This window comes from Peptoniphilaceae bacterium AMB_02, assembly GCA_036321625.1.
In the GTDB taxonomy this organism is placed as follows: domain Bacteria; phylum Bacillota; class Clostridia; order Tissierellales; family Peptoniphilaceae; genus Microaceticoccus; species Microaceticoccus formicicus.
Window position 1 is genome coordinate 2,191,104 of record CP143259.1, and the last position, 57,671, is coordinate 2,248,774.

The window sequence follows — 57,671 nt, forward strand, 5'->3', positions numbered from 1 at the left end:
GACGACATAACCCAAGTATTAAATATTCCAATAAAGTATCGAAAAAGATTAAGGACATCAAATATCATTGAACGTCTAAATCAAGAGATTCGTCGTAGAGAACGAGTAATACGAATATTCCCAAACGATGAATCCATGAACCGTTTAATTGGGGCAATATTAATTGATTTAGATGAGAAATGGAGTAGCGGGAGAATATGGTTGGATATGCATGAATACCATGAATCCAAACAAGATCAAGCCGAGCTTCAACAAATTGAACCTACAAAGGTAGTTGCATAAGTCTGAGTTTAAGCTAATGCACCGCCAGCCTTGCACCAAGAACTTAAAAAACGGTAAGTGTTAACCACCGAAGGCGATAAACTCTCAACAAAATGGTGTAATTTTCCTTCGTTTTTTTAGTGTACCATTTTTTAAGTACTTGCCACAAGGCCAAGCCCTTCGGGTGGCTGATGTAATACCTCAGGCTCCAAATCTACAACAAATCAAAAAAAGAAACTGCTAATCAAAAGGTAAGATAAAACAATTTACACACTAATTTGGACTTGACTTTTTTATGCAGAAAAAAGTTTATTTAAATACTTTAATATTTGGTTTAAAGAGTTGAAGTTATTGGGTGGTGATGGTTTTGATTTTTTAGGAAATGATTTCAAACAAAGAATGCTCCAGGCAGAATAGTCTGCCTGGAGCGTATGAAGTTTGCTATTGGATATCTTATAATATTATTTGATAAAGAGCTTTACATAACTTGAAATACCTGATATTAAATTCTAAATAAGCTCGTGATTATATTTTCTCAAAATAAAATCCTAACATTTAGTTGTTTATCATTACTTTATTGCCCTTTTAATTTTTCCCATATGTTTATTTTTCGTAGGACAAATAAACTCCTCTGGCATTATTTTCTTAGAATTGTTTATATAGGTAATATAATTAGTATTACCTTTTTTACACCCTCTTTCAGAGAATTTATTATAAAGATTTTTGTTACTAATTTTATTCCCTTTCTTACTAATACCATTTGCCTTTCTTATGTACTTAGCTTTCGCATGCAACTTTCTATAATAACGAGATATTGATTTTTCACGAATCCTTATACTTCTACCATCATAAATATATCCTAAATAATCAATCTTAGCATTCGTAATTCCTGAATTTAGACAATCTTTAGAAAACTCAATGATATTATTCTTCTTGACCTTAAATATCTTAGTCTTTTCTTCTTGTATTTTTAATTTTGGTACTGTTTTACAAACTTTGTCAATGCTCTCAATTATCTTACTAATATTAACCCCATCCATTTCAGGTATAATAATTATTATATCATCACTATACCTCATATACATACCACCCAAGTTTTTTATCATATTATTAACTTCGTTATCAAAGTGCAATAAGTATATATTTGATAAAACTGCACTAATTGGAGATCCTTGGGGTATACCATAATCATTTATATTAGTTTTTAAGTATTTAGGTTTGTATTTTCGAAAAAGCTCTTTTGATAAAACACGTTGTCTTTTATTAAGTATACAGTGCTTATTTTTATTCTCTTGTATTCCATTTATTCTATAAATTGATTCAAGATCCCACCATGAATACTTCGTAATATTTTTAAAGATAGCATAATAATCAAGTGGCAATATTGTAGATTCTAGTAAATGACACATCATTTTTTTTAGATATCCATGGTCTATGTTATCAAAAAACTTTTCAAAATCATAAACAATTACGGTACAGTTTTCATTGCTTTTAATAAAATTAATAGCATCCTTAGCAAAATGAATATTGCATTTCTTTAAATCAGTTCTATAAGCAACTACCGCGTTTTCTAATCCCAGTGACTTTACTTTTTTATTAAATTCCACATTTAATTTATAAGCATAATATGAATATATGTATCTATCTATATGTGCACAATAAAACAAGTCCCTCTTTTTAGTCTTAAATCTTCTGGATTCTTCTTGATTATTTTTTCCAAGATACTTTTTTGTTTCCTTTTGAAAATGAAGAAAAGGATAGAACCCATGCGATATTATATTCTCTTTATTCTGTATATACTGACTAGCCTTTTCTACTGAGGTCCTTAGGTCGAAGTGTGAATAATTTTTCGGCTTAATACTTTTCATCCAGGTTGACAAAATCATACGCACCTCCAGAGCAATGGCCATCAGCCAAGCTGCAGCATACATATAACTGATGGATATTCTCTTAAACACAGTTCATAAAGGAACTGGCTGCAAAATTTCATGATGCTCTATGATATAATAAGAGAGGAGAATTATAAGTATATGACTATAATATCAACGATACAAATTCTCGTTACTATAATTCATATAGCTCTTCAAGATATTAGTTGTGAAGTTCATAATCCACAAACATTAGTCTTGATTTCCAATCTTTCACCTACAACAATTTTGTAGGTCATATATATTATACCACATCCTGAACATATGTTCTAGTTTTGTTAAGTTTTGTTCTACTATTATTTGCCAAAGTTAAATTTATTTAGTGTATTTAATTCTCTATTATTCACTTAACCCTAAATACCTTGAATACAGCCTCTTCCGGTGATTAGTAAAAAATATGAAGTAGTATTTTTATAACTGGCGTCAAAATAGACTTGTTCTATGACAAGAAAGTAGCTTCTGCAATTATAGATAGATTACAATACTAATTCCGATTACAGGTTCATACTATGATTTAAAGACCACTTTAATGAAAAGGAGAGTGATTAGAAGATTATTGTACATTATAATTTAATCACAATTGTACATTTTTATCTTGACGTTTACAGTCTTATTAGACTTTTGAGTCATTCTTTTCAAGTAAAACATTGTTTCTTCGATAGGCTCTAATTGAGTCTTTGGACGCTTTTAATTAATGGTACAAATATCTTGTAGCCTAATACTCCTAGTACCATCTTAGAATATTCAACGAAGTCTTCTAGTTCGGATTCCTTTTCCTCAGTGACATTCCCAGGGTTAGGATCATTGCTGTTCCTTACTTTGAACCTGTCTATATCTTTAGCTAAATTTGTAAATCTATTTTCCAAATAGCTTATTTCGGTTGGTCCAAATGAATTATTTTGAGTTGTTAGCATTATGGCATCGCTAAAATAACTGGAATCCTTTAAATTTTCCATAACTCTAAAAAGTACTCCCTCCCCATTTTCCCTTATCTCAGCTTGTCCAATATATACTTCATCTTCATTGTCATCATTTTTTCCAAACAAAAAATACACTCCACTCTGCTTTAAGTCTTGTCTATTTTTGCATTTATCCAAATAAGATCTAGGAACTTTATAGGCTAAACCAGTCCAATTAGATAGTGTACATTTTATTCTTCCAGTAACATCTCCATCCATTAAAAATAAATTAAAATTTTTGCTTTTATTCATTTACTCCTCCAAAATCATAATATAATCAGCTATACAAAAATGAGTACAAATAAACTGCTAATTTTAACAAAGTGTATTTATTATTAAGGGGCAAGTATAAATAGTAAGGCTCTTTTTAGCCCCTAGTTTGTATTGAAGTGACACTATTTTACCAAAAGGTTGAGTATATTCTATAAAACTAATTACGACACTATATAGACTTTATCATGAATTAAAATTTTTGTCATATAACAGATGGCTAACTTTCATAATCCTATTTAATCTTTATGAATAATAACAATTCCCATACAATCCGTATTCGTTTCTTCAAAGGTCCATGAATTAGCTGCATAGTCTACCTTAAATATTTTATTATTTAGTATTGCATTGCCTTTAACTCTATAGATTTGTTCACTACTTACAGTTTTGTTCACTTCTTCTATTAGTTCTTCTTTTGTTTTAAAGATGGGTTTTTCTATGATTTTGGTATCCATTTCGAGTTTGTCGGGGATTAGTTTGCTTATATGCGTTTTAGTATCATGTATTTTTCTTAAGTTATCAAATGTAATTTTGTCATTTATTAGATCTTTTTTTAAGATTGATGCTAGTGGATTTAAACTCTTTAATCTTTCTATCTCTTTTTTATATTGTCCACTTAGGCTGCTTTTCCTAGTATTTAGAATTATCGTTCCTGCATTGATTATTTGATCTTTAAAGAAGTCTCCGAAGAAATCTACTGAGTCTAAGAATTCATCTGCTTCTATAACGGTACATGGATATATATTGTTTTCACCCTCGAGCTGTCTTAAAACTTGACTTAATTGTGCTACTCCTGAAGGTTCTATAATTATTTTGTCGAACATCTTATTTTCTAATATTGCCTTTTTAAAATCAGTTGCCATGGTACAGCAAATACACCCTGATAAGAGGTTTGCGACGTCTACATTTTCTCGTTTCAGTATTTCTCCATCAAATGGTTTGTTGCCGACCTCATTTTCTACAATTAAGATCTTCTCATCATTGTCCTTGAGAAGATTATTTATTAATGTTGTTTTTCCTGATCCTAAAAATCCGGAGATAATATATACTACTGACAATTTATCACTCCTACTCTATTATCGTTCTTTATCAATTTATCCTATTTCAGGAAACATGCATGCATCTCTAAATACTTCTTCATAATCTTTCGTGGTAGCTAATTCCATATACTCAATATTGTTTGCTAAAGCTTCCATTTCTGTTCTGACCACTTTTGACATTAATGCCATAAATGCACCGGAAATAGATGAGTTCCCTAAGTATTTGATTTTATGCATCAATCCTACGGGTATAATGCCCGTCTGAGCAATTGACTCGGCAGGTAAATGGGAGCCGAATTGACCAGAGATATATACTTCGTCAATTTCATTTTCTTCTAAGCCGGTATCTCGTAAAAGTGTTACAATTCCGGACAAAATCGCACCTTTAGCCAGTTGTATTTGTCTGATATCTCTTTGAGTAACCACTATTTCAGGTTCTTTCAATAAAACCAGTTCCCTTTTTGCGCCATTCATCCTAATATAAGCTCTGCGGTAATCTCCATCATCCAATTTCTCTGGTTTAATGAAAACTCCCGACTTTGTTATAATGCCTGTCTTAATCGCTTCCCTTACTGCTGCTAGAATTCCTGATCCACATAGACCTATAGGCATGCTATCTCCTATTATTTCGAGTTTAATTTCTTTTTCCGTTATTTCAACATTTTCAATAGCACCATCTGCAGCCCTCATCCCATGCGAAATATTCATACCTTCGAGAGCAGGACCTGCTGCACACGAGCATGAGTATAATTTACCATTTTTAGCTAAAACAATTTCTCCATTAGTTCCTATATCAATGAATAATATATTTCCCTTTTTCATATGAAGTTCTGAAACATAAACTCCAGAAACTATATCTCCACCAACAAATGCTGATACTTGAGGAATACAGTATAAAATTGTTTTTGGTAAATCCAGTCCAATATCTTTAGCTTGTAATTCTTGTGCATCTACAAAGGCAGGATTAAAAGGGTATCTTCCTAGTGAGCTAGCATCTACACCAAGAAGCATATGAACCATTGTGCAGTTAGCCGATACTACCATGCTTTTTACATTTTCTTTTATTATGTTGCATTCGTTTAAAACATTATCTATCAGATGATTAATGCCTTTAACAGTTACTTTTTGTATTTCCTCTATGCCATCTTTACCCTTTTCTATCTCATAAGTTATCCTGGTTAATACATCTAAACCAAACTTTTTTTGTGGATTTATCATTGAAGATGATCCCAATTGTTTTCCATTTTTCAAATTATATAGACCAAGGGCTATTGTTGTGGTTCCAATATCAACAGCAATTCCATAACCTTCAGATTTATCAATTGAAAAATCGGGAATGTATCCACTTGTTAATACTTCTACCCCTTTTTCTTCTTCAAGGGTTGTAACAGTTATATCGCTATCTACTTCATGTGTACATGCGAGCCTTATACCTTCTCTTAATTCATGGTCTTTAAGTAATCTTAAGTCAGCATTATCTATTTTTATTTCTTGTGCCGATTCTATTTTTACTTTGCATTTCCCGCAAGTTCCTCTGCCATTGCATGGATTATTCACAAATATTTGGTTTTCAATTAGTATGTCCAGGAGATTTCCTTTCTCACTTTCAATTACTAGTCCTGTATTCACAATCTTAATTTTCATTTACTTCTCCCAATATAGAAGATATGTTTTTATATGGTGATTTCATACCTATTCCACATGCAGGAGAAAGTATTGATGCTCCATTATTGATACACGATCTTGTAAGTCTTCTAATTGTTTTAGTGTCTCCAAACTCAAGCGCATAGGTACCTACATTCCCCATCAGAATTCTATCTCCTAATTTTGCCTTTGCTTCCTTATAGTTCACCATGGAATCAAAACTGAGGACATCTGCTGTTAGTTTATTCACTTCATCATATACATTTCTCATCTGTCCACATATGTGAACCATGGTATAGCCTCCGGCTTTTTTAATTTCCTCTAATAGTAGGTTCATATATTTTACCAAGTACTCATCAAAAGGTTTCGGTCCCAGTATTTCTCCTGTTCCACTTGGATCGGATATCGCTATAATTTCTGCACCACAATTTAACATCTCCAGTGAAAAACTTATTAACTCATCTGTTATAAATTTGAGAAATTCATGCATTTCTTTAGGTTTTTTTCTCATTTCTTTATAGAAAGTTACCGGGTCTATAATCGATGTTCCTAAGCTAATAGGACCAGTTATATTACCTATTACGGGGATGCTTTCATTTTTTTCTTTTAAAATTCTAATTGCTTCTAGAACGGTTTTTACGCGGCCTTTTTCAAAGTCAATTTTAGGTAATCTGTCCAAGTCGGATACCGATTTCAATAAGTACTCCACCACATGTGGTTCATAAATAGTGCTGCCCATGTCTATTACCGATCCCATGTTTTCAGCTTCTACGGTCATGCAAAAAGGAACTCCGTAGTTTTCAAAGCAGTTGTTTTCAACTATTGCTTTAGCTAAGTTTGCCATCTTTCTAGAATCTGAGTGAGCTTCCGGTAAATAAGTGGAACTGATATTCATCAATTCTTCAAAAACCATATTCATCATACCACCCGGACATACTACAGGAGGCCTGTCAACACTTAAACCTTCCATGGTTTTTAGTAATCTGTCTTTTGGAGTTATCATAATTACTTTATACCCACTAGTTTTTTAGCTTCTTCTACTGCTCTTACGGCATTTGTAGTATATCTATCTGCCCCAATTTGATCTGCGAATTTTTGTGAAATAGGACCTCCTCCTATCATTACCTTTACTTTATCTCTAATACCTGATTCTTTTAATTTATCAATAACAATACCCATATTGCCCATTGTCGTTGTCATCAGCGTCGACATGCATACTAGGTCGGCATTGTGCTCTTTTGCTGCAGTAATAAAATTATCTAGAGGTACATCTCTTCCTAAGTCAATCACGGTAAATCCTGCTGTTTCCATCATGATTTTAACTAGATTCTTACCTATATCATGAGTGTCTCCCTCAACTACTCCTATTACCGCTACAGCTTTGTCTCCTTCTACTTCACCTTCGTCCAAATGTGGTCTAAGTATATCCAAACCTGCATACATGGCATCTGAACATAGCAGTATGTCGGTTATAAAGTACTCTTCTTGGTCATATAGATCAGAAGCTTTATTCATCCCGGATACAAGTCCATCCATTATCCCATCGTATGCAGAGTAACCTGCTTCAATGTACTCTTTAGCAATATTAACAACTTCTTCGTCTTCCATTTCCACAACACATTCATCCAGTAAATTCAATAACTCTTCTTTTGATCTCATATTTTCCCCCTATATTAGTCTTATTGCTTTTGTTTCCATTAATTTGTTATTTGCTTTACCAATACACATATGACCTAAAAACTTATTCTTACCTTTTAAATGTATAAATGTTTCTCCATAACTCATTTCCCTATCCAGTTTAATATCCACAAATTCCGCCTTTCCAACTCCTACTAAAGCCAGAGTTGTTTTTGGACATAGAATAAATAATAGATTACTATCAATTTTTTCAAAGTATCTTAAAAAGTCATAGGTGAATAACTCAATATATAGCTCTGCAAACTTTGGTCCTAAGATATTTACTCCTCCAGTGGGATCGGCAAATGAAATTGCATCTACACCTGCTTCCTCTAGATCTTTTATATAGTTTGCGAGTATCCCAATGAATCTATTAAATATTTTTACTATTGTATCTTTTTCTCTTCTCATTCCTTTAAATACGATTGACGGATCTATTAATACATTTAATATGGTAAATGGTCCGGCTACTTCAAAAACTACAAATTCCCCACGGCTTTTCAGTTCTCGAACTGCATCTAAAAAGATTTTGGCCCTGCCTTTTTTTGTGTCAATCATTGGAAGAGTTAATAATTCATTGAGCTCTTGGAAAAGATATTTCCCTGCTCTTGGACCGGTCATCTCATTTCCATAATTAATATCTCCTCCCATTGAGTCGGCTTCCAGCGTATGACAAAAAGGTAAATCCACATAAGGGTGACCATTCTTGTTTTTAATTAATTTTGCATACTTCACAATCATGTCCCTATTTTTATGCACCTCAGGAAACTTTATTCCGTTTTTCTGGTAACAATCCAAGGTTACGAGTTCTTCCTTCGGTTCAGGACATTTATAATCCGAAATTCTTTTCAACTTTTCCTCCATATTTTTTCCATTTCTATATCAGTATGAATATCGTTTAATTGGACGTTTTTCAATTATGAGTATATCCATGAATAAAAAATCTTATTAAGCTTCCTCCATGCCTTTTGGCATTTCACCAATTTTTGCATCTCTACCATACTTTCTGACAGCGTATATCATAGCTTCCAGGTTTTCTCTTGGAGTTCCAATCGGAATTTGACAACCACTGCTTAAAATAAATCCTTTTGGAGATGTGGAGCCTTTTCTAATAGATTCTTTTACACTATTAATAACATCATCTATAGAACCGAATCTCAATACTTCGACAGGCGGTACATTTCCGGATATTACTAGGTCATCTCCTATGGCTAATCTCAGTTCTTCTAAGTCTTCACAATTATCCACACTAAATGAACTTATTTCCATTTCCGGGAAGTATTTCCAAATCCCTTTTGTATGCCCACAAATATGTAAAGAAGGGGCACTACCCGTTATTTCTTTTAATCCGCTAAACAATCTCTTCATTTCAGGCAAGCTAAACTCTAAAAATTGATCTTCACTAAATATATCTGTACAAGTTACCGGGTCCGAACAAGAAGCTTGTGCCCCTCCAAATTCTTTAGTAAAAACTTCAACCCATTTCAATGAATTGTCTACACAAAGTGCTATTAATTTTTTCAATTGGTCCGGATTTTTTCTGGTATCACGCAAAATCTTTTCAATCGGTCTAACCGCAACAGCAGTTGATACAGGTCCTACTACTCCGGTACTTAGTACCATATCAGGGTATTCTTTTCTTAACTTTTCTGCAGTTTCCAGCATCGGTGTGAGTATTTTATTGTTATATGGATCAATTTCAACTAATTTATCCCAATCGCTATAATCTTGTAATATATGGTGTTTTATGCTATCAATACCATGCTCAGGTATACTTAATGTTGATCCCATTGCAGCTCCCATGCTCCTCAAACTCAATCTAACATTGACTCCCGAAACTCCGAATTCATCCCTGGAACCCTCTATAATCTTTTGGTATATATTAAAATCACTATCCATTTGACTTGTGGTATATCCGAACACCTCGGATAATGCAGGATAGGGTGCCAGCAAAACATATGGTAAATAATCCACTACTTCCCCTGAAAAATATCTTTTTACCCTCTCACCGTGACTGTAGCCTGTTTTTTGTTTCCTCATTTCCTCTTTTAACTCATTGTAATCCATAAAAAATCTCCCTTCCCTCATATTTATATTTAAACTTTTTTAACTTAAGTAAGCTATATACTTCTGTTTCATGCAAAGATTGTCATCAAAATCGTAAATTACTATGTATAATACTAAAATCCTTTTACGCATATAAAAGTGTATCATAATAATACAGTGTGTATCATTTGAATATTTTATGAATAATCCACTATCATAATAAATCTTTATACTTGAAGCAGAAAGCTGCAAACTTCGTAGTTAAAGCTTAGTAGCACCATGCACCAATCGCCATGTCTAAAGCGTCTATTTGTGCTATACTGTTATATAACAATATATTTTATTATTAAGGGGGAGTATTAATTGAAAAAACTTGCAATTATATTGGGTTTAATTCTGTCTCTTGTTTTAACGGCATGTGGAAGTGATGGTGACAAGAAATCTGCAGAGGAGAAGAGTGTTGAAACTTCTAAATCAGAAGATTTAAAAGCTAAAGAAAAGGAATTAGAGAAAGAAGAAGCGCTTAAGAAAAAAGAGAATAAGTCCAAAAGTAAGGTAGAAGATACCAATAAATCTAAAACTACAGTTAAAACTGCAGCTTAAAAAACTGAATCAATTCCAGCTAAGGAAGAAAAATCAGACAATGTCTCTAAAGAATACAAAGCAGCATTAAATAAAGCTGAAAGCTATGCTAATATGATGCATATGTCAAAGAAAGGTATATATAACCAACTAGTTTCCGAATATGGTGAGAAGTTTCCTGAAGATGCTGCTCAATATGCTATTGATAATCTACAAGTAGATTGGAATAAAAATGCTTTGGAAAAAGCAAAAGATTATGCCACAACTATGGCTATGTCGAAGCGTGGAATATACGACCAGCTAATATCAGAATATGGCGAGAACTTCACTGAAGAAGAAGCACAGTACGCAATAGACAATCTAAAAATTGACTGGAATAAAAATGCTCTTCAAAAAGCCAAGGATTATCAAAATATGATGGATATGTCGAAAGAATCAATTAGAGAACAATTGGTTTCTGAATATGGTGAAAAATTCACTGAGGAAGAAGCTAATTATGCTATTGAGAACTTAGATGACTAAACTTATATAGTTATAATGATTCTTAAAAGGAGGATCTGAACTTGAGAAAGATATTAATTATATTTTCATTATTATTTATATTAACCGCATGTAGTAAGAGCCCTGTAAAAGAACCGGTTCAAGATAAGGCCGTGGAGTCAAAAGATACTGAAAGCAAAGATGCTTCTGATACATCAACTGAGCAAACTGAACAGTCAAAAAAAGAAGAGAATGAAGGAACCGGCAAAATAGAAGTTGATAAAAAACTGCTAACAACTGAAATTCATATACCTGCGTCAATTTTTGGTGATGATCCTATTACTCAAGAGGAAATTGATGAGTCAGTTGCAGCCGGAACTTTTAAAGAAGGAAAGGTTAATCCGGACGGATCCGTAACTTATGTAGTTACTAAAGAACAGCATAAAAAGCTAATGGACAACTTCATGGTTCAATTGAAATCTACCCTAGATAGTCTAGTAGATGATGAGAATAATTCATTTTTGAAAATTGAAGTTAATAGTGATACTTCAGAGTATAAGGTATATGTAGATCCAGAAAGGTACAATGAATTTGAATCTTTTAGCGCTTTAGGATTATATTTACAATCAGCTTTTTATAGATCAATAGCAGGCGATAAAGATATTTATACTACCGTAAAGTTTATTAATAACGAAACCGGAGAAACTTTGAATGAAGCTAACTCTAAAGAATTTTTCGAGCAGAAGTTAGATTAGTAGAGATTGTATTTTACTGTTATAAGTTTGCCATAAACTGGTTTAGTTCTAAGTATTAGAATTTCTCGTATATATTTGAAAGGGATGATAATATGAAGTTTGGTATTCGTAAACCAAATATTACGAAATCATTTAAGGCGAGAACAACAGATAGATTAAAGCGAAGCATCAAAAAATCTTTGAATCCTTTCTACGGAACTAAAGGGATGGGTTTGGTTAAGAATCCTAAAAAATCTGTTTATAATAAAGTGTACAGAAAAACAAGCATAGGTTTATTCTCACTTTTCAAGAAGATTTTTAAAGGATAAAGCGTTTAACTTTAGTTTACTTTTGTCTTAACTGCTTTTTGCGATGATTTTGTTACAAGTATTATTACTTGGATTCTCTGTTTTCTAGTTGCCATATATGAAATATTTAATTGGAAAACAAAAGTAGTATAAGGATACTGAAATTTATCTATGTAACTATCAAAAAATCCTCTAGAGATTAGTTTTTAAACTGCTCTCTAGAGGATTTTGTCCTTTTCGTATTCCAGCATATTAATATCCTAAACTCTAAAACAAAAAAACAAAAGGATTAAGGGCTGTTTACAACAGCCCTTAATCCAAAAAGGAGATTAAAGCAATAACAAACGACAAGAATGATATTGTTCTAAGCAATTCTATTATATCATTGTTTTTGAATATAAACAAATTGGGTAAATGTCGAAGATAAGGATACATATGGTTACTTTTAAGAACTATTATTTATGAGTAAATACTGAAGTTTAGGTCCTATTTTTCATCACAGTAGCACCCATGATAATTACTTTTCAAACAAATTTGTAATTTTACGTATTTTGATAATAGTGCTATAATTAGTATGTCTTTTTAAGACAAAGATTTGAAAGGAAGGGTTAAATTTTGAAAAAGATAATTTTAGCAATAGCACTCATGCTTTCACTGACTGCATGTGGTGGAGATAAGAAAGCGGAAGAAAAGAAGGATGAGCCTGCTAAGCAGACAGAGGTTGAAAATAAGGAAGTTAAGGATAAGTCCGACGAAAAAGTTAAGGAAGAAAAAGAAGATAAAGCTGATAAGGCAAGTGAAGAAAAGTCTGAGACATTTGAGATAGTTCTTCCAAGTGGGTTATTTAGTGAAGGGGCTAATGTCGAAGAAGAGATTTCTAATGCTAAGGCGAATAAAGTTGTAACTGATGGGAAGCTAAATGAAGACGGATCTGTTACTTATACTGTAACAAAGGATCAGCAGACATCTTTACTTGAAAGCGTAAAATCTGCTATGAATGGATTCTTTAATGCAATTATTAAAGATGATTCCAATTCGATAAAAAAAATTGAAGTCACCGATGACTTGTCAGAGTTTAAGCTCTTTGTAGACGAAGCAAAGTTTGACGAAAAGGAACTTGACAGTGCATATGAGTTGCATCTGACTTCATCTCTATACAATGCAATTTTAAATAAACCTGAGAGCAAAACTATGATTAAGGTTCTAAATAATGAGACCGGGGATCTTATTAAAGAAGTTAGCTCTGATGATTTAAATAAAACTGAATAGGATGTTTGAGAGGAGCTGTTTATGGCAGCTCCTTTTTTGTTGGAGGAATAGTGGTTAGGGTAAATATAGAAGTAGAATTCTGCGAATTCTTTTATTGTATATCTCGCCCGGAGAGTTGGATAGTCGTGTGGGATTAGTCGTGAGTCTAAAATATAAAAGTTGAATTTTCCAAATTCTTCTTTGTATATCTCTCCCTCAGTCAACCAAGTTGACAGCTCCCTCGTCAGATGGAGCCATTCGAAGAACGAAGTGATTCGCTAGAATTCGACACTTCAAAAATAGGAGTGTGTGAAGCCGCTTAGCCTCCCTCTGACGAGGGAGGTGGGTCGCTAAAGCGACTCGGAGGGAGAGAAATACAAAGAGCGACATTTTCACGTCGCTACATTCAGTTTACTAATTGAAAAGATATTTAAATATAGCAGTAGAATTTTTAAAATTCTTTTATTAATATCTCTCCCTCAGTCAACCAAGTTGATAGCTCCCTTTCCAACCTAATCAATTGAGATGCTTTTCGAAATTATGATAAGTTTCATGCAAAGAATTCCCAAGAACGAAGTGATTGGCTAGAATTCGACTGCCAAAAGATGGAGCCGATAAGAATTCGACTTCAGAAACATGGAGATTGGGGCATCTCCTCTACTTTGTTTCTTGGTGATTTGTATTAAATGGATGAAATATGATTTGAAATATGATTATGGTAATAAAAAAAGCCTAAAACACTACAGTTTCAAGCTTTCTTTATGGCGCGCCAGAGAGGAATCGAACCCCCAACACTCGGTTCCGAAGACCGATGCTCTATCCGTTGAGCTACTGGCGCTCATTTTCTATTGTTATTAGGCTTATTTGGACGGGGTTTAGGGCTCTTAGTGGTAGTCTACTGTTTCCGAGGCCGCTGTCTACATGGAGTATTGTTCCCGTTTCCAGTTCGTAGAGGCCTTTTATATACTTGGGAAAGGGAAACTGGTTGGGTACGTAGATTGCTCCTATTAAGGGGAATCTTACTTGACCGCCATGTGTATGCCCTGAAAGTACCAAGTCGTCGTCTTTTGTGACCTCGTTCACTATGAGATTTGGTGCATGTGAAAGTATAAGGTTGAAATTGTTTGGATCGAAGGAGTTTCTAATCTCAGAAAGTCTGGGATTATAATGCTCAAGTCCGATGACATTGATTGTGTTTCCTTTGATTTCTATGGTTTCAACTTTATTGTCCAAGTATATTATTGCACTTTCTTCTATAATTTTCAAATATTTTTCCAGATGAGGCTCTCCTTCTTCGTGATTGCCTAAAATAGCGTATGTTTGAAATTTCTGTCTGGATATCATGTCTATAATATTTTTTACCGGAGACAGGTTTTTTTCGGCCATGTCGCCTGTTATTACTGCAAAGTCCGGGTTTAAGTCTTGTATTAAGGACTCCAGTTCTAATATATCTATCGCTTTGTTGGAGTGGAAATCAGTTATTTGAAGTATTTTAACAGGTTCTTTGATTTTCTTGGAGCTTAGTTTCACTTCGTTTATTTTAATTCTCTTGTTTTGGTTCCTTATATAATGTGATGTGACCGCAATTAATGCAGTTATACCTATCAGTTCTCTATACATATGCCCTCATTGTCTTTTCTTCTATGTTTTATATACTCAATTATAGCATGAATTCTACTTCAAACAAAAAAATAGTAGGACTTAAGACTAAGCCCTACATATTCTTATTCACAAATTTTAAATCCTTCCCCTTCGAGAGCTTTTTTGACTTGATCCAAGTGTTTATGATCCTTGGTCTCCATGGATAGGTTTAAGAAACATCCATTAATCGGCATATTTCTGCCTCCAGGTGTATAGTAAACAGAGATTACATTTGCTCCTTGCTCGGCAACAATTGTCGATACTGTTTTAAGTTGTCCAGGCTTGTCTATAAGCTCGATGGTTAGGTTGGTTCTTCTTCCTGATGTCAAAAGACCTCTTTCAATGACTCTCGAAAGGATGTTTACGTCTATGTTTCCTCCGGAGATTATGGCACAGACTTTTTTGCCTGCTACCGGCAGTTTATTGAACATTAAAGCCGCTACTGAAACAGCTCCTGCTCCTTCAGCTACGAGTTTTTGTCTCTCCATAAGTGTTAGTATTGCCGTTGCTATCTGGTCTTCAGTGACGGTTACTATGTCGTCTACGTATTTTGAACAGATATCATAAGTAATTTCTCCAGGACTTTTTACTGCTATACCATCTGCAAAAGTAGAAACTCCTTCTGTTGTTATAAGTTCCTTTTCGTGGAAGGAACGGACCATTGCATCTGCTCTTTCAGCTTGCACTCCGTACACTTTACAGTTCGGTCTCATTGCCTTAATTGCGAATGCAACCCCGGATATTAGACCTCCTCCACCTATTGGAACGACTACTGCTTCTACATCGGGCAACTGCTCCATAAGTTCAAGTGCTACTGTTGATTGTCCAGCTATTACATCTTCATCGTCAAATGGATGAAGGAATAGACAATTATTCTCCTCACTGTATTTTATGGCTTCTGCATAGGCATCATCATAAACTCCATCTACGAGTACAACTTCGGCACCCAGAGCTCTTGTCGCCTCTATTTTTGAGATCGGTGCAGTTGCCGGTAGGAATATTATCGCTTTTATACCGAATCCTCTGGCAGCAAGTGCAACGCCTTGAGCGTGGTTTCCTGCCGAACAAGCTACAACAGGTTTTTCTCTCTCCTCGGGAGTCAATGTGGACATTTTATAATGTGCTCCTCTGACCTTGAAAGATCCCGTCTTTTGCAGATTTTCAGTTTTCAAAAAGACTTCACAGTTTCTGGACAGAAGTGGAGAATAGATTAAGTCAGTTTTTCTAACTACATTTCTAAGTTCTGCTCCCGCTAAGTATACTTTATCTAGTGTTAACATTTAATCACTTCCTAATTTTTTTAAGTTTTGAGTTTCCATAGATCCTGTTACTAAATTTAGCAGGTTTCCTTCTCCCACTTCTAATCTACAGATCTATTCGAGTACAGCTCCCTTATCAGCGGAACTTACGTGTTTTACATATCTTTTCATAAATCCGGTAACTTCTCTTTGCTCTCTAATATGGATTTCTTTCTTTCTATTTTCCAGTTCTTCATCAGAGATTAGGAGTTCTAGTTTATTATTTGGTATATCTATTTCGATTTTATCATTTTCCATTACATATGCTATTGGACCTGAGCTCTGTGCCTCCGGTGATATATGCCCTATCGCAGCACCTCTGGTAGCTCCTGAGAATCTTCCGTCGGTAATGAGCGCAACCTGATCATCCAGTTTCATTCCGGCAATTGCAGAGGTTGGAGATAGCATCTCTCTCATTCCTGGTCCTCCTGCAGGTCCTTCATACCTTATTACTACAACATCTCCGCCTTCAATTTTACCACCGTAGATTGCAGCGACAGCTTCCTCTTCCGAATCAAATACTCTTGCTCTTCCAACAAAGTTAAGCATTGATTCCTTTACAGCAGACCTTTTTACAACCGCGCCATTTGGTGCAAGATTACCGAATAATGCAGCCAGTCCACCGGATTTTGAATACGGATTGTCCATCGGTCTAATGACGCTCTCATCTCTATTTGGGAATGATGGCAGTATTTCGTCAAATGTCATACCAAGAACCGAGATTGCAGATCCGTCTATAAGACCTTTTTCATGAAGTACATTCATAACTGCATATACTCCACCTGCTCTTTCCAAATCCTGCATATGATGACAGCCTGCCGGTGCCAGTTTACAGAGATTAGGAGTCACTTCACTCACTTCGTTGATGGTGTTAAGGTCAATGTCCACACCGAGTTCATTAGCGAGTGCAAATAGGTGTAGAACTGAGTTTGTAGAGCATCCGAGTGCCATATCAACTGTTAGTGCATTTCTAAGAGATTTTTCATTTAAAATATCTGAAGGTCTAATGTCTTTTTCCAGTACTTCCATTATCTTTCTTCCTGCCAGTTTTGCCATACGAATTCGTTTTGCGTACACTGCAGGAACAGTTCCGTTTCCGGGTAGTGCCATTCCCAAGACTTCACTTAAACAGTTCATGGAGTTTGCCGTAAACATTCCCGAGCATGAACCGCAGCCGGGACATGCATTTTCTTCTAATTGATAGAGTTCTTTTTCGCTCATGCTTCCGGCATGAAAAGCTCCAACACCTTCAAATACTGTATTTAGGTCGGTTCCGTCTATTGACAACATCGGACCCCCTGAAATAAAAATCGAAGGGATGTTAAGCCTTGCAGCTGCCATGAGCATTCCGGGAACTACTTTGTCACAGTTCGGAATAAACACGAGTGCATCCAGTGCATGTGCTCTAACCATGCATTCGGTCGTATCGGCGATTAGCTCTCTGGATGGCAGGGAGTACTTCATGCCCTCATGCCCCATTGCCAGTCCATCACATACACCGATGGTATTGAATTCCATAGGAGTTCCTCCTGCCATGAGGATTCCCTCTTTGACTGCAGCTGCTATGGTCTTTAGATGTATGTGACCTGGGACTATCTCGTTAAAAGAGTTAACGACACCGATTAGAGGTCTTTTCATCTGCTCGTCATCATAGCCCATTGCCTTCATTAAGGCTCTTTTCGGACTACTGGAGATATCTCCTAATTTTAATCCGTCTTTTCTTAATCTATTTTTGTTCATCTTGCCAACTCATTTTTGCTCTTAAGTCTTTACCTACTTTCTCAACCAATAATTCTGATTCTTCTTCTCTTCTCTTTGTGAATGTAGGTCTTCCTTGTTTATTTTCTTCTATCCAGTTTTTAGCAAATTCTCCTGATTGGATTTCACTAAGTACTTTTTTCATCTCTTTTTTGGTCTCGTCGGTGATTATTCTGTCTCCAACTGCATAATCTCCGTATTCTGCAGTATCACTGATTGAGTATCTCATGTAGGATAATCCGCCTTTTACTACCAAGTCGATTATGAGTTTCATTTCATGTACACATTCGAAGTATGCTGATTCCGGTTGGTATCCTGCTTCAACAAGTGTGTCAAAACCGGCTTTCATAAGAGCTGTAACTCCACCGCATAGTACGGCTTGTTCACCGAATAAATCCGTTTCGGTTTCTTCTTTAAATGTGGTTTCAAGTACTCCGGCTCTAGCTCCACCGATACCTGCAGCATATGCAAGTGCCAAGTCTTTTGCATTTCCGGATGCATCTTGATATACAGCTACCAGACAAGGAACTCCTTTACCTTCAAGGTACTGACTTCTTACTGTATGTCCCGGTCCTTTAGGCGCAATCATAATTACATTTATATCACTTGGTGGAACAATTTGTTTAAAGTGAATATTAAATCCATGTGCAAATGCAAGTGTCATGCCTTCTCTTAGGTTCGGTTCAACTTTTTCTTTATATAGAACCGCCATCTTCTCATCATTTACAAGCATGATTACTATGTCCGCTTTTCTAACTGCTTCATCTGAATTAAGTACTTCGAATCCGTCTTCTCTAGCTCTTTCCGCCGAGGAGGATCCTTCATAAAGTCCGATTACTACATTAACTCCACTATCTCTAAGGTTTAAAGCATGTGCATGACCTTGAGATCCATAACCTATAACTGCTACAGTTTTTCCTTCCAATAATAATTCATTACAATCCTTCTCATAATACATTTTTGCCATTTAATATTCCTCCTCTAATTTGTCTAAATATAATGCACTGAGTTCATTACTTCCGTCTTTTGTAAGGGATAATGAGCCAGATCTACATAGTTCAAGTATTCCAAATGGAATACACTTTCTCATAAATTCATCGATTTTTTCACTGCTTCCTGTCATGTCCACTATTATAAAGTCTTTACCCAAATCCATGACTTTTGCACCATAAACATTTAAAAGGGCTGCGATATCCGAATTGCCTTCAGCTCCGGTCTTTAACTTTAGGAGTAGATGCTCAACGGAGACCGCGTTTTCATCTTCGATTATCTTTGCCATCTTTACATCATGAAGTTTGTTTAGCTGTTTTACAACCTGTGTCTTCATGTACTCGTCACCACTGGACACTATTGTCATCCTCGAGTACCTCGGATCTTCCGTCTCTCCTACTGTAAGTGAGTCGATATTATAACCGCGCTTGTTGTAAAGACCTGCTATCCTGTTAAGAACTCCATAATGGTTATTTACCAATAATCCAATAATAAATTTCTTTGCCATCTTTTCTCTCCTTAATCAACTACCAGATCTTTAAATGATCCGCCTGCGGGAATCATAGGTAGTACAAGCTCATCAATATCTATCATACATTCCAGTAAGAAAGGTCCGTCTTTTGGAAGACCGCCATCGAGTACATCTGTAAGCTCCTCCATGCTAGTAACTCTTGCCCCGTCTGCACCAAAGGCTTTAGCCAATTTTTCAAAATCAGTTCCACGGTTTAAAGTGGTTGAAGAGTATCTGCTCTCATAAAACATGTTTTGCCATTGTCTTACCATTCCAAGTGTATTGTTATTGAACAATACTATTAGAATTGGAAGCCTTTGAGAAACTGCAGTTGCAAGTTCATTTAAATTCATACCGAAGCTGCCGTCACCGGTAAATAGAATTGTTCTTCTTCTATTATTTGCAACGCATCCACCAATCGCAGCTCCAAGTCCATACCCCATCGTACCAAGTCCCCCGGATGTCAACAGGGTTCTAGGTTCTCTAAATCTATAATGCTGCATGGTCCACATCTGATGCTGACCGACGTCGGTTGCTACTACGGTATCTGGTTTAACAAAATTGTTTACCATCCGAATAATATTTCTAGGCACAAATCCTCCAGGTTTTCTGGGGGTATCATCAATACTTTTTTGTTTTACGAGTTTCCCGGTCCAGCTGCTATGATCCAGTTTGGGTAGGTTTGCTATTAAGTCACCAACTATTTCACCGGCATCCCCGCATAATTCCACGATACCCGGTATGTTTTTCCCGAACTCGGCCTCGTCAATGTCTATATGAATTATTTTACAGTTCTTTCTGTATTCATCAACATTTCCCGTAGCTCTGTCGCTGAATCTAACTCCTATTCCGATAAGTAAATCGGCTTCAGCCTGTGCGATTATGGAAGCCAGTCTTCCGTGCATGCCGGTCATTCCCATGTTTAATTCGTATGAACCCGGAACAGCCGTCAATCCCATCATGCTAAGTCCAATGGGAGCATCTATTTTCTGCGATAATTCTACGATTTTGTTGCCCATATCGGATGCTATTGCCCCACCACCACAGTAGATATACGGCCTTTTACTATCTTTTATAAGTTCAAGTGCTTCTGTTATATCGTAAGGTTTTTTCTTTTTCCTTTTTTTAATCTCTGCAGAGCCTGCATATTCACACATTGCCTGCTGTGTACTCTTAGGAATGTCAATAAGTACAGGTCCTTTTCTACCCGACTGAGCAATCTCAAAAGCTTCGGTAATTATATTCTCAAGTTCACATACATCCCTTGCAATATAACTATGCTTTACTATCGGCAGTGTGATTCCAACGATATCTACCTCTTGAAAACTGTCCTTTCCAAGCATTGATTCAGCAACATTTCCCGTGATTGCAACCATGGGTACTGAATCAAGATAAGCATTTGCAATTCCGGTTACAAGATTCGTAGCTCCCGGACCACTTGTAGCAATAACAACTCCTGTTTTCCCTGTAACCCTTGCATACCCGTCAGCTGCATGGCTTGCACCCTGTTCATGTGCAGTGATAATATGATCTATTCGATCTGAACATTTATACAATTCATCGTAGATATCTAAAACCGCTCCTCCGGGAAACCCAAAGACCGTGGTTACTCCATGTCGGATTAATTCTTCTACTAGAATCCGTGCTCCCTTAGTTATCATAATACTCCTCCTTATATAAAAAAGACCTTACAGCGTTAGCCGTAAGGTCCGGATAGAATAATCCTATACCCCTAAATCAGCGCAACGCCAATAAGCATTATCTTTAATAATGATAATGCTAATCACGACGATGATTAGGGTTACACTGGTTAGAGTTGTCATTTTTATTATCTCCTTAAATTTGAATATATATTGTAATTTATCATATAATTATTTACTTGTCAACTTAATTTCGAATCTTTTTATTGCTTTCATATATTCATATGCTATTGACTTTGTGGATAAAACCAAAAAAGTAAATTAGTAAATACATCTGTATCAGTAAAACCTATTTTAGATCTCCCTTCCACTTGCTTATGGAACCTAGATGATAGACATTTGAATAGCCTTCCTTAAGCAAAGCCTTCTCAAAAGCAAGGGCTCGACTACCGGATCTGCAGTATACAATAATAGGAGCATCTTTTTTACCCGGAAGTTTAGGATCCGGAATAGGACTACCTACAGGGATATTTATGCTCCCGGGAATATGCCCTGATTTATACTCACTTTGTGTCCTAACATCTACAATAGTCGCTCCAGAATTATAAAGAGCCTTCGCCGTATCTCCATCAATCGATTTGATATTTTTAGGTCTCATAGCTTTATATACTATGTATCCAATAATTATCAACGCCAGCAAAACAAAACCATATTTCATTATTGCACCTTCTCTCTACTTTAAAATAAACTTTAGATTTTAATAATAATACCCATTCTTGAGCCAATTAATCATTTTTGTTATGGATTTAATATATAACTTTAGCTATTTAATTGTTTGAATTGAATGGGTTTTACGATGGAGTTGGATAGTTGTGGGATAGTTGTGAGTTTTAAATACATAGGTAGTTGTCGATTGTGAGGATTGGTCTTAGAGAGCCTCCATCTTTTGGCAGTCGAATTCATGCCAATCACTTAGTTCTTGGGAATTCTTTGCATGAAACCTACCAGAATTTCGAAATGCATCTCAATTGGTTAGGTTTTTAAGGGAGGTGGGTTTGTGAATCAAACTCGGAGGGAGAGAAATATAAATAGCGACATCTTCTCGTCTCAACATTAAAAATCTTACTTCTGTCCTATCATAAAAAAGTACAAACGTGGAAGTATGGGGATAGTTTTCAGTCTGACAGTAGTTAGTCGTGAGTTTAAATATAGCAGTAGAATTCTGCGAATTCTTTTGATTGTATGTCTCTCCCTCAGTCAGCGGAGCTGACAGCTCCCTCGTCAGATGGAGCCAGTAAAACGAATTCTACTGCCAAAAGATGGAGAAATAATAAAAGCGACATTCCCACGTCGCTACATTAAAAATCTAATTTCTAACATTATATTTCAAATATCCAATTTAAAACATAAAAAAACACCCTCGTTATCGAGGATGCTTCTTAAATGGTGCGGGAAAGAGGACTTGAACCCCCACGTCAATGACACTAGATCCTAAGTCTAGCGCGTCTGCCAATTCCGCCATTCCCGCATGTATGGGGTGGATGATGGGATTCGAACCCACGACCTCCAGAGCCACAATCTGGCGCCCTAACCAACTAGGCCACACCCACCATACTATTTGCTGCTGCGATTATTGATTATATCAAATAGTTTTGGTCCTGTCAAATAATTTTAGTAAATTATTTTAACATAAGTTTTATATAGGTTTAACCCGTGGTTACATTAATATTATATACATTTTTACGAATGAGTCAAGTATTTTTTTTAATTTGGGAATATTAATAAGCTATGCTATAATCAGTTAATAACATCATGAGTAAACGTATTAAAGTAATAGAAAGTTATGAGGCTTCGGATATGGAATTTGGAAATCATATTTTAAAACCAAAAATGAATATTTCAGAGATTTTGGCCATCCTAGGTTATGCTTCGGATAAGGATGACTCCTATTTAAATGAGATTGAATCTACATACGAGTCCGTATATGACAGGGCGAATATAAAGTATGTTTACAGACAGTTTCCATTTGACTCCGGCGAGCTATCCATACCGGGACTAAATTTTGATTATCCTGATTTTAGGGAATTATTTAAAGATTGTAATGCTTGTATTTTAATTGCACTTACTCTTGGACTTAGCATAGATGAGTATATAAGAAAGACTCAGATTTTGGACTTGGCGGGTGCTCTCATTGTAGATGCATGTGCAAGTTCTATGATTGAATCTGTTGCAGATGAAGTTTACTCAAAGCTTAGATCCGAGTATTTGATTTCTAATATCCATTTTACAGAAAGATTTTCTCCTGGTTACGGGGAGGTTCCCATCGAGATAAATCGTCCTATATCACAGCTTTTAAACACTGAGAGGCGGATTGGCTTGAAGGTGGCTGATTCAGGATTAATGCTACCACGCAAATCTATAATTGCCGTTTGGGGACTGTGTGACGAGCCTTCTAAATATACATATGACAGATGTTCTGATTGTAGGCTTAGGTTTGAATGTAAGTTAAAGGAAAGTGGTGAATACTGTGCTAGAAAAAAATAGTTTTGTCTTTTTAGACGGTGCTATGGGTACCATGCTGCAAAAGACAAATTTAGATATAAGTCAAAGACCTGAGGTCTTCAATATAACAAGTCCTGACGAGATTATTAAAATCCACAAGGACTACATAGATTCAGGTGCCGAGATTATATATACGAATACATTTGGTGCAAATAGGTTTAAACTCGCAGGTACCGGATATTCTACTGAAGAAATCGTAAAAGCTGCGGTAGATAATGCTCTGACTGCAGCGAAAGATAGAGATGTAAAGGTTGCTCTTGATATCGGTCCCTTAGGCGAGATGATGGAGCCAAGCGGACCTCTTAAGTTTGAGACTGCCTATGAAACATTTAAAGAAATTATTATTGCCGGAGCTTCTCAAGGTGCGGATCTTATAATTTTCGAGACGATGACCGATCTTTATGAGCTTAAGGCTGCAATACTGGCAGCTAGTGAAAATTCAGACCTGCCCATTTTGACTACGATGACTTTTGAGGCGAATGGAAGGACATTTACGGGTGTGCCTCCCGTTTGTTTTGCAAAACTTGCCGATAGACTTGGCGTTACTGCTCTTGGTGTCAACTGTTCTCTGGGACCTGTTGAGCTCTACCCCATTGTCGAAGAACTTTCCAAGCACACTAATCTACCCTTAATAGTTAAGGCGAATGCCGGACTACCGGATCCCGTAACGGGAAAATACGATTTGACCAGTGAAGTCTTTGCAGATGCAATGAGTAAGCTGTCAAATCTTGGCGTAAAGTATTTTGGAGGATGCTGTGGCACTGATCCTGTTTATATTTCAGAGATGAAAAACGCGATTTCAGACCTTGTGTATACTCCCAATACCAATCCCGAGTTGCCGTTCTTCTCATCATCAACGAGGGGTGTTTTCGTCGATGATATCAGGATTGTAGGAGAGCGAATAAACCCTACGGGAAAAGCTGATATTCAAAATGCACTTAAGACTAAAGACCTTAGTTATATACTAAGGGAAGCCGCTCTACAGGCTGAAAGCGGAGCTTCTGTATTGGATGTAAACGCAGGTTTCCCGGACGTAGATGAAGCTGAGATGCTTCCAATGGCTATCAAAGAAATCCAGAGCATAACGGACTGTCCAATACAAATTGATTCGTCCAATTCAACTGCAATGGAAAAGGCACTTAGAGTCTATAATGGCTGCCCAATTATCAATTCAGTAAATGGTACGGAAAAATCCATGAATGAAATACTCCCTCTTGCTGCCAAGTATGGAGCCTCACTGGTAGTCTTGACTCTGGACGATGAAGGTATTCCAAAAACGGCTGAGAAGAGAGTGGAAATCGCGGAGAAGATTATCAAAAGAGCAGCTGATTTGGGAATTGGTACTGAGAGATTATTTGTAGATGCCCTAACTCTGACCGCAAGTGCCGAGCAAGAAGCCGTTACAGAAACTCTAAAGGCAATGAGGCTGCTTAAAGATAAATACGGAGTAAAACTGACTCTTGGAGTGTCTAATATCTCCTTTGGCTTACCCAATAGGGATTTGCTGAATAGTACTTTTATGACTTTAGCTCTTGCCAATGGTCTGGATCTACCCATTATAGATCCTCTAAAACCCGAAATGATGAACGCAATTAATGCGTTTAGAGTTTTGAGCGGACACGATAAGGGTTCCACTGATTTTATAGAAATCTATGCTGATTGTAAGAATTTAAAGCCGGAAGTATTAAACACTTCTGAGGACATTTTTTCTGCAATCTCCAAAGGTTTGAAAAGCGAAACGGAAGTACTTACACATGAACTACTAAAGACAAATTCTGAGATGGATATCATAGAAAAGTACTTAATTCCGGCACTGGATTTGGTTGGAGAAGACTACGAGAAGGGAGTTATCTATCTCCCTCAACTCATAAGATCGGCCAGCGCATCTCAAGTCGCTTTCGATATACTAAAAAAACAAATGCAAACTTCTGATAAAAACCCTATATCCAAAGGCAAGATACTGGTTGCAACCGTAAAGGGAGACATCCACGATATAGGTAAAAATATAGTTAAGGTCATCTTGGAAAATTACGGTTACGAATTGATAGATTTGGGCCGTGACGTCGATCCGGAAAGCATAGTTGAAGGAGTTTTATCATCGGATATTGAGCTTGTTGGTCTAAGTGCACTGATGACCACCTCCTTGGAGGCTATGAGGACGACTATTGAAAAGATTAAAAATGCTTCACCGAAAACCAAGGTGATGGTAGGCGGAGCTGTACTTACAGAAGATTATTCAGAGAAAATAGGTGCAGACTTCTATGCTGCCGATGCAAGAGCAGGCGTAGAAATCGCAAGAAAGGTTTTTAAATAGGTTGATAATATGAACAATGATTTATTGATATTTGACGGTGCCATGGGCACCTATTATAGAAATATAGCTAAAAATCCGCTTCCTGAATGTGAGATGGCAAATCTCTTCGACAGAGATACTGTGCTTAAAATCCACCAAGAATATGTAGCTGCCGGTGCAAACGCTATAAAAACCAATACTTTCGGAGCGAATTCCATTTCACTTTCTGCCATGCCGGATATCATCGAAAAGATAATTATTGCTGCCTGCGAACTTGCATTTCAGGTTGCAAAAGAAAATAATGTAAAGGTCTTTGCAGATATTGGTCCTATAGAAGGAGAAGACTCGGAGTCCATAATACAGGAATATAAGAGTATAATAGATATTTTTCTAGACCAGGGGATTGAGAACTTTTTATTTGAAACATTTTCTACGCCTGATTATCTTCATGAGCTTTCTGAGTATATAAGAAGCAAAACAGAGAATCCATTTATTATAGCTTCCTTTGCCATCGGTCCCGATGGATATACCAGATCCAGCTATAATGGCGAAAATCTAATTATGGAAATGGCTGAGCATTTTGATGCTGTGGGCTTTAACTGTGTCTCCGGTCCATATCATCTATTGGAATATGTAAAGAATATAAAACTTCCACTGACCAAGCTTTCAATTATGCCGAATGCGGGTTATCCTACAGTAGTCGGAAATAGAACTTACTATGCCGACAACTCATCGTACTTTGCCAATACTATGACCGAGTTTATGGATCTTGGTTTTGAAATATTGGGAGGATGCTGCGGAACCACTCCGGAACATATACAAAAACTGGCAGATACAGTCAAGAGCAGAGAAACCGAGGCTCCTGTCGTAGTACATTCCAGAAAAACTCAAAGGCTTCATACCGAACCAAGTGAAAATCTATTCTATAAAAAATTACAATCCGGTAAGAGAGTTATAGCCGTCGAATACGATCCTCCTGCCTCTTGTGATATTAAAGAATACATGAACAATGTCAGAAAGCTAAAATCAGTCGGTGTGGATGCGATAACTATAGCCGATTGTCCGGTTGGTCGTGCAAGATACGACAGTTCACTGATGGCTTTTAAAATAAAAAATGAAATAGATATAGATCCCATAGTCCACTTGACTTGTAGAGACAGGAATTTAAATGCCACTAAGGCACTGCTACTTGGACTGAATGTAGAGAATATTCTAAACCTGATTCTAGTTACGGGAGATCCTATTCCAAGTGCACAGAGAGATGAAATAAAGTCGGTATTTAATTTCAATTCCACGCTTTTGACCAAGTACATCAATGAACTCAATGAAAATCTGTTCACCAATAAAATGATAACTTCAGGTGCACTTAATATCAATGCACTTAACTTTGAACATGAACTTAGAAAAGCTAAGAAAAAAGAAGAAATGGGAACTAAAGTATTCTTCACTCAGCCGATATTGTCGCAAAGTGCCCTTGTGAATTTAAAGCTTTCAAAAGAAAATCTGGATGCTAAGTTAATGGGAGGCTTCATACCCATAGTAAGTCACAGGAATGCAGTCTTTATGAATGAGGAGATTGCCGGAATTACAGTCGACACAGATATAATTAAACTCTACGAGAATATAGATGCTGATGAGGCAACCAGGAAGGCTGTGGATTTAACACTTGAATTCATCCAAAAAGCCGAAGATTATTTAGATGGAATTTATTTGATTACCCCCTTTAACAGGGTAGATATTATCGAAAAAATAGTGGATAAATTATAAAATTCCAAGAGATAAAATATCACAAAAACGATGCATTTATCAATCAGTAAAATGCATCGTTTCATTTTGTTTTATGCAAAAGTCTTGATATACTCTTCAATCTTTTCGTCCTCTCCACTACTGTATTGTTTAATGTGTACTATCCGATTCGCATCCTCTATCCCTCTCATTTTGTCCATTTTTGAGGAGACTACCATGTCTACTTTTTCCATCGGTATATTTTCTAAAAACAGTTTTACAGTCGGCGGCATCCTGGAGCCCCATACCGGTGATACCAGTATAAATCTATCGAATTTATCTGTATCATGATAAGTAATTTCCATTTTCTTTTTTCCCTTAGCATATGATTGAAATTTAAAATATGCTTTAAAACCCGTCCAGTCGACATCGTCTTTAATTGGAAAAACTTCTAAATTTAACTTTTCTCCAATCTTCTCGGCAATTCTTTTGCAATTGCCCGTCCTAGTGAAATAATATATTCCTATTTTCATGATTTTACCTCTTTTCCTTTAATTCTTCACGTCTTCTCCTATATTCTATAATAGGTAAATCCCCTTGGACTAAGTTCTCTCCCATTTTTAGTTTAGTAGTCTTTGGTCTTTGAGTAATAACGACTCTTCTGTCCTGTCTTTCTACGATTAAGTTAAATAATTTAGAAGTCCATGCAATAAATCCGTCTATGACTTTTATCCCGGTAAGCCTGTTGTATAATCTGATAATGAGCATGGTATTTTCCTCATCCACAGGAACGAATAATGCAAGTATTTTAACCTTGTCAATAATGAAATTCACCCACATATTTGGGAAGATAAATTTTAAATATGTTCTACCCGGTTTAGTTTCACTCGGTTTTTTTGGTTTTTGTCCCCTATCCACTTCATTGTTCGGACTGAAAATAAGAGTATTATCGTCCTCCCAGTTAATACTTGGTCCATTTACCAGCGTCCTGTTTCCTCTTCCTATGGTATTGTGATGGACAAAGGGCAAGTGAATTACATCTAGCTGGTTTTCTATGACTCTTGAATAGTGAGTGGACCATGGATCGTATAGTTCTGCATCCGAATAATCCTTGTCTAAAAGCTCTTCAAAAAATCTTATTTCTCCCGGTTCATCTTCTCCCCACCATAGAAAAATAATTCCATATACTTCTTTTAATATCAATTTTTTTAGATTGAATCTTTCATAATCTTCATTAGAAGATCTTCCGTTTGCAGGAATAGTCTCACATATACCTTGAGGATTAAACTGGATACCGTGAAAAGGGCATTGTATACAGTCACCTACAATTTTACCCTTACTCAATTTGGCTCCTCTATGACTACACTGATCATAGAAACCGTGTACATTTCCGTCTTTATCTCGAAATAATACAATATCCATACTGAGTCTTTTAATGCCGACAGGTTTGTTTTTTACCTCTTTAGATGTAAGTATGGAATACCATTGATTCCTAATCATCAATTTCTCCTTCCATCAATTTCTTTCTTTAAATAGCATATTTTCAATAATCTTCTTATTAAGTTCCTTGTATACCTTCAGTTCTTCTTGAGTTAAGGAAGAATAGCACTCCTTTTCCCATTCATTCACTATTTTATGAAGCTGCGGAAGATGACCAATTGCACTTTCGGTAAGGTAAAGACCTTTAAATCTTCTATCCTCCTCGCATGTTCGCCTTACTATTAAATCCCTCTCCTCCATTGTAGTTATTAGATTGCTTACATTTGCCTTATCTGTTTGAAGGAATTTGACCACAAAATTCTGAGTTGCGCCGGGTTTTTCTTCTAGAACCATCAATACAACCATCTCTCTCCATATAAATCCGGCATTTTTTAAGCGTTCATCCAACAGAAGCTTACCCATGCGGTTAAGAATGCTGATATCACAGATTAACAAATTGATCCCTCCTTATAGTTGTATTATACAACTATTATGTTTTATGGTCAATGCTTTAGTGTGGTAAATTTAAAACCCTAGTTTTTACCTAGCTTATATTATATGATTCTTATAACTTATTTTTTTGCATAAAATATCCTCCGAGAAAAATCCCGGAGGAATATTAAAACTATTTTCTTTTCTTAATAAGTCTAATAAGTTTAAGACTTTATTAATCTATATTATCTATCCTAAATAATACGCAATCCCTATAAACATACTGGCTGATGCAGCAAGTATGAACAAATGCCAGATTGCATGGTTGAACTTGATATTTCTGTTTCTATAGAAGTAAACTCCTACTGAATATAGGATTCCTCCCAGGACGAGATACAGAAAGAAGCTCCATCCCAATTGTCTCACTATGCTTCCTGCAATTATCAAGGACATCCAGCCCATGGCTAGATATAGAAATATTGAGAATTTCTCTGCGCCTTTTAAATTGGTTTTTTTGAAGGACACTATTTTAATGATAATCCCAAGTATTGCGATCGTCCATACGATTCCCAGCATGATACTGCTGACTAAGCCTTTAAGACCAAGTAGGAGTATCGGAGTATAGGTTCCTGCGATGCATAGGAATATTGCACAGTGATCTACCAATCTTAGATGTTTCTTCGCCTTTACATTGGTTATCGAGTGATAAAGTGTAGAGGACAAGAACATAGCCGTTAAACAAATCATGTAAATGGTAAATGCCATTATTTTGGTAGAATTACCGACTTTTGCTGCATTTATCAAGATAGGGATTGTAAATCCGATGGTCAAGACCACTCCCAAACCATGAGTTATGGCATTCATAATTTCTTCTTTGATTGTATATAATTTATTGTTCATAATCATACCTCATTATTTGAGAAATCCTTAAGTATAATCCCCAGTTCACGCTTGGAATTGATGGCTTTTACCATGCTGTCCAGGGCTCTTCTATATCTTTTTTCCTCTTCTAAAATAGAATCTTCCGGTGAATTACCTTTATTTTTTATCGATTCACAAAAGATATGATAAAGTCTGTCTATGCCAATTTCTCTTTGCGATTTTGATATGAATACTCCGATATCTTTAATACTCATAATTGATTTCATTAGAGCAATCATCATAAGTGCCGCTATTTGATATCGATAGTATTTTTTCTTTTTAGGTTTTTCTATAACCTGAAGCTTCACATAGTTATTAATCATACTTGAGGTCATGTATTGATCAGTATCGTTTATTATTTCTGAATCATTGATAATTGTGAGTAATTGATCGCTATATATTCCAAAATCCGGAATATTTTCCCATTCATATACTTCAATTGGTTTATTCTCTAAAGCTAACTCGTTCATACATTCCTCCATTTAGTTTTGTTAACTAGATTGTATCAAGTTCTTAATCATATGTCAATATTTATTCTTCCAATACTGATTCTTTTCGTCTTATCTGTTCATAAAACCTGTTTATATACTCTTCTATGCTCTTAAAATTAGCTATTCTCTCTATTCTGTCTTCATCAGGAAAATAAAACTTGGATACTGCTCCCATACCGATACCGACAATGGTTTGAGCTTCTTCCATGCTGATGATATTGTAGATGCATTCAAATCCGTACTTTGAATATCCTATATTTTCAAAATTTCCCAAGATATTTTTCTGTCTGTAGAGATAGTATGGATAATAATCTGCATCTTCTGCATATTCCTGAGTAATGTCCAGCATATTTCTCACCATATCCGAATCTTCAAGGATTATGTCCGACTTTCTATTTAAATCGGATCCTTTCTTAATTGCCAATGTGTGTATGGTAAGATTTTCCGGGTCCATTTTTTCAAGTTTTTTCAGAGTATTTTTGACATCTTCCTGATTTTCACCGGGAAGTCCTATAATTAAATCCATGTTGATTATCTGCATTCCAAGTCGTCTGGAAAGATTGTATGCTTCAAAGACTTCTTTTTCAGTATGCTTTCTGCCTATTCTTTCTAGAGTGTCATCCACCAATGACTGTGGATTTATACTTATCCTATTGACTCCGTTTTCTACAAGCATTCTAATCAGTGGAGTTGTGATTGTATCGGCTCTTCCGCATTCGACTGTGAACTCGCCCGTCTTAGGTTCTCCAAAAACTTCTTTAATCTTTTGGATTATTCGCTGTAATTCTCTAACCGGTATGGAAGAAGGTGTGCCTCCGCCAATGTATACAGTACTAAGGCTCTTGCCTTCCATTAAGTCTTTGGTCAATTGGATTTCTTCAATCAATTTATCTACGTATTCACTTACGGTGTCTTTATACCTTTCATAGATAACTGTCGGGAATGAACAGTAGATGCATCTACTCGGGCAAAATGGGATATTTACATAGAGTGAAAAACTCTTTTCGTCAAATACCAGGTACTTGCTCTGCCTGTCTGCTATATCATACATCATCCCGGCATTCTTTTCGCTTATTCTAAAAAGTTCTGTAAGACATTTTATACCGTCTTCATGATTTATTCCCTTTTCAATCATACTATGCGCTACTTTTACAGGTCTTATTCCCGTCATTATCCCCCAAGGCAAGACCTTGCCGGTGTAAGCGGATAGGGCATCGTAGATTGCCGACTTAATCATTTTTACTTCCGGGTTCTTTAACAGTTTCAGGCAGGTGAACTGTTCCATGGATATCTCCGAACGAGCTATCTCTTCTTTTGATTCAGTCAGTAATGCTGTAGCCATTTGAGATTTTTCATCGTATATCGATTCTAAGAACAGACCGTGAAATGAACCTCTCTGTTCTCTTATTATATTGATTGGCATACCAGGAAAAAATACTCTTACGAGTTCAAATACATCGTGTTCGTAATGATGTCCAACAAGTCTAATATTAATCATTTAAATCACCGGTTAATCCATATTTTTCAGCGGCCCTCGCCCAATAAGATTCCGGAATAATATCACCTTCAATTCCTTCCGCTCTTGCAGCATTAAATGCATCTCTGAGTAGAAACATGGTGATTGGCTTTCCGGTTACAATATTTCTATATATGGCTCTGGTGAAGTATCCGCCTATTTCAAATAGATTGCTCTTTAAAAACTCCTTATACAATTTCATATAGTCATAAGGATAGCTTTTTAGTTCATATCTTATTTCACCATTTTTGTTTTCCATTATTGCATAATTGCCTTCTTTTCCCTTACCCAAAGCTATTCCGACTGATCCGGGGTTTATAATGGTCCTTCCGTGCTTCGTATAGATGCCTTGAACATGGGTATGACCGCCTATGATGTCTAAATCCGTTTTCAAAAGCCAATTATCAGTGTTTTCCCTGTTCCAGTGAAGTAGCTCGGTATTTTTCTCGGGAGATCCATGACAATAAATATGATTCTCATCGATTATGCTCAAAGGCATATCAATAAAGAATTCGACAAATTCCAAATCGGTATTATCATAGGTATACTTCAATGATCCTCTGCCGGAAGGCGAGCTCCAATCGGGTTTATTGTAGTAGTAATCAAGTAAATAATCCTCTCTATTTCCCCTAATAAATACAGAGTTGTATTCATCCTTAAGTGCTTTGATAATCTCAACGGTTTTCATAGGATAGGGGCAATCGGTCAAGTAGTCGCCTAAAAAAATTATATTATCTATATTCTCAGTCTTGAGCTCATAGTATAGTACTTCCAAGGATATATAATTACTGTGAATATCGCTTATTAAAGCTGTTCTTCCGCTATTTTTCATTTTTTACATCTTCGAAAAATCCAATCAGTGCATCCACTTCATCTTCTGTTGTGCCCCAAGATGTTACAAATCTTACAACTTTTTGTCCGTCCGGAAGAATCATTATTTCAAATAGAAAATCTCTTTTTAGCTTTTCTATAATCTCATCACTTGTCAGTATAAATATCTGATTGGAATAGTGTTTCTCATAGAGCTCAACGCCTGCACTTACAAGACCGTCTGCCAGTTTTTTTGCCATTTCATTGGCATGTCTACCGAGTTTATAGAATAGTCCGTTTTCAAATAGTGCTTCAAATTGACTTCCCATAAAGAATCCCTTGGCTAGCATGGCTCCTCTTTGTTTGTACATATATCTAAATCCGGGTTTTAAACTGTCATTGACAATGACAAGTGCTTCTCCGATTATTAGACCGTTTTTTGTTCCACCTATAAAAAATGCATCACAATAATTTGCGATATCTTTAAGGCTGATATCATTTGTCTCTGCAGTAAGTGCGACTGCAAGCCTTGCACCGTCAAGATAAAGTAGAAGTCCGTACTCTTTACATTTTTCACTTATCTCTTGCAGTTCTTTTAAGGTATATAAGGTGCCTGTCTCAGTAGCATTAGTAATATAGACCATCTTTGGCTGAGTTTTTGCTTCAGATCCATATGCTCTCATCACTTCATCGATTCTGGACGTAGGGAGTTTACCATTAACTCCTTTTACTTCTATAATCTTATGACCTGTGGCTTCTATGGCACCTGTCTCATTGTCCAGTATATGAGCTGTTTCAATTGCGATTATAGACTGGTATGGTTTTAAAAAAGCGGCTGCTGCAAGTAGATTGGTTTGAGTACCTCCCGAGATAAAGTGTATGTCTACATCAGATCTTCCCAGTTCATTTTCTATAAGATTATGAGCCTTCATGCAGTGCATATCAAGTCCATAGCCCGGGTTGACCTCATAGTTATTTTGTACTATTCTGTTTAGAATATCACCATGTGCCCCCTGGCTATAATCGTTTCTAAAATTATACATATTTTTCACCCTTAAATTAAAATTCCTCTATTTTAACTTCCTCAATTACGACATCCTCTAATGGTTTATCCATAGGGTCTCTTCTTACTCTACTTATACTGTCCACGACATCCATACCCTCGTACACTTGACCGAAAACAGTATGTCTAAAATCAAGCCAGTATGCACCACCCAGTTTCTCATAAGTTTCTATTATATCGTCATGGTAACCGCCATCAGCTCCAACGGCTCTCATCTGTTCTAAGCCGTCCTCAGGAACCGACTCCAATTGTACTATGAAGAACTGGCTGCCATTTGTATCAGGACCAGCATTTGCCATGCTCAATGCCCCTCTAAAGTTCCTGTAGTCTACATCAAATTCATCGTCAAATGGACGACCGTATATCGATTCTCCGCCTCTGCCGGTTCCGGTTGGATCTCCTCCCTGAATCATAAAGTCCGGAATTACCCTATGGAAGATAACTCCATTATAGTATCCTTCCTCACTTAGTCTTACGAAGTTATCAACTGTAAGTGGTGCTGCCTTTGGGAATAATCTTATTTTAATATCTCCCATATTTGTGATGATAGTTGCTACCTTATCTCCTTTTTGCGGTTCTCTTAATTGATCTAATGACATATTGTTCTCCTCTCAAATTTATAATATGAATTGTTTATAATATTTTGTCTTACTTATAATATATACCCATCTTGAGTAATAAATATGAAGATAATAAAAAAGAGCAATGCGAATTGCAATGCTCCAATTTGTCTGTTAAACGAGAATTTCAGTTAATCTTCTTCCTGTAGCTCCCTCTAATCCCAAGTCCATTGCTTTGGAAATGGTCGGAGCGATATCAACAAGATTTGCATTCTCTATAGTAATGTTTTTAAAATCAGGACCTATTGCAAAAAATACTGCAGAATAATTCGGTTTATCCGGACTATAACCATGAGTTGCCTTGTGATGAGGAAGTGAGTGGTCAACAATCTCTCCATTCATATCCTGAATGAAATAGTATCCCGCTTCAGCCTCGAGCATAAATGCACATTCAGGATCGGCTCCCATTGCTTCGGCTTCTTCTGAAGTGTAAATCTCCTCTATCCCTTCATACTTTTCTCTAAACTCTTCTAAATGAGCCCTAAGTTTATTTAGCGACTTATGATCCATATGCTTTGAATAGATATAAGCTGCTCCTCCGGCTTCATGCATTATAGCATCGAACTTATTTATTTTACCGCCTTTTAGTTTAAAGTAACCCTTTTCATTTAAAAACGAGTTGACTCTCAGTCCCGTCTTCAAATCTATTTGGGAATGATCACTTAATACTATTAGATTCGTGTTTGCGAGTTCATTTCTGGATTCCAGTAGTTCTACTACATTTCTTATTCTTTCATCATATGTTAATATCGCATCTTTTACTTCCTGAGCGTGAATTCCATGATTGTGTTTCATTTCATCAACTGCAATAAAATGAGCCATTATAACATCCGGACCGTAAGTCTTTATGAGATCTAAAAAACATGCTTCTATAAAATTATCGAGTTCAGGTTGCGATAATCCTTTTCTCAAATGTCCAAATTTTTTATCGAGCTTGTATACAAGCATCGGATTACTGTTTAGAAGTGATACAATTACCTGATTATGCCAAGGTCTATGTGGTATTATCTCGGCAATATTATAGTCTATATTGCCCTTGGCTGATACCGGCCATAGTACAGCTGCTGTTTTAAGTCCTTTTCTTCTTGCCGCCCTAAACAGAGTATCTCCCTGTATATTTTTTTCATACCAATACCAATCCATTTTGTCTTTGGACGGTTGTAATAGCAGATTGTTAATAATCCCATGTTCCCTCGGATATCTACCCGTACTTATACTGGCATGACAAGCATAAGTCAGAGTTGGATATACTGACTTTACCTTTTTTATATATGCTCCATTATCTATAAGATATCTAAATCCCGGAAGTTTTTCAAAGACCTCCGAGTCAATATCACCCAATGCATCGAAAGACATTACAATTAATTTCTTCTTCATTTTTCCACCAATAATCAGTCTTGATCTGTTAGTATGATTGGACCGTCTTTTGTTATAGCTATTGTATGTTCAAATTGGCATGACATCGATCCGTCAATGGTTCTAGCCGTCCATCCGTTATCGTCAAGCTTTGATTTCCAGTGACCTGCATTGATCATTGGCTCTATTGTAAATACCATACCTTCTGTTATTCTAGGTCCTCTTACAGGTGTTCTGTAGTGAAGCACTTGAGGATCTTCGTGTATATTCGTTCCTATACCATGACCTACAAATTCTCTTACAACTGAATACCCTGCGCCTTTTGCAACTTCTTCAATTGCTCTGCCTATATCTCCTATCCTGTTTCCGATTACAGCCACTTCAATTCCCTTGTATAGGCATTCCTTAGTCGTATTGTAAAGGTCGATAACTTCTTGGCTCGCCTCTCCGACTATATAACTCCATGCAGAATCTGCAAGATAGCCGTCCAGATTGACTACCATGTCTACGGTAATCAAGTCTCCTTCTTTTAAGACTATATCTTCACGCGGGAATCCATGACAGATTTCGTCATTTACTGAAGTACAGGTTGCAAAAGGATAACCTTTATAACCTTTTTGTTCAGCAGTGGCTCCTGCAGCTTCTATTATTTCATCTGCTACTTCATCTATATATTTTGTTGTAATCCCCGGTTTTATAATTTCTTTTAATCTCTTATGAACGCCGGCAAGTATCTTGCCGGCAGCTCTCATTTTTTCAATTTCTTCCGGAGTTTTAATAATTATCATAAATATCTCCTCGTCTTATATGGTAGTCTCTCCAACATAATAGTATTCTTCACTTACTTCTTCTACATTTATATCCCATTTAGGATGTAATCCTATTGTCTTGGCAAGTTCATTATAGTAGTAAATAACTATACCGATGTCCACAAAATCATTTAAGCCCTTTGGATCTGCAATATATAATTTCACACTATTGTCATCAATCACGAATCTCCAAGGCTGTTTATTATATGAAGACGGTGCCATTCTTAAATAGTAGAATAAATCATCCATGCCCATGCTCTCAAGTTCACCAATGGTCATTTTAGTGTTTAAATCACCTTTACAAACATAGTCTTCTACTCCAATTCTACTACTGTAAGTCGCCTTTCCAATATTTAAATCTCTTGGAGGATAACCAACTGCAAGTATATATCTTACATAACCTACGGTGTAACCGAATATTGATTTTAGTTCACTTTCCTCGACATCCAATAGAGTAACCCAGCAGGATCCAAGTCCAAGTGCTTTTAATTGCGTAATCAGTCTTTCGAGATTATATGCACCTTCGATATATGCAATAGGTTCTTCTACTAGTGTTTGCATGGCAATATAAGCAGGAGCTTTAATCATAACACCGGCATAACCCGCTTTTCCTTCCAAGCGCTCAGATATTTCATCGCCATTTAAAAATAATTTATATTCAGTATGTTCTTCGGCAGTATTTATATCGGTAATGATTTTCTCTACTTCCTCAATGGATCTCTTATCAAGCTTTTTGTTTTTAAAAGTTCTAACAGACTTTCTGGTTAGTAAAAAATCGGACATTAACATAACATCGCCTCCATATATAATTTATAAAAAATTAGTCACCTCTATTTTACTACATCTAGAGTATTTTCTCAATAAAGGTATATTCTACGGATGGATAATTAAAAAGATAAAATAAAACTCAAAATCCTAATTATTAACATGATTTATCTAAACAAAAAATACCGATTTAATCAGTATCTACTGTTCAAATCGGTATAATAGATTATAAACTCCTATATCACTTACCATCTAAATGTAAAAGTAGTTTCAGAGTCCTTACTCTCCACATCTATTTTTATAATGTGATGATTGGCAATCTCTTTGGCTATTGTTAGTCCTAGCCCCGTTCCTTCGACTTTTTTATCTTTCGCTCTGTAAAAAGGTTCAAAGATAAGGTCTTTTATCTCTACAGGTATTTCACTGCCTATATTGGTAATTGAAACGAGATTTTGATTATTTTCTTTTGTTTGCCTGATTAAAATCCTGGAATTCTCTAAAGAATATTTAATCGCATTATTAATCACAATGATAAACATCTGCCTTAGTTTTGTGTAATCTCCTACGATCGGCAGCACGGTATCCAATACTTCTTTTTCTATCTTAATATTTTTTTCACTTGCGATGAGAGCTTGGCTGCGTACTGAATCATTCAAGACTTCTACTAGATTTATATCCTCTTTTTTTAATTCATACTTTTTATTACGTAAAATATTTAAATCGGTCAAATCGGAAATCAGTTTTTCCAGTGTTATGCTCTCTTTGAACAAAATCTCATGATATTCCTTAACAGAATCCGGATCGTCCACAACTCCTGTATTTAATGCTTCCAAAGACGATTTGATAACTGTTACAGGTGTTTTTAATTCATGGGACATACTCGAAATAAAATCATCCTTAAGCTGATTTAAGTTTTCAGATTCACTGCGTGCTTCTTCCAGTCTCTTCGCCAGTGTTTCGATATTACTAGCGAGTGCACCAATTTCGTCATTTTGCTCTACTCCTGAATCGATATCATAATCTCCTATAATCATCTTTTGAGTAGAGCTGTTAATCGCATTGATGGGGCTGATAAATCTGTTGGCAAAGAATATGGCAAGTATGGTCATAAGTATTATCCCAATAATCATAGAGATTAAAAATAGATTGGTCGCTGATTTTACAAACTGAGGTAGTGTATCCAGATTATCCTCCAATAGCAGCACTGCTGTGATATTATCGTCTTCATCTTTTATTGGAGTTGCCACCAGTACCTTTGTCATGTTCTTAAAAAAGGAGCTGGTGCTAAAGGCCTTACTCTCTCCTTTAGACGCCGCTTTAACTACTTCTCTTTCCTTTTCATTTAGTTCTTCAAAGGATACCGGCTTTTTGTCCAGACCTACTTCAATTAACTCTTGTTTTAAATCCACTATTCGTATATCTGCCAGTAATAGATCATTTAACCATTTTATAAGAGGCCTTCCGGGCGTATTGTTTCTTCTGGGTCCCATCATCCTTCCAGATTCAGCATGCATTGGGCTTTGATTGTTTCTTCCTCTTCCCTTCATTTCTTTTAATTCCATACCGTTTTCTGATTCCGGATCAGCTGTATCGGGATTCTGGTTACCCTGTCCCATAATCTCATTATCGGAGAGCAGACTCTGTATGGATTTCGAAAGACGTTCTGCTCTATCAATAGTGTAGTTTATGGACATCTTTTCAATATTTCTTTGTCCTGCATAAATATATATTATTCCCGTGACAACCGAAAAAAGTACAATTACTATTAAAAAATATATTATTAATCGAAGAGTAATTTTACTATTCATTTCAAAACCTCAAATTTATAGCCGACCCCACGTATTGTGGCAATTTCCCAAGATTCATTTTTCCCTAGTTTGCTGCGTAGACGCTTTATATGCGAATCTACAGTTCTAGGGTCTCCAAAATAATCATCGCCCCAAAGAGTATCGAGCAGATTGTCCCTAGTGAATACTTTTTCACTATTTTCGACTAAGAGCCATAGTATTTCAAATTCTTTTTTGGTAAGGGATATCTTTTCACCTTCGATTTCACATTCATATTTATCCATATCCAATCTAAGGTTTTCTATTTCAATAATTCGCTTTTTTTGATTTTTAGTTTCGACTCTACGTAGTATTGCTCGAACACGTGCCATGACTTCTGCTACCGAGAAAGGCTTTACGATATAATCGTCTGCACCATAATCAAGTCCCATAATCCTCTCGTAGTCTTCGCCTTTTGCGGTTATTAAGATTACCGGAATCATCGATTCACTTCGGATTCTCTTTAATAGTTCATACCCGTTGAGTTCAGGCATCATGATATCCAGTAGAATGATATCGTATTTATTCGCTTTAAATTTCTCCCATGCCTCAGAACCATCATATGCAACATCCACTTCCATTCCTTCTTTTATGGCAAAAGCCTTGAGTACTTCAGTTATCTGCACATTGTCATCGACGATTAATGAACGAACCATTCCTTCCTCCTCCTTTGAATCAAGAACTAATTAAATAAGAGTACAAGTTATCATCTTGCACTCTTATTTATTATATCACTTTAATACAATACATCAAAATCTAAGCTTTATTCTGGTTTACTTATTTTACTCTGTTTTGCCTAGTCTCGCGGTTGAACTCTCCGGTACAATTTAATCCTCTATTTCCTCTATCATTAAATCGTCTAAACTGTCTTGAGTTTTGTAAATCCTCACTGTTTTCATTATTCAGCCATCTGTTTTGTCTTTCAACTCCACCGGAACAGTTCTCATTACAGTTTTCGTTTCTGTTCATTCTCCTGTTCTCACCACTAAATCTATGGTTTATAATGCCATCTTCTTCGAAGTCTTCGATGGCTCTCTCTAGAGATGCGGCATGTCGTTTTGATCCTTCTCTTAGACGTTCATAGGTAGCCTTCTCGATATCATTTTCTGCATTTTTTATCTTGCTTTCATAAGCTGCTACATCGTCATTCTCGAATTTTAGAGCTTCTTTTAATGCAGTCAACTCATCATCGCTTGTTACAACATCGATTTCTTTCTCTTCTGCTTCATAGCCCAGCTTTGCCATCGCCCTTGCTACTAAATTTGCATGATTCGACTCAGCTTTGACTAGCCTTGAATAATACGAATCATTATCGAATTTCTCTACCAATTGTTCATACATTTTCTTAGCGTATATTTCGCCATCGTATTCCTCTTGTAAACTTGCTTTTACATCATTTGCAGCAAATGTTTTTGGAACCATTACAGACAATGCAGTAAGTACAACGGCTCCTGTTATTATGATTTTCTTAAAACTTTTCATTATATCCCTCCATGTTTTTATTACAAAGCATCTCTTTGTTTCAATTGCATTATAGCAAGATACTTTGACTTTCATGTGATAGTTATATGTCTTTTATATGTCTTTTTATTTATTTTGTATTTTTCTCTTTATAATTAAATTCTCTCACTTATATGTTAAAATACTATATGGAGGTATTTTATGAACTTAACTAAAGCTCAAGAAGAAGCGTCAATGCACTATAAAGGCCCTGCTCTCGTACTCGCAGTACCCGGCGCCGGCAAAACTACCGTGCTTCTTAAAAGAATCGAAAATTTAATAAAAATATACGGAATAAATCCTCATAATATACTGTCGATTACCTTCAGTAAGTCTCAGGCTGTGGATATGGAGTCAAGATATGAATCGGCCATTAAGTCCATCAATCCTAAGACCAGTCCTCATTTTTCTACTATACATGCCTTTGCCTATAGCATTTTAAGAGCGTATAGTAAAGAAAATAATAAAAGTCTTAAGCTGATTGAAGGTGTTTCGGATTATAATAAGTTCTCTCTTATTAAAAGACTATACTATAATTTGAACAATTCTTTTATAGCAGATGACACTTTAGAGGAGTTTTTTACATCTCTTACTTTTATTAAAAACAGTATGATAAATCCTGAAGAATACGTAGCCTCTCATAGACCGCAGATTAAGAATTTTATAAAGCTCTACAAGCTCTATGAGGATACCAAGTCAGAAAACAATATGATTGACTTTGACGATATGCTCACCAATGCGCATCGGATACTCATGTCGGATGAAAAAATACTTAGAAGAATCAGAAATAGATATAAATATATACAAGTCGATGAAGCGCAAGATACTTCTAAGATTCAGCTTGAGATGATAAAACTAATCTCCAAACCATATGACAATCTTTTCATGGTGGCTGATGACGACCAGTCCATCTATGGCTTCAGAGGTTCAGCTCCTGATGAATTATTGGCTTTTAGGGAAACCTATCCCGATGGAAAGCTGTTTTTTATGGAGGAGAATCATAGATCTTCCAAGGATATTGTGCTGGTTTCGAACAGGTTTATAAATGATAATGTCAACAGATATAAAAAGGTCATTTCTACTTCTAAAGATAAGTATAAGCCTATAAAACTCGTCACTTGTAAAAATATCCATGTCGAGCACAAATACTTAATTGACAGCATAAAAGAAGAGAGGTTAAATTATCCGGACTCCAATATTGCTGTTTTGTACAGAAATAATATTTCAGGTCTTACTCTGATAGACAATTTTGAAAAAGCGGGAATACCCTTTAGTATTAAAGATAAGAGGACGTATTTGGACCATTATGTAATTGAGGACATTTTAAATATCTTGAAATTTTCTTTAGATACGACAGATGTAAGTTTGTATGAACAGATTTACTATAAACTAAATGCTTATCTTAGGAAGGACTACTTAAATCATTTGAGCTATATGGATTCTTCAATGACTGTTTTTGATTCACTTCTGGAGATACCATATCTAAAGGAGTATCAGATAGACAGAATATTTCAATTGAAACACTCTTTTAAGAGATTGAGCAAGCTTCCACTTGATAGGGCGATAGAATACATTGAGAATACCATAGGTTATTCTGATTACTTAAAAGAAAAGATAAAAAGGTCCGGAACGGCAGGATTTTCAACTGAACTCATACTTGAAAGTCTAAAACTGCTCGCCAAGGGCTTAGAGTCTCCTTATGAATTGGAAGAGAAACTTATGAGGATTAAGAATCTCAGGACTTTCAAAGTGCCGGGTTCTGTAAGCCTGTCGACAATCCACTCTTCAAAGGGTTTGGAATATGATTCGGTATATGTGGTGGATTTAGTGGAAGGAGAGTTTCCTTCAGATAAATCCGTAGACATCGATCCTAGGGGGATAGATTTAAGTTTAGAGGAGGAAAGGCGGATTTTCTACGTAGCTATTACCAGAGCTAAAAAACAGCTAACTCTACTGAGTTTAAAGAGCAGAAATAATGAACCTGTAGCCCCTTCCTCATTTTTTACCAAACTTAAAAAAATAAAATAAGTAATAGTTATTCCAAAATAACCATAAGCTCAAAAGGACCTGCCCAAATGATAGGTCCTTTTTTATCGTAATAAATTAGGTCATAAAACTAATGGGATTAGACTTGTGAAATTAATATTTTGTATAAATATAACTATGTTTCTGAAAAAAATAATTATTTATACAAGAAATCTGGAATATAAAATAATATTTGCATGAAATTACAACAAAAAAAAACAATGCTAGTAGTTTGACAAAAAAGTATTTAGTGTAAATAAGCATGCGTATATACACCCAAACATATACATATATAATACATCAAAGGTGATTTTATACTAGGATTTAATGGATATTTATACGGAAAAGTCAATTATGTCAAGCCTCTTTCTGAGATAGAAAAAAAGAAGGTAATGAATCAGGATGTTTTAGGTTCTGACTCATTACCTTTTTCATTTTTGGTTTTTGGGATTTATTCACCCATTTCCAAATCTTCTACACATTGTCTTACTTTTTCTTGATTCATCTCTTTTTGTTTTACAGCTACATGTCTTTCTTTTTGAATCAGTTCCCAATGAATAATCAAGGTTAGAAATATCCTTATAATTATCAATGCTCCTACTTCGATTATCTGCGAAGTGGATCTGACTATAAGAGTTTTTAGTATTTCTGCAGCCAAAAGAATCTCAAGAGCTGTTGATAATCCGGAGCTTACGAGTGCGTCTGCGCCGGCTTCTCTAAAGTTGAATTTTCTGATTACAGCTAATTGATAAAAACCCCTTATTACTGCTACTATGACAATAACTACTCCAAGGAATTCTATAATCATTGCTGCGTATTTTATTATTTCTCCAAATAGATCTTGAATTAGTATGTCAATCACCTACATTTATTATTTAAAAGGGTTCCCGCATTCAGGGCAGAATTTAGGCGCCTCTGCACCTGCAGGTGGTGTGTAGCCACAGTTTCTACAGGAATTGTTAAGGTTCTCCGGTTTTTTATGTCCGCAGTTTGTACAGAAGTTGCCTTGATTTGCTGTACCGCATTCAGGACAGAACCATCCTCCGGCAGGTTTTTGAGCTGCTCCTTGTGCCTCTTGAGCTTTTTTTAGCTTCTTCAGCTTTCATCTGCTCGATATTTGATGTAGAAAAATTGCCCATTACATTTCCTGCTGCTCCCATTCCGAATCCCATACCCATATAGGATTGAGTTGCTCCACCTTCATTTGATCCGGCAGCCTCAAGTCCTCTGGCTATTGAGCCTTGTACATAACCTTCTCTTACTCTAGCATCGCCTAGCATTGCACCTTGGTTTCTCATATTTATGAGTTTTTGAGATTCTTCATCATAGGATATACTTGCCAAACCTACGTTTTGAACTTCCATTCCTCTTTGTGTTTTCCAGTTGTCATCAAGTACATCTCTCATTTTATTGCTCAGTTCCATGCTCTTGGATACAACATGAGAAATTCTCTCGCCATCGACACTCAGCATATTGATTGAGGTCTGTAATGCCTCTAAGAACTCGGATAGGTATTGTTCGTTTACTTCGTCTATTTCCAGTTTACTGGCATTTCTGGGTACAACTTCTCTAAAGAATAAGATAGGATCTGTTATTCTTATCGAATAATTACCATGAGCTCTAAGGAAAAGTTCTGAATTATAGAAATTGTCAAAATAGTTTATGGCATTTCTGGTTCCAAATTTAATTCCTTTTATCTCTTGAGTATTGATGTAGTATACTTCTTGCTTTGTCGGAGGCATTCCACCAAATTTTATTCTGTTGAATGACTCTCTGATTGCATCTCCAAAGTTTCCGTTAAACATGGAAGGAGCAGACTTATTATCGACTTTAAAATACCCCGGCTCAGCAGTATAATCAATAATTTTTCCACCATCTACTAAAATCATAAATTGGTTTTGATTTACATGAATTACCGAACCGTCAGTTACTAAATTGGACGTTCCCTTGACATTGGCTCCTCTTTTAGAGTCTCGTCTAACCTGTACTCCTGAGGTAAAAACCGTTTGTGCTCCCATGTCATCAGCTTCAATAACCTCCAACCATTGATCGGCTAGAGCTCCACCTATAGCATCTGTTGCAGCTTTAATTAATCCCATATCACACCTCTTCTTATATGTTTTTGATAATAGCTTTCCTACTATATTTACCCAATTATGAAGATTTATAATCTAAGACCACTATCTTCTTTTTCTAACGATATATCCATGCTTCCCGATCTGAAACCTTCGAGGTCCAGGCTTATATAATTAAAACCGCATTCTTTAATCAGTTCTATAATCTGTTTTCTCTTTTCTACCGCCTCTACTAGGTCTTCCTCATCCAGTTCAAGTCTTATTAATTCATCATGCGCCCTGGCTCTGATATTCTTAAATCCCATCTCCTGTAGACCATTTTCTATTTTTTCAAGTGCTTTAAACAGTTTCATACTCAAGGTCTTTTCATATGGGATTCTGGTAGCCATGCATGGAGATGACGGCTTTGAATGCGTGGATATTCCGAGTTCTGCCGCCAGTTTTCTGACCTCGTCTTTTGTAATCCCAAGTTCCATAAGCGGGCTTTTAATTCCAAGTTCTTTAAGTGCTTTTATTCCGGGTCTATAGACCTTTATATCGTCTGCATTTGTTCCGTCTACGATGTATTTAAAGCCCTGTTTAACTCTCTCGGCATGGATTGTATTAAAGATATGTTTCTTGCATAGGTAGCATCTGTCAATCGGATTTTCCTTGATTTCATCCGGAATATCCGTTTCACTGCGTATTATGTGTTCTATACCGTACGATTTGCATAGTTTTGACGCTTCCTCTATTTCACGTGTTTTCATTAGTGGGTTTTCGAAAGTAAAGGCAATTGTTTTATTCGGGTTAATCGATGCGAGTACATGCAGTAATAATGCAGAGTCCACTCCTCCCGAAAAAGCAAGAATCACTCCATCTTCTACAAGTTCTTCAAGTCTTTTCTTAAGTTTTTCAAAGTTTTTTTCCATATATTCTCCATGCTTAAATTTATAAAAAAGTGCAGTCAATGACTGCACTATTTTAAATATTCTGCTCTACCTATTTCGTATAGATTTTCACCTTTTGAGTCAATTGTGACTGTTACAGGGAAGTCTTCTACATAGAGCTTTCTAACTGCTTCAGCACCTAAATCTTCATAGCAGATAATTTCTGCCGATTTGATTGTGCTTTTGATTAGTGCAGCTGCTCCACCGATAGCGGTAAAGTAAACAGCACCATGTTCAACTATCTTATCTATTACTTCTGGACTTCTCTTACCTTTCCCAATCATACCCATAAGACCTTCGTCTAATAATTGAGGCGTGTAAGCATCCATTCTATAACTTGTAGTCGGTCCCGCTGATCCTATAGGTTGTCCTTCAGGAGCAGGCGTCGGTCCAACATAGTAAATAACTTGTCCCTTTACATCAATTGGAAGTGGTTCACCTTTTTCAAGTAGTTCTACCAGTCTTTTATGAGCTGCATCTCTTCCTGTATAGATATATCCTGTGATATATACTACATCTCCTGCTTTTAAATCTTTAAGGTCTTCTCTGGAGAATGGTGTTTGTAATTTAATCATATTCCCCTCCTAAAGTTCTATTTCTTTATGTCTGGTTGCATGACAGTTGATATTGACTGCCACAGGCAATCCCGCTATATGAGTTGGATAGCTCTTTATAAGCACTCTTAAGCAGGTACTCTTACCACCGTAACCTTGAGGTCCTATACCTGATTTGTTAATCATCTCCAGTAGTTCTTCTTCAAGAGCTTTGTATTCAGGTTTTGGATTCTCAGAGTCCATATCACGCATCAATGCTTCTTTGGCAAGTATGGTTGCCTTATCCATAGTTCCACCAATTCCAACCCCTACCACTATAGGTGGACATGGGTTTGGTCCGGCAAGTTCTACGGTTTCCATTACGAAGTCTTTTACTCCTTCAACTCCGTCTGATGGTTTAAGCATTTTTAATCTAGACATATTTTCAGAACCGAATCCCTTTGCAGCTATCATTATATTCAGTTTGTCTCCGGGAACTATGTCATAGTGAATTACTGCAGGTGTGTTGTCTTTAGTGTTTATTCTGTCATATAGAGGGTCTTCGACTACAGATTTTCTAAGAAGTCCTTCCACATAACCAAGTCTAACACCTTCATTAATAGCATCGGTAATATATCCGTCTACTATTTCAACTTCTTGGCCTATTTTAACAAATACTACTGCCATTCCCGTATCTTGACACATTGGAACTCTGTCATTTTCAGCAATATCAGCATTCTTTATTATCTGGTCAAGTGTTGATTTTGCAAGATCCCAGTCTTCTTCCGCTCTTAACTCTTCAAGTCTTTTTCTAACATCGGCAGGAAGAAAGTGACTCGCATCTATTACAAGTTTTTTAACCTCTTCAGTTATAAGTTTGGAACTAATCTGTCTCATTTTCTACCTTTCTATTTTCTACTGTTTGCAAGTGCTACAACTCTGTTCATTTCGTTGTTAACTATCATGTAACCTTCATCAACACCCATTCCAGGTTTTGCAAGCTGTTGGTCAGCTCCTGTTGCTAATGAACAGTTTACTAGAACTTCAGCTGATCTTGAAGTTTCGTTACATGTACCGCCACAATAAGAAAGTACGCCCAATTCTTTACATCTTAGAACTGCTTCGATAGTATTGTTGATTCCACCTAAGTCAGGAGTTTTTATTTGAATCATATGTCCTGCTTTAACTTTTGCAAAGTCAACAACATCTTCTAATGTATTACACCATTCGTCAGCTACCAATTCAACATTAATGTTCTCTTTATCAAGGCTTGCTGTTAATTCTGCAAGAACTCTAATTTGATCTTCTTTATTGCCCATGTCCATAGGTCCTTCGATTCTCAAATGGAATGGTTTAGCAGCTTCTTCTAATGTCTTAAGGTATTTAGTCATCCACTCTACATCATTTCCTGTAAAATCTCCGATAGTTCCATATACGTCTATGTGGAATATAGGATTATAGTCTTCAGATGGTCTTTTTGAAAGAACTCTGTCTCTTAACCACTCTACATACTCAAGTAGTTTTTCTCCGTTTTTACCTGTTTTTTCTTCAACATTGTTGAATAGTCCGTGAGGTAGTACGGGTACTTCTTTAATAATCATCTTGTCTGCATTTAGGTATCTATCGTCACCGGTTTGTGCAAAGATTGGAATTCTCTTAATTTCTACACCTGTATTGTATTCTTCAACTATAACTTCAGCCATAGTTTTTTTCTTAGTTTTAGCTACTCCGTCAAGGATCGCTTGAGTTACACCATATCTGATTGCAGTATGAAGTCTTGCTCCATCTACTAGGAAATGATCCATCTCTTCAGCTAATTCTTTGAAATTGTTTAATTCTTTTCCAACTAGATGTTCTTTAATTGGTCCTTCGATTACAGGAATAAAGTCTGCTGCCAAGAATAGGGGATCTCTTCCACCTGCTCCTGAGTATTGAACAGCTGCACAGTCTCCATGCGCTACTTGTCCATCGTCTAAAACAAGCATAACGGAAATGCTCTCTCCGGCTTGTCTTATAGCAGTAAACCCAGGTGTTACAGGCTCTCCAATGTAGAACATTCCGTCATGTCCTGCTCCCATTTTGATAGCCTTTTGATCGTCAAAATAAAATCCTGTTGTTCCCGGTGCACAAATGATATCTACAATTTTCATACTATTTACCCTCCACTCTTCCTATTAGTCTTCCTTTTCCTACTGCAAATACATCATCTACAGTCATTTGGAAATCTACTTTTCTGTTTTCGTATTTTGCTCTTTCTTCCAGTTTTGCCCTGTTGAAATCCAATAAGTCTTTAGTAAACGGAATATTACCGGTCATAAGATATCTTATAGAACCTTCGTTGTCTCTTGCAGGCATCATTTTACCGGCATTGTATTTAGAAGGACCGAATGGAATATCTATGATTCCGGCTTCAAATCCTTTAATGGTTCCGGCAATTAAATCGCCATTTCCTAGTTCAAACATCTTGTCAACCATACATTTTGTTTCCGCTTTGATTATCTCGATCTCGTGAGATAAACTTTGGCTACTTGGCATTCTTTGGCCTTCAAGAAGGTTTAATACCATCTTAGTTGCCTTGATACCTGAAGCATTTGCTTCTTTTGTCGGAATACCGAATGCTTCGTGAGGTGTTTTAACGATTACTTTTGTTGCGCCTGCAAGTGCTGCAGCAGTAGATCCAAGTGCAATAACACCGAATGCTCTTGCTTCATCAGCAGGGAAACCACCCATCCATTGGTGGAATACAGTGGTAACTACACAATCATTATAGCCATATTTGTGAAGGTATTCTTCAGTTTGCTCTTCCAGTGCTCTGATTGCCGCAACGTCTTGGACTAAGTTTCCACATTGTCCATATCCAACAGTTATACTCTTAACTCCTTGTTCAGCAGCAAGTAATGCTTCGATTATAGCTACTGCATTTGAAGTTGAAGGCGGTACCAATGTTCCTGTTAATGGTCCAAATGGTTCTCTGTTTATACTGATTCCATTGTCCTCATAGAATCCAACCAATCTGTCACAATACTGCCAATATTCAAGTGTTTTTTCGATTGATACGGCTTTTGCATAAGGGATGTTATAGCTTATTCCGCCACCCTCATTTGAAGTGTATCCACCTGCATGGATTATCTCAGCAAGAAGTCTTGCATCAGGTGTACCATGTCTTGCTTGAAGTGGAAGTTTAACTGATTCAACAACATGTCTTACATTATGAACCCCATGGTTAACAGCCGGGAATCCGTTCATTAAGGATCTGCCTGCTTTTTGAGATTCAATTATTCCTTGCTCTCCTTCTTCGTATCTGTTTTGTCTAGTGTAAGCATCTATCGTACTTGGAAGTAAGTCACATCCACCTTCATCTTGTAAGTACTGAAGTAATTCGATATGTTCGTCTAATAGTGGAACTCCGGCTCTTGGCTGCGCCAATGTTCTACCTTCTTTTTTAGCTACTTCAAGTTTTTTAGCGAAGTTTCTCTCATCGGGAATCTTCTTCAAATAATCTATTGCATCTTGTAGATCAACATCTTTACCTGTTGGCCATGTTGCAAGAACTTCTTTTCTTACATCCATAAATTCGCCTTCAGGAATCTTTTTATTCTTCCATCTCACTATGATTACCTACCTTCTTTATATATTTTTTCATTACTCTAACAGCCATATCTTCATCAATCATTGCAAGAAGTCCCATACTGCTTAAAATATAATCCGCATCCAAATAGAATTGTGGATTCCTTGGTTTAAGTGACTGGGGTTCTTCCATGGTAAAGGTCGATGCTTTGAGTATCTCTTCAGGATGCTCGGTATATGCAAGAATTCCTCCTGTACCAATTACTGCAGGCAGATCCATAAGATCCTTACCGGTTTGTTGATACATTGGTCCGGTTGGAGAGTATACTTGCTCAACTTCTCCTGCATGTCTCAGCATTGAAATTCTACTGCATACTTTTGCTATGGCATAATCGAAATTCATATCTCTATCATTAGTAGATATAAATCCAGGGCTATTGTGTCTTTTTTCTACCTCTTCAACAACATCGTATTCATATTCGCTTCCAAGATAAGATCTAAGCATTCTCTTACCTGCTACTTCGACAACGGAAGGAATCGAATACCTCATACCAAGGTCACCTTCTACAGTTCTCTTTGCATATGGTTCTTCCAATCCCCTTATAAAAACCGATGGTTTGCTTGGTGCACCTTCAGCTATAGAGTGGACGTCGGTGGTCGCTCCACCAATATCGATTACCACTAAATCTCCTAGTCCGTCTTCATCCTCTGTTCCTCTTGAAAGAACTTCGGCAGCTTTTAAAACGGCTGCAGGAGTTGGCATTACGATGTCACTTATGACTTCTTTTACATGCGTCATACCCTTAGCTTTTGTTATATTTTCCATAAATATAGATCGAATTGTTTCTCTACTGCTTTCGACATTCAATTGATTTAGCTTCGGCATTACATTTTCAGCGATGTAGTATTCTACTCTATCTCTAAAAATGTCTTCTATGTCGTCTATGCAGGACTTATTGCCTGCCACTACGACGGGAACTCTAACACCAAAATCCCTAAGCATTCTAGCATTGTGAATTATGCATTCCGAGTTTCCTCCATCGGTACCGCCGGCAAGTAAAATCATATCGGCATTTGACTCTATGATTTCTTTGGCTTCAGATTTATTGATATTGTGGCTATAAGTGCCTACTATTTTAGCACCGGCACCCAGTGCAGCTCTCTTTGCAGCTTCACTCGTCAGTTCCGGGACAAGTCCCAGTGCGACGATCTTAAGTCCCCCCGCTGCAGATGAACATGCTATTTTTTGTACAATATCGTAATCGGTTCCGACTTTGTCTTCGAGCATCTTCATGGCATTGCGATAGCCATCCATAACATCTGTTTCCACAGTTGTATATGCCCTTGCAGTAGCAACAATTATCTCTTCTTCAATATCAACTAGAGTTACTTTAGTATTTGTACTACCAAAGTCTACAAACAAATATGCTTTCATACATTCTCCCAATTAATCCGGAAAATCTTCTTTTAAATCCCTCAATGTAGTATCGATAGATGTTCCAGGTGGATATACCCTATCGAATCCCATTTTTTCGAATCTAACTTTTACCTCATCAAAGTTCTGTTTTCCAACTACGATATTACCACCTACATAAAGTTTGATTCCTTTAAGTCCGGCTTCATCGCATTTCTCTCTAAGTCCTCTACAGTCCAATTCTCCCTGGCCATACAGTGAAGATACTAAAATTGCATCTGCATTTGTTTCTACAGCAGCATTTATAAAGTCTTCTTGAGGTGATAATACCCCAATATTGATTACCTCATAACCGGCATCGGTTAATGAATAATCCAGTATCTTGTTTCCAACTGCATGACAATCAGATCCGATAACTCCCAATACCAACTTAATCTTCCTTGACATGTCTTTTCTACCTCCATTTATATAATTTATCAAACGTTTTCACAATTATCATATCAGTTATACTACATTTACCTACAATTACCTACAATTTGTAGTATGCTAATTTGATATATTTTATTCTTTTTCTTAAGTTTCACATGATATTTTTTAAAATTAGGTAAATAATCACTTAGTATTTTAGAACCATAAGTTTTAAATATTTTTTCTTTTGCTTATTAATAGAAAAGGACGGAAAAATTCTCCGTCCATTTACATTCCGTCTTTAGCCAGAGAATTGACACCTTCAATAAATTTTCGAATCTGTATACTACCTCTTTCGGTAGATTTCCCCGATAAGTAATTCATCTGTTTTCTGAGTTCATAAAAATCAAAAAGTGCAGCGGCATATCTGTCAAAGACCAAACTATTATAGTCTTCGAGACCGATAAGAGCCACATAGTCCATCGCCCTCTGGGCAGATCTTCTAATTTTCTGCTCAATGGTTTTAGGCTTTTCATTTATTCTATAGCTTATTTTATTGTATAATTCCGATAATAAATAGTCGTTTTTCCCTAAATTTTCCCTGTCACTTAATAGTAGTATTAGGTCTTTAAGTTCTTCAAAACCGCCCGTTCCTTGTAGCCCTAAGCTTATCAGTATCCTGTCAACTTCTTTTTCATAAGATGATATGCTCTTAACATCGTCCTCTTTGGCTGTCAAGTCTTCAGTTACTATTAATTCTCTGATCTTGGAAGTCATAGCTTCCAAGCGTTTTAGTTTCAATGTCTGCTCTATTATATGGATTGTTTCATTGATATTAATAGGTTTTCTAATAAAATAGCTCACGCCGTTTCTATAAGCTTTGGATACGACCTCAGGATCCGTAACTGCGGATATCATTATAAATTTACCTTCATATCCTTTGTTTTTAGACCTCCTGATTACCTCATTTCCGTCTATTCCTATAAGCGAATAGTCGGTGATGACTAAATCGGGATTAAGTGTTGAGATTATTTCAATCGCTTTGTCGCCATACTCGACTTCATCTATTACTTCACCTAATTGTTTTTGTTCTATTATAAAGCTCAGTATTTTTAGAGTTTCTATATTTTCGTCACATAATAAAATTCTATTCATAATCTCACCATCGCCTAAGGATTTTTATACTTATATTATATCCTATAAATGCCGGTATCTCAAAGTTTAGCTTTTAGATAAAAAAAGACCACCTCGAGTGAAGTGGTCGATAAGATTATCCCATTAAGTGGTATTCTAAGATTTGCTCTACGTCAAATCCTTCTAATCTTAGGTAGTATCTTAAATTGTTTAGTAGGTAGTCAAGTTTTACAGGTCCAACCAGTTCTGACCCTGTTACTGTTACTCCGTAGCTTTCAGCTTCTCTCTTAACGAATTCGAATGCTCTGTAAATTGGAGTTTCTGCACAGTTGAATAGGTTCATTGAAACTACAACTCCGTCTCTTTCAGGGAACTTGATTCCAACTGATCTGATTGTTGAGAATCCGCCTGATGGTCCTCTAAGTGCTTTAGAGATTTTCTTAGCAATTGATACATCTTCTGTATCAAGGAAGATATTGTATGCAGTCAGTCCCTCATAGTCAGCAGAAACGATGGTAGCACCGTACTGATCACTTAGTTTTCCGTCAACTGATAAATCAGGTTTTCTAGCTTCATAATCCGGATTTGAAGAGTCTTCCAGAAGTGCTTTAAGACCTTCATATTGTCCTTTTCTTATATAAGAGATGGACTTCTTGTCTTCAGTTCTTGCATTTTCTCCTGAGAAGAAAATTGGTACTTGATATTTATCAAATAGTTCTTGTCCGATTTCTTCAGCAAGTGCTTTAACTTCATCAAGTTCAATATTGTGAAGTGGGAATAGAGGAATTGTATCCTGAGAACCGATTCTTGGATGAGTACCTTCCTGCTCTCTCATGTCGACATTTTCGTAAGTAGTCTTTGCCATCTCAAGTAGTGCTTCTTTTAGTGGCTCAGGCTCACCGATAATGGTTAAAACCGTTCTGTTAAAGTCGTATTCAGGTTCACAAGTAACTAATTTGACTCCTTCTTTGTTTCTAATCGTATTTGCAACCTTCTCAATAACGTCTTCTCTTCTACCTTCACTAAAATTTGGTACCGCTAAAATAAATTTTTTTTTCATTTTATACCTCCAAGTATTTTAATCTTTTTTTATCTAAAAATGATATGCATAAACAATGCTGCAAGCGGCATTGCTATAATAGTTCTCTGTAAGAATACAATCATCAGTTCTCTAAACTTCATAGGGATTCCAGTGTTCATTATTACAACTACAGACTCTGCTAAGAAGATAATTTGTAGCATCGAAACTACAGTTACAAAGAATCTGGTCTTAACATGTAAGTTTGCTGCTTGGTCTGCTATTGTCAGAACCGGAATAAACATCTCTGTAACACCTGTCGGGATAGCTGCTGCAGCTTCCATTGCATCAGGTACACCTAGAACTTTTGTAAGTGGCAGGAATAGATATCCTATCCACTGAAAAATCGGCGTGTACTTAGCTGCAATCATTCCAAGTATTCCAAATGCACATAAGAGAGTGATAACTTTTGGCAGTACCGGGAAAGCATCTACGATACTTGCAACTATTCTTCTTGGCATTGATCCTGAAACATAAGCTCTTTTAGCTCCCCTATTTATACCGGTTTTAAACATTGCAGGTCCGTATTTCATGGTTGCTTCTTTTTTCTCTTCAGCAGTTTGCTCTCTACCATTACTGAAAATGTCCTGTTTTAATGATACGGGCGGTATTCTGGCAATGATTGCCGCTATTACAAAAGCTAAGAAGAAAGATACGAAATAAGTAATAACAAAGTGTTCAGAAATCTGTGCAGCTTCCATAACTACATATGCATAACCTACGGATACGGCACTGAAGCAAGTTGCTACTATACAAGCTTCCTTTGCTGAATAGTTGTTTGATCTGTACATCCTACCTGTTATTATAATTCCCATAGTAGTAGATCCTACAAATGATGCAGTCGCGTCAACTGCTGATTTTCCAGGAACCTTGAATACAGGTCTCATAATCGGTTCAAGTATAACTCCTATAAAGTCTATCAGGCCATAATCTGTAAGGAATGGTATAAAGAATGCACCTACAGGAATTATGGCAGCAACCCCTATTACTACTCCCGGGATTACCATACCTGCAGTTGCCGGTCCTACAATTACTTCACTAGCATGATAAACTCCTATTTGATCTAAGAAATACATAAGTATAAAGAAACCGCCAATCATATAAAAGATTGGATGAACTATTGAATCGGCTTCAAAGTACTTGTATACCTTGCTCTCCTTTTTCGCGAAATACTTACCATATACACTCAAAATTCCAGTCAAACAGAGAATTATTGTACATATGAGGAGAGATCCAACTTTTACTCCATTGATAGTTACCAACATATCTACAAGACTGATAAGTTTATTGTAGATAACACCGAACAGTATGCTGCCATCGCTTAAAGGTATGAAGAATACAAAAATTGCTATCGCTGAAATAATTGCAACTTTAAGACATTGATTCCCCAGTCGGTTTTATCTAATTCAAAATAATCCAAGCTCTTAGGATCATTTAAGTCGACTCTGGATAAGTCGTACTTACTGCTTTTTAAACCATTACTCATGATACACCCCTTATGATATAATTAAATTAGTATTCATATCTCATCTATTATGAATATAATCCATTAGTACATACCGCAATAAGTATGCCATAACCATAAGTGAATCAGCATTATTTTAGATATTTAAATCTATCAATCGTTTTATTACATCTTTTATAAATATTCGTTTAATCCTATCAAAGTTTGCTTTTCACAAAACAATGTTTATGTTACAATGTAAACAAATCTTTTAAATCAATTGAACATTTGTTAATATTTATCCATCTTTTGCTTACTCGAATTTTTTATTAATCAGAACCAGGAAATTTTTTCTTGTGCAATTATTTAATATCCATGTAGCACATTAAATAATCAAACACTTACAAATACAAGGAATTATTTTCCTATTCTTGTTAGTTTATAAGTTATATTTTTTTAATTTATTTCTGATAGTTCTATCTGTTATTCCAAGTATTTCAGCTGCTCTAGCTTGATTATTATCCATTTTTTTTAAGGTCGCTATAATAACTTTTTTCTCTATTTCATCAAGATTTTCTCCAATAAATACGGGAATTAATTCACCTTTTATCCCATATGGCTTATCTTTATTTTTTGTAATTCCACCAATATCTATTGCTCTAAGTTCATCACTTTCATTCAACGCTATCGCTCTTTCAATAATATTTTCTAACTCTCTAATGTTTCCTCTCAGTTCCATCCCTAAAATCGCTTCAAAAAAGTCTTCATTCACCCTATGAATTGGTTTATCTAGAAGCAAGGAGTATTTATCAATAAAGTATTTGGCTAAATAAGGTATATCTTCTTTTCTTTCTCGCAACGAGGGGATTAAGATGTTAATTACATTTAATCTATAATATAAATCTTCTCTAAACTTTCCTTCTTCAATTAATTTCTTTAAGTCTTTATTAGTAGCAGTAATTATCCTAACATCCACATCTTCAGAGACTTCTGCACCAAGTGGAGTTACCTTCTTTTCCTGGATAACCTGAAGCAGTTTCCCTTGTAGGTTTAAATCGAGATCCCCGATTTCATCTAAAAAGAGTGTTCCTTTATCCGCCAATTGAAAGAATCCTTTCTTATCGGCATTGGCTCCTGTAAACGCACCTCTTTTGTAACCGAATAATTCACTTTCTAGTAGATTTTGAGGTATTGCAGCACAATTGATACTATAAAATGGATGCTCTTTTCTATGCCCAATTCGATGAATTACACTAGCAATAAGACTCTTACCTGTTCCACTTTCACCTGTTATAAGTATTATCGAGTCTATATCTTTAATCTTATTCACAGTTTGCATTATAGTTTTCATCTTGCTAGAGTATGCTATAATTCCGTGATTTTCTAAATTCCGCAACTTATCATCTTCAGCATGTTTTACCCTTCTGTGAAGTTTATCCATTTCCACTGCTCTTGATAATGAAAACCTTAAATCATCTAAATCTATTGGCTTAGTTAAATATTGAAATATCCCAGACTTAATGGCTTCTACAGAGGATTCTATAGTTCCAAAGGCAGTAATAATAATTACTACTACATCAGGGTTAATTTCTCGTAGCTTATGATAAAGATCCATGCCATTTTCATTGCCTAACTTTAGATCTAGCACAATTGCAGATATTTCATTTTCTTGGTATATTTTTAACGCTTCTGATATATTGGTAGCGAAATATAGATCATAGTCCTTCCTAAGAGCAAATCTCAACGATTCAGCTATCGCTATATCGTCATCTATTATTAGAATTTTGTCTTCCAATTTACTCATCCACCCTTTCAAAAATAAGTGATATGCTTATTTTATCACTCATTTGAACAACTTTAATCTCACCACCATTTTCCTTA

55 protein-coding genes and 3 tRNA genes (2 of these 58 cut by a window edge) are annotated in these 57,671 nt (G+C 36.1%); 10 read left to right on the forward strand and 48 right to left on the reverse strand.

Annotated elements, in window-relative coordinates; genetic code table 11:
• On the forward strand, positions 1–282 hold the 3' portion of the coding sequence (locus VZL98_10375) for a transposase (protein WVH64563.1). Its footprint begins 60 nt before the window's first position; only the last 282 of its 342 coding nucleotides appear in the window; the start codon falls outside the window, past its left edge; it ends in the stop codon at positions 280–282.
• A gap of 548 nt (positions 283–830) precedes the next feature.
• Here VZL98_10375 and drt2 read toward each other — a convergent pair.
• The 8 genes from drt2 to VZL98_10415 all read right to left on the reverse strand — a co-directional run bounded on the left by drt2 (position 831) and on the right by VZL98_10415 (position 9,846).
• A complete protein-coding gene (gene drt2, locus VZL98_10380; protein ID WVH63092.1) occupies positions 831–2,129 on the reverse strand; it encodes an antiviral reverse transcriptase Drt2 in 1,299 nt (432 codons plus the stop codon).
• Between the two features lie 725 nt (positions 2,130–2,854).
• Positions 2,855–3,400 carry a GIY-YIG nuclease family protein gene (locus tag VZL98_10385; GenBank protein WVH63093.1) on the reverse strand — a complete coding sequence of 182 codons (546 nt, stop codon included), beginning with the start codon at positions 3,398–3,400 and terminating at the stop codon, positions 2,855–2,857.
• A gap of 257 nt (positions 3,401–3,657) precedes the next feature.
• A complete protein-coding gene (locus VZL98_10390; protein WVH63094.1) occupies positions 3,658–4,476 on the reverse strand; it encodes a GTP-binding protein in 819 nt (272 codons plus the stop codon).
• Between the two features lie 36 nt (positions 4,477–4,512).
• Positions 4,513–6,102 (reverse strand): ASKHA domain-containing protein, encoded by a 1,590-nt coding sequence (locus VZL98_10395; GenBank protein ID WVH63095.1) that lies wholly within the window; start codon positions 6,100–6,102, stop codon positions 4,513–4,515.
• Entirely contained in the window at positions 6,092–7,105 is a 1,014-nt protein-coding gene (locus VZL98_10400; GenBank protein WVH63096.1) for a uroporphyrinogen decarboxylase family protein, read from the reverse strand. Before VZL98_10400 ends, VZL98_10395 begins: the two co-directional genes overlap by 11 nt.
• A gap of 2 nt (positions 7,106–7,107) precedes the next feature.
• Entirely contained in the window at positions 7,108–7,761 is a 654-nt protein-coding gene (locus tag VZL98_10405) for a corrinoid protein (protein ID WVH63097.1), read from the reverse strand.
• 9 nt (positions 7,762–7,770) lie between these two features.
• Positions 7,771–8,631: a uroporphyrinogen decarboxylase family protein gene (locus VZL98_10410; GenBank protein WVH63098.1), complete on the reverse strand. Its 861-nt coding sequence runs from the start codon at positions 8,629–8,631 to the stop codon at positions 7,771–7,773.
• Between the two features lie 96 nt (positions 8,632–8,727).
• Entirely contained in the window at positions 8,728–9,846 is a 1,119-nt protein-coding gene (locus VZL98_10415; protein WVH63099.1) for a uroporphyrinogen decarboxylase family protein, read from the reverse strand.
• Positions 9,847–10,188: 342 nt separating this feature from the next.
• Between VZL98_10415 and VZL98_10420 the strand changes: the two genes are divergently transcribed.
• From VZL98_10420 to VZL98_10440, 5 genes are all read left to right on the forward strand, one after another.
• On the forward strand, positions 10,189–10,428 hold the full coding sequence (locus VZL98_10420; GenBank protein WVH63100.1) for a hypothetical protein: 240 nt from the start codon (positions 10,189–10,191) through the stop codon (positions 10,426–10,428).
• Positions 10,429–10,440: 12 nt separating this feature from the next.
• Complete coding sequence (locus tag VZL98_10425) at positions 10,441–10,929, forward strand: Ltp family lipoprotein (protein ID WVH64564.1); 489 nt, start codon at positions 10,441–10,443, stop codon at positions 10,927–10,929.
• 41 nt (positions 10,930–10,970) lie between these two features.
• Positions 10,971–11,642: a membrane lipoprotein lipid attachment site-containing protein gene (locus VZL98_10430; protein WVH63101.1), complete on the forward strand. Its 672-nt coding sequence runs from the start codon at positions 10,971–10,973 to the stop codon at positions 11,640–11,642.
• 92 nt (positions 11,643–11,734) lie between these two features.
• Positions 11,735–11,950, forward strand: a complete 216-nt coding sequence (locus VZL98_10435) for a hypothetical protein (GenBank protein ID WVH63102.1) — start codon at positions 11,735–11,737, stop codon at positions 11,948–11,950.
• Between the two features lie 594 nt (positions 11,951–12,544).
• A complete protein-coding gene (locus VZL98_10440; GenBank protein WVH63103.1) occupies positions 12,545–13,198 on the forward strand; it encodes a hypothetical protein in 654 nt (217 codons plus the stop codon).
• A gap of 741 nt (positions 13,199–13,939) precedes the next feature.
• On the opposite strand, the gene VZL98_10445 is transcribed toward VZL98_10440, so the two are convergent.
• From VZL98_10445 to VZL98_10490, 10 genes are all read right to left on the reverse strand, one after another.
• Positions 13,940–14,015: transfer RNA gene (locus VZL98_10445), tRNA-Arg, on the reverse strand.
• The gene (locus VZL98_10450) at positions 14,006–14,797 is read right to left on the reverse strand and encodes a metallophosphoesterase (GenBank protein WVH63104.1); all 792 of its coding nucleotides are present in this window, start codon (positions 14,795–14,797) and stop codon (positions 14,006–14,008) included. Before VZL98_10450 ends, VZL98_10445 begins: the two co-directional genes overlap by 10 nt.
• Before the next feature lie 104 nt (positions 14,798–14,901).
• A complete protein-coding gene (gene ilvA, locus VZL98_10455; protein WVH63105.1) occupies positions 14,902–16,098 on the reverse strand; it encodes a threonine ammonia-lyase in 1,197 nt (398 codons plus the stop codon).
• 93 nt (positions 16,099–16,191) lie between these two features.
• The gene (ilvD, locus tag VZL98_10460) at positions 16,192–17,856 is read right to left on the reverse strand and encodes a dihydroxy-acid dehydratase (GenBank protein WVH63106.1); all 1,665 of its coding nucleotides are present in this window, start codon (positions 17,854–17,856) and stop codon (positions 16,192–16,194) included.
• Entirely contained in the window at positions 17,843–18,841 is a 999-nt protein-coding gene (ilvC, locus tag VZL98_10465) for a ketol-acid reductoisomerase (GenBank protein ID WVH63107.1), read from the reverse strand. The genes ilvD and ilvC overlap by 14 nt, the downstream gene beginning before the upstream one ends.
• Positions 18,842–19,372: an acetolactate synthase small subunit gene (gene ilvN, locus VZL98_10470; GenBank protein WVH63108.1), complete on the reverse strand. Its 531-nt coding sequence runs from the start codon at positions 19,370–19,372 to the stop codon at positions 18,842–18,844.
• An 11-nt stretch (positions 19,373–19,383) separates the two neighbouring features.
• Positions 19,384–21,036 (reverse strand): biosynthetic-type acetolactate synthase large subunit, encoded by a 1,653-nt coding sequence (ilvB, locus tag VZL98_10475; protein ID WVH63109.1) that lies wholly within the window; start codon positions 21,034–21,036, stop codon positions 19,384–19,386.
• A 328-nt stretch (positions 21,037–21,364) separates the two neighbouring features.
• Positions 21,365–21,733 (reverse strand): rhodanese-like domain-containing protein, encoded by a 369-nt coding sequence (locus VZL98_10480; protein ID WVH63110.1) that lies wholly within the window; start codon positions 21,731–21,733, stop codon positions 21,365–21,367.
• Between the two features lie 726 nt (positions 21,734–22,459).
• A tRNA-Leu gene (locus VZL98_10485) sits at positions 22,460–22,543 on the reverse strand.
• A gap of 5 nt (positions 22,544–22,548) precedes the next feature.
• Positions 22,549–22,625: transfer RNA gene (locus VZL98_10490), tRNA-His, on the reverse strand.
• Between the two features lie 202 nt (positions 22,626–22,827).
• Between VZL98_10490 and VZL98_10495 the strand changes: the two genes are divergently transcribed.
• The 3 genes from VZL98_10495 to VZL98_10505 are packed head-to-tail and all read left to right on the forward strand — an operon-like array spanning position 22,828 to position 27,637.
• Complete coding sequence (locus VZL98_10495) at positions 22,828–23,559, forward strand: vitamin B12 dependent-methionine synthase activation domain-containing protein (protein ID WVH63111.1); 732 nt, start codon at positions 22,828–22,830, stop codon at positions 23,557–23,559.
• Positions 23,543–25,891: a homocysteine S-methyltransferase family protein gene (locus VZL98_10500; GenBank protein WVH63112.1), complete on the forward strand. Its 2,349-nt coding sequence runs from the start codon at positions 23,543–23,545 to the stop codon at positions 25,889–25,891. The genes VZL98_10495 and VZL98_10500 overlap by 17 nt, the downstream gene beginning before the upstream one ends.
• Positions 25,892–25,900: 9 nt before the next feature.
• Positions 25,901–27,637, forward strand: a complete 1,737-nt coding sequence (locus tag VZL98_10505) for a bifunctional homocysteine S-methyltransferase/methylenetetrahydrofolate reductase (protein ID WVH63113.1) — start codon at positions 25,901–25,903, stop codon at positions 27,635–27,637.
• A gap of 71 nt (positions 27,638–27,708) precedes the next feature.
• Here VZL98_10505 and VZL98_10510 read toward each other — a convergent pair whose 3' ends face one another.
• From VZL98_10510 to VZL98_10580, 15 genes are all read right to left on the reverse strand, one after another.
• Positions 27,709–28,128, reverse strand: a complete 420-nt coding sequence (locus VZL98_10510) for a hypothetical protein (GenBank protein ID WVH63114.1) — start codon at positions 28,126–28,128, stop codon at positions 27,709–27,711.
• Positions 28,129–28,132: 4 nt separating this feature from the next.
• On the reverse strand, positions 28,133–29,095 hold the full coding sequence (locus VZL98_10515; protein ID WVH63115.1) for an aromatic ring-hydroxylating dioxygenase subunit alpha: 963 nt from the start codon (positions 29,093–29,095) through the stop codon (positions 28,133–28,135).
• A gap of 15 nt (positions 29,096–29,110) precedes the next feature.
• A complete protein-coding gene (locus tag VZL98_10520) occupies positions 29,111–29,530 on the reverse strand; it encodes a MarR family transcriptional regulator (protein ID WVH63116.1) in 420 nt (139 codons plus the stop codon).
• 225 nt (positions 29,531–29,755) lie between these two features.
• A complete protein-coding gene (locus VZL98_10525) occupies positions 29,756–30,406 on the reverse strand; it encodes a hemolysin III family protein (GenBank protein ID WVH63117.1) in 651 nt (216 codons plus the stop codon).
• Positions 30,407–30,408: 2 nt separating this feature from the next.
• On the reverse strand, positions 30,409–30,897 hold the full coding sequence (locus VZL98_10530) for a DUF1836 domain-containing protein (protein WVH63118.1): 489 nt from the start codon (positions 30,895–30,897) through the stop codon (positions 30,409–30,411).
• A gap of 61 nt (positions 30,898–30,958) precedes the next feature.
• On the reverse strand, positions 30,959–32,416 hold the full coding sequence (gene hemZ / locus VZL98_10535) for a coproporphyrinogen dehydrogenase HemZ (GenBank protein WVH63119.1): 1,458 nt from the start codon (positions 32,414–32,416) through the stop codon (positions 30,959–30,961).
• Positions 32,409–33,266 (reverse strand): metallophosphoesterase family protein, encoded by an 858-nt coding sequence (locus tag VZL98_10540; GenBank protein WVH63120.1) that lies wholly within the window; start codon positions 33,264–33,266, stop codon positions 32,409–32,411. Before VZL98_10540 ends, hemZ begins: the two co-directional genes overlap by 8 nt.
• A complete protein-coding gene (locus VZL98_10545) occupies positions 33,256–34,287 on the reverse strand; it encodes an aminotransferase class I/II-fold pyridoxal phosphate-dependent enzyme (protein ID WVH63121.1) in 1,032 nt (343 codons plus the stop codon). Before VZL98_10545 ends, VZL98_10540 begins: the two co-directional genes overlap by 11 nt.
• Before the next feature lie 16 nt (positions 34,288–34,303).
• Entirely contained in the window at positions 34,304–34,906 is a 603-nt protein-coding gene (locus VZL98_10550; GenBank protein ID WVH63122.1) for a peptidylprolyl isomerase, read from the reverse strand.
• A 135-nt stretch (positions 34,907–35,041) separates the two neighbouring features.
• Complete coding sequence (locus tag VZL98_10555; GenBank protein WVH63123.1) at positions 35,042–36,304, reverse strand: ectonucleotide pyrophosphatase/phosphodiesterase; 1,263 nt, start codon at positions 36,302–36,304, stop codon at positions 35,042–35,044.
• A 14-nt stretch (positions 36,305–36,318) separates the two neighbouring features.
• Entirely contained in the window at positions 36,319–37,071 is a 753-nt protein-coding gene (gene map, locus VZL98_10560; protein WVH63124.1) for a type I methionyl aminopeptidase, read from the reverse strand.
• A gap of 15 nt (positions 37,072–37,086) precedes the next feature.
• Complete coding sequence (locus tag VZL98_10565; GenBank protein ID WVH63125.1) at positions 37,087–37,875, reverse strand: nitroreductase family protein; 789 nt, start codon at positions 37,873–37,875, stop codon at positions 37,087–37,089.
• Between the two features lie 227 nt (positions 37,876–38,102).
• A complete protein-coding gene (locus VZL98_10570; GenBank protein ID WVH63126.1) occupies positions 38,103–39,665 on the reverse strand; it encodes a HAMP domain-containing sensor histidine kinase in 1,563 nt (520 codons plus the stop codon).
• On the reverse strand, positions 39,662–40,339 hold the full coding sequence (locus VZL98_10575; protein ID WVH63127.1) for a response regulator transcription factor: 678 nt from the start codon (positions 40,337–40,339) through the stop codon (positions 39,662–39,664). Before VZL98_10575 ends, VZL98_10570 begins: the two co-directional genes overlap by 4 nt.
• Positions 40,340–40,460: 121 nt before the next feature.
• Positions 40,461–41,165 carry a hypothetical protein gene (locus VZL98_10580; protein WVH63128.1) on the reverse strand — a complete coding sequence of 235 codons (705 nt, stop codon included), beginning with the start codon at positions 41,163–41,165 and terminating at the stop codon, positions 40,461–40,463.
• A gap of 180 nt (positions 41,166–41,345) precedes the next feature.
• Between VZL98_10580 and VZL98_10585 the strand changes: the two genes are divergently transcribed.
• A complete protein-coding gene (locus tag VZL98_10585) occupies positions 41,346–43,211 on the forward strand; it encodes an ATP-dependent helicase (GenBank protein ID WVH63129.1) in 1,866 nt (621 codons plus the stop codon).
• Positions 43,212–43,659: 448 nt separating this feature from the next.
• Here VZL98_10585 and VZL98_10590 read toward each other — a convergent pair whose 3' ends face one another.
• The 15 genes from VZL98_10590 to VZL98_10660 form a co-directional block, all read right to left on the reverse strand.
• Positions 43,660–44,070, reverse strand: a complete 411-nt coding sequence (locus tag VZL98_10590) for a DUF1622 domain-containing protein (protein WVH63130.1) — start codon at positions 44,068–44,070, stop codon at positions 43,660–43,662.
• Between the two features lie 163 nt (positions 44,071–44,233).
• Positions 44,234–45,307, reverse strand: a complete 1,074-nt coding sequence (locus tag VZL98_10595; GenBank protein WVH63131.1) for an SPFH domain-containing protein — start codon at positions 45,305–45,307, stop codon at positions 44,234–44,236.
• Positions 45,308–45,372: 65 nt separating this feature from the next.
• Complete coding sequence (gene larE / locus VZL98_10600; protein WVH63132.1) at positions 45,373–46,194, reverse strand: ATP-dependent sacrificial sulfur transferase LarE; 822 nt, start codon at positions 46,192–46,194, stop codon at positions 45,373–45,375.
• Positions 46,195–46,241: 47 nt separating this feature from the next.
• Complete coding sequence (locus tag VZL98_10605; protein ID WVH63133.1) at positions 46,242–46,787, reverse strand: Fe-S-containing hydro-lyase; 546 nt, start codon at positions 46,785–46,787, stop codon at positions 46,242–46,244.
• Between the two features lie 9 nt (positions 46,788–46,796).
• Complete coding sequence (locus VZL98_10610; protein ID WVH63134.1) at positions 46,797–47,642, reverse strand: fumarate hydratase; 846 nt, start codon at positions 47,640–47,642, stop codon at positions 46,797–46,799.
• Between the two features lie 11 nt (positions 47,643–47,653).
• Entirely contained in the window at positions 47,654–48,895 is a 1,242-nt protein-coding gene (locus tag VZL98_10615) for a methylaspartate ammonia-lyase (protein ID WVH63135.1), read from the reverse strand.
• 1 nt (position 48,896) lies between these two features.
• Positions 48,897–50,354, reverse strand: coding sequence for a methylaspartate mutase subunit E (locus tag VZL98_10620; GenBank protein ID WVH63136.1), 1,458 nt, complete (start codon positions 50,352–50,354; stop codon positions 48,897–48,899).
• Positions 50,338–51,747, reverse strand: a complete 1,410-nt coding sequence (glmL, locus tag VZL98_10625) for a methylaspartate mutase accessory protein GlmL (protein WVH63137.1) — start codon at positions 51,745–51,747, stop codon at positions 50,338–50,340. Before glmL ends, VZL98_10620 begins: the two co-directional genes overlap by 17 nt.
• Positions 51,748–51,759: 12 nt before the next feature.
• Positions 51,760–52,173 (reverse strand): methylaspartate mutase subunit S, encoded by a 414-nt coding sequence (gene glmS, locus VZL98_10630; protein ID WVH63138.1) that lies wholly within the window; start codon positions 52,171–52,173, stop codon positions 51,760–51,762.
• Between the two features lie 249 nt (positions 52,174–52,422).
• A complete protein-coding gene (locus tag VZL98_10635) occupies positions 52,423–53,289 on the reverse strand; it encodes a DNA-binding domain-containing protein (protein ID WVH63139.1) in 867 nt (288 codons plus the stop codon).
• A gap of 115 nt (positions 53,290–53,404) precedes the next feature.
• On the reverse strand, positions 53,405–54,328 hold the full coding sequence (gene ftcD, locus VZL98_10640; GenBank protein WVH63140.1) for a glutamate formimidoyltransferase: 924 nt from the start codon (positions 54,326–54,328) through the stop codon (positions 53,405–53,407).
• A 29-nt stretch (positions 54,329–54,357) separates the two neighbouring features.
• Positions 54,358–55,548, reverse strand: coding sequence for a nucleoside recognition domain-containing protein (locus VZL98_10645; GenBank protein WVH63141.1), 1,191 nt, complete (start codon positions 55,546–55,548; stop codon positions 54,358–54,360).
• 146 nt (positions 55,549–55,694) lie between these two features.
• Positions 55,695–55,832 (reverse strand): hypothetical protein, encoded by a 138-nt coding sequence (locus tag VZL98_10650; protein ID WVH63142.1) that lies wholly within the window; start codon positions 55,830–55,832, stop codon positions 55,695–55,697.
• Positions 55,833–56,229: 397 nt separating this feature from the next.
• The gene (locus VZL98_10655) at positions 56,230–57,594 is read right to left on the reverse strand and encodes a sigma-54 dependent transcriptional regulator (protein WVH63143.1); all 1,365 of its coding nucleotides are present in this window, start codon (positions 57,592–57,594) and stop codon (positions 56,230–56,232) included.
• A protein-coding gene (locus VZL98_10660; protein WVH63144.1) for a transporter substrate-binding domain-containing protein crosses the window boundary here: on the reverse strand, positions 57,587–57,671 show its final stretch. The gene runs 1,625 nt beyond the window's last position; only the last 85 of its 1,710 coding nucleotides appear in the window; the start codon falls outside the window, past its right edge; it ends in the stop codon at positions 57,587–57,589. The genes VZL98_10655 and VZL98_10660 overlap by 8 nt, the downstream gene beginning before the upstream one ends.

What these genes read in the sequence shown, in the direction of transcription:
- drt2 (WVH63092.1), bottom strand. Translation starts at nt 2,129, where the DNA reads ATGAAAAGTATTAAGCCGAAAAATTATTCACACTTCGACCTAAGGACC.
- VZL98_10385 (WVH63093.1), bottom strand. Translation starts at nt 3,400, where the DNA reads ATGAATAAAAGCAAAAATTTTAATTTATTTTTAATGGATGGAGATGTT.
- VZL98_10395 (WVH63095.1), bottom strand. Translation starts at nt 6,102, where the DNA reads ATGAAAATTAAGATTGTGAATACAGGACTAGTAATTGAAAGTGAGAAA.
- VZL98_10400 (WVH63096.1), bottom strand. Translation starts at nt 7,105, where the DNA reads ATGATAACTCCAAAAGACAGATTACTAAAAACCATGGAAGGTTTAAGT.
- VZL98_10405 (WVH63097.1), bottom strand. Translation starts at nt 7,761, where the DNA reads ATGAGATCAAAAGAAGAGTTATTGAATTTACTGGATGAATGTGTTGTG.
- VZL98_10415 (WVH63099.1), bottom strand. Translation starts at nt 9,846, where the DNA reads ATGGATTACAATGAGTTAAAAGAGGAAATGAGGAAACAAAAAACAGGC.
- VZL98_10435 (WVH63102.1), top strand. Translation starts at nt 11,735, where the DNA reads ATGAAGTTTGGTATTCGTAAACCAAATATTACGAAATCATTTAAGGCG.
- VZL98_10450 (WVH63104.1), bottom strand. Translation starts at nt 14,797, where the DNA reads ATGTATAGAGAACTGATAGGTATAACTGCATTAATTGCGGTCACATCA.
- ilvA (WVH63105.1), bottom strand. Translation starts at nt 16,098, where the DNA reads ATGTTAACACTAGATAAAGTATACTTAGCGGGAGCAGAACTTAGAAAT.
- ilvD (WVH63106.1), bottom strand. Translation starts at nt 17,856, where the DNA reads ATGAACAAAAATAGATTAAGAAAAGACGGATTAAAATTAGGAGATATC.
- ilvC (WVH63107.1), bottom strand. Translation starts at nt 18,841, where the DNA reads ATGGCAAAAATGTATTATGAGAAGGATTGTAATGAATTATTATTGGAA.
- ilvN (WVH63108.1), bottom strand. Translation starts at nt 19,372, where the DNA reads ATGGCAAAGAAATTTATTATTGGATTATTGGTAAATAACCATTATGGA.
- ilvB (WVH63109.1), bottom strand. Translation starts at nt 21,036, where the DNA reads ATGATAACTAAGGGAGCACGGATTCTAGTAGAAGAATTAATCCGACAT.
- VZL98_10480 (WVH63110.1), bottom strand. Translation starts at nt 21,733, where the DNA reads ATGAAATATGGTTTTGTTTTGCTGGCGTTGATAATTATTGGATACATA.
- VZL98_10495 (WVH63111.1), top strand. Translation starts at nt 22,828, where the DNA reads ATGAGTAAACGTATTAAAGTAATAGAAAGTTATGAGGCTTCGGATATG.
- VZL98_10505 (WVH63113.1), top strand. Translation starts at nt 25,901, where the DNA reads ATGAACAATGATTTATTGATATTTGACGGTGCCATGGGCACCTATTAT.
- VZL98_10510 (WVH63114.1), bottom strand. Translation starts at nt 28,128, where the DNA reads ATGAAAATAGGAATATATTATTTCACTAGGACGGGCAATTGCAAAAGA.
- VZL98_10515 (WVH63115.1), bottom strand. Translation starts at nt 29,095, where the DNA reads ATGATTAGGAATCAATGGTATTCCATACTTACATCTAAAGAGGTAAAA.
- VZL98_10525 (WVH63117.1), bottom strand. Translation starts at nt 30,406, where the DNA reads ATGAACAATAAATTATATACAATCAAAGAAGAAATTATGAATGCCATA.
- VZL98_10530 (WVH63118.1), bottom strand. Translation starts at nt 30,897, where the DNA reads ATGAACGAGTTAGCTTTAGAGAATAAACCAATTGAAGTATATGAATGG.
- hemZ (WVH63119.1), bottom strand. Translation starts at nt 32,416, where the DNA reads ATGATTAATATTAGACTTGTTGGACATCATTACGAACACGATGTATTT.
- VZL98_10540 (WVH63120.1), bottom strand. Translation starts at nt 33,266, where the DNA reads ATGAAAAATAGCGGAAGAACAGCTTTAATAAGCGATATTCACAGTAAT.
- VZL98_10545 (WVH63121.1), bottom strand. Translation starts at nt 34,287, where the DNA reads ATGTATAATTTTAGAAACGATTATAGCCAGGGGGCACATGGTGATATT.
- VZL98_10550 (WVH63122.1), bottom strand. Translation starts at nt 34,906, where the DNA reads ATGTCATTAGATCAATTAAGAGAACCGCAAAAAGGAGATAAGGTAGCA.
- VZL98_10555 (WVH63123.1), bottom strand. Translation starts at nt 36,304, where the DNA reads ATGAAGAAGAAATTAATTGTAATGTCTTTCGATGCATTGGGTGATATT.
- map (WVH63124.1), bottom strand. Translation starts at nt 37,071, where the DNA reads ATGATAATTATTAAAACTCCGGAAGAAATTGAAAAAATGAGAGCTGCC.
- VZL98_10565 (WVH63125.1), bottom strand. Translation starts at nt 37,875, where the DNA reads ATGTCCGATTTTTTACTAACCAGAAAGTCTGTTAGAACTTTTAAAAAC.
- VZL98_10570 (WVH63126.1), bottom strand. Translation starts at nt 39,665, where the DNA reads ATGAATAGTAAAATTACTCTTCGATTAATAATATATTTTTTAATAGTA.
- VZL98_10575 (WVH63127.1), bottom strand. Translation starts at nt 40,339, where the DNA reads ATGGTTCGTTCATTAATCGTCGATGACAATGTGCAGATAACTGAAGTA.
- VZL98_10580 (WVH63128.1), bottom strand. Translation starts at nt 41,165, where the DNA reads ATGAAAAGTTTTAAGAAAATCATAATAACAGGAGCCGTTGTACTTACT.
- VZL98_10585 (WVH63129.1), top strand. Translation starts at nt 41,346, where the DNA reads ATGAACTTAACTAAAGCTCAAGAAGAAGCGTCAATGCACTATAAAGGC.
- VZL98_10595 (WVH63131.1), bottom strand. Translation starts at nt 45,307, where the DNA reads ATGGGATTAATTAAAGCTGCAACAGATGCTATAGGTGGAGCTCTAGCC.
- larE (WVH63132.1), bottom strand. Translation starts at nt 46,194, where the DNA reads ATGGAAAAAAACTTTGAAAAACTTAAGAAAAGACTTGAAGAACTTGTA.
- VZL98_10605 (WVH63133.1), bottom strand. Translation starts at nt 46,787, where the DNA reads ATGATTAAATTACAAACACCATTCTCCAGAGAAGACCTTAAAGATTTA.
- VZL98_10610 (WVH63134.1), bottom strand. Translation starts at nt 47,642, where the DNA reads ATGAGACAGATTAGTTCCAAACTTATAACTGAAGAGGTTAAAAAACTT.
- VZL98_10615 (WVH63135.1), bottom strand. Translation starts at nt 48,895, where the DNA reads ATGAAAATTGTAGATATCATTTGTGCACCGGGAACAACAGGATTTTAT.
- glmL (WVH63137.1), bottom strand. Translation starts at nt 51,747, where the DNA reads ATGAAAGCATATTTGTTTGTAGACTTTGGTAGTACAAATACTAAAGTA.
- glmS (WVH63138.1), bottom strand. Translation starts at nt 52,173, where the DNA reads ATGTCAAGGAAGATTAAGTTGGTATTGGGAGTTATCGGATCTGATTGT.
- VZL98_10635 (WVH63139.1), bottom strand. Translation starts at nt 53,289, where the DNA reads ATGAATAGAATTTTATTATGTGACGAAAATATAGAAACTCTAAAAATA.
- ftcD (WVH63140.1), bottom strand. Translation starts at nt 54,328, where the DNA reads ATGAAAAAAAAATTTATTTTAGCGGTACCAAATTTTAGTGAAGGTAGA.
- VZL98_10650 (WVH63142.1), bottom strand. Translation starts at nt 55,832, where the DNA reads ATGAGTAATGGTTTAAAAAGCAGTAAGTACGACTTATCCAGAGTCGAC.
- VZL98_10655 (WVH63143.1), bottom strand. Translation starts at nt 57,594, where the DNA reads ATGAGTAAATTGGAAGACAAAATTCTAATAATAGATGACGATATAGCG.